The sequence below is a fragment of the Actinomadura sp. NPDC048394 genome (genome assembly GCF_040651755.1).
GTDB lineage: Bacteria > Actinomycetota > Actinomycetes > Streptosporangiales > Streptosporangiaceae > Spirillospora > Spirillospora montaniterrae.
Genome location: NZ_JBEZJL010000049.1, coordinates 1 through 55,128, shown reverse-complemented (window position 1 = coordinate 55,128; position 55,128 = coordinate 1). Strand labels below are relative to the sequence as shown.

57 protein-coding genes are annotated in these 55,128 nt (G+C 73.3%); 31 read left to right on the top strand and 26 right to left on the bottom strand.

Annotation, left to right across the window (positions count from 1 at the left end):
• Positions 1-130: 130 nt before the first annotated feature.
• Complete coding sequence (locus AB0C78_RS31615; protein ID WP_360754940.1) at positions 131-637, bottom strand: hypothetical protein; 507 nt, start codon at positions 635-637, stop codon at positions 131-133.
• A 39-nt stretch (positions 638-676) separates the two neighbouring features.
• Here AB0C78_RS31615 and AB0C78_RS31610 point away from each other — a divergent pair, with 39 nt between their 5' ends.
• Entirely contained in the window at positions 677-1,363 is a 687-nt protein-coding gene (locus tag AB0C78_RS31610) for a response regulator transcription factor (protein WP_192809148.1), read from the top strand.
• Between the two features lie 46 nt (positions 1,364-1,409).
• Positions 1,410-2,753 carry a HAMP domain-containing sensor histidine kinase gene (locus AB0C78_RS31605; protein WP_151544568.1) on the top strand — a complete coding sequence of 448 codons (1,344 nt, stop codon included), beginning with the start codon at positions 1,410-1,412 and terminating at the stop codon, positions 2,751-2,753.
• On the opposite strand, the gene AB0C78_RS31600 is transcribed toward AB0C78_RS31605, so the two are convergent.
• The 3 genes from AB0C78_RS31600 to AB0C78_RS31590 form a co-directional block, all read right to left on the bottom strand.
• Complete coding sequence (locus AB0C78_RS31600; protein ID WP_360754937.1) at positions 2,754-3,251, bottom strand: DinB family protein; 498 nt, start codon at positions 3,249-3,251, stop codon at positions 2,754-2,756.
• Positions 3,252-3,312: 61 nt separating this feature from the next.
• Positions 3,313-3,795 (bottom strand): SH3 domain-containing protein, encoded by a 483-nt coding sequence (locus AB0C78_RS31595; protein ID WP_360754935.1) that lies wholly within the window; start codon positions 3,793-3,795, stop codon positions 3,313-3,315.
• Between the two features lie 77 nt (positions 3,796-3,872).
• The gene (locus AB0C78_RS31590; RefSeq protein ID WP_360754933.1) at positions 3,873-4,466 is read right to left on the bottom strand and encodes a hypothetical protein; all 594 of its coding nucleotides are present in this window, start codon (positions 4,464-4,466) and stop codon (positions 3,873-3,875) included.
• A 321-nt stretch (positions 4,467-4,787) separates the two neighbouring features.
• Here AB0C78_RS31590 and AB0C78_RS31585 point away from each other — a divergent pair, with 321 nt between their 5' ends.
• Complete coding sequence (locus AB0C78_RS31585) at positions 4,788-5,096, top strand: hypothetical protein (protein ID WP_360754930.1); 309 nt, start codon at positions 4,788-4,790, stop codon at positions 5,094-5,096.
• Between the two features lie 600 nt (positions 5,097-5,696).
• On the opposite strand, the gene AB0C78_RS31580 is transcribed toward AB0C78_RS31585, so the two are convergent.
• Positions 5,697-6,257 carry a TetR/AcrR family transcriptional regulator gene (locus tag AB0C78_RS31580; RefSeq protein ID WP_151545360.1) on the bottom strand — a complete coding sequence of 187 codons (561 nt, stop codon included), beginning with the start codon at positions 6,255-6,257 and terminating at the stop codon, positions 5,697-5,699.
• Between the two features lie 73 nt (positions 6,258-6,330).
• Here AB0C78_RS31580 and AB0C78_RS31575 point away from each other — a divergent pair, with 73 nt between their 5' ends.
• Positions 6,331-7,707: an amidase gene (locus AB0C78_RS31575; protein WP_360754927.1), complete on the top strand. Its 1,377-nt coding sequence runs from the start codon at positions 6,331-6,333 to the stop codon at positions 7,705-7,707.
• A 57-nt stretch (positions 7,708-7,764) separates the two neighbouring features.
• Here the strand turns inward: AB0C78_RS31575 and AB0C78_RS31570 are convergent, their stop codons facing one another.
• The 3 genes from AB0C78_RS31570 to nfi form a co-directional block, all read right to left on the bottom strand.
• Complete coding sequence (locus tag AB0C78_RS31570) at positions 7,765-8,526, bottom strand: glucose 1-dehydrogenase (RefSeq protein WP_360754924.1); 762 nt, start codon at positions 8,524-8,526, stop codon at positions 7,765-7,767.
• Between the two features lie 102 nt (positions 8,527-8,628).
• Positions 8,629-9,198 carry a helix-turn-helix domain-containing protein gene (locus AB0C78_RS31565; protein ID WP_360754921.1) on the bottom strand — a complete coding sequence of 190 codons (570 nt, stop codon included), beginning with the start codon at positions 9,196-9,198 and terminating at the stop codon, positions 8,629-8,631.
• A 107-nt stretch (positions 9,199-9,305) separates the two neighbouring features.
• The gene (gene nfi / locus AB0C78_RS31560) at positions 9,306-9,992 is read right to left on the bottom strand and encodes a deoxyribonuclease V (protein WP_360754918.1); all 687 of its coding nucleotides are present in this window, start codon (positions 9,990-9,992) and stop codon (positions 9,306-9,308) included.
• A gap of 94 nt (positions 9,993-10,086) precedes the next feature.
• On the opposite strand from nfi, the gene AB0C78_RS31555 reads away from it, so the two are divergent.
• Positions 10,087-10,821: an SDR family NAD(P)-dependent oxidoreductase gene (locus AB0C78_RS31555; protein WP_360754993.1), complete on the top strand. Its 735-nt coding sequence runs from the start codon at positions 10,087-10,089 to the stop codon at positions 10,819-10,821.
• 82 nt (positions 10,822-10,903) lie between these two features.
• Here the strand turns inward: AB0C78_RS31555 and AB0C78_RS31550 are convergent, their stop codons facing one another.
• From AB0C78_RS31550 to AB0C78_RS31540, 3 genes are all read right to left on the bottom strand, one after another.
• Positions 10,904-12,073 carry a serine hydrolase domain-containing protein gene (locus AB0C78_RS31550; protein ID WP_360754917.1) on the bottom strand — a complete coding sequence of 390 codons (1,170 nt, stop codon included), beginning with the start codon at positions 12,071-12,073 and terminating at the stop codon, positions 10,904-10,906.
• An 89-nt stretch (positions 12,074-12,162) separates the two neighbouring features.
• Positions 12,163-12,678: a nitroreductase family protein gene (locus tag AB0C78_RS31545; RefSeq protein WP_360754914.1), complete on the bottom strand. Its 516-nt coding sequence runs from the start codon at positions 12,676-12,678 to the stop codon at positions 12,163-12,165.
• A gap of 95 nt (positions 12,679-12,773) precedes the next feature.
• Positions 12,774-13,616 (bottom strand): SMP-30/gluconolactonase/LRE family protein, encoded by an 843-nt coding sequence (locus AB0C78_RS31540; RefSeq protein ID WP_360754912.1) that lies wholly within the window; start codon positions 13,614-13,616, stop codon positions 12,774-12,776.
• Positions 13,617-13,785: 169 nt separating this feature from the next.
• Here AB0C78_RS31540 and AB0C78_RS31535 point away from each other — a divergent pair, with 169 nt between their 5' ends.
• Positions 13,786-14,568, top strand: coding sequence for an SAM-dependent methyltransferase (locus AB0C78_RS31535; protein WP_360754909.1), 783 nt, complete (start codon positions 13,786-13,788; stop codon positions 14,566-14,568).
• Positions 14,569-14,623: 55 nt separating this feature from the next.
• Here the strand turns inward: AB0C78_RS31535 and AB0C78_RS31530 are convergent, their stop codons facing one another.
• Complete coding sequence (locus AB0C78_RS31530) at positions 14,624-16,282, bottom strand: phosphatidylglycerol lysyltransferase domain-containing protein (protein WP_360754906.1); 1,659 nt, start codon at positions 16,280-16,282, stop codon at positions 14,624-14,626.
• Between the two features lie 195 nt (positions 16,283-16,477).
• On the opposite strand from AB0C78_RS31530, the gene AB0C78_RS31525 reads away from it, so the two are divergent.
• From AB0C78_RS31525 to AB0C78_RS31515, 3 genes are all read left to right on the top strand, one after another.
• Entirely contained in the window at positions 16,478-16,933 is a 456-nt protein-coding gene (locus tag AB0C78_RS31525; RefSeq protein ID WP_360754903.1) for an NAD(P)H-dependent oxidoreductase, read from the top strand.
• Positions 16,934-16,961: 28 nt separating this feature from the next.
• Positions 16,962-17,261, top strand: coding sequence for a Dabb family protein (locus tag AB0C78_RS31520; protein WP_360754900.1), 300 nt, complete (start codon positions 16,962-16,964; stop codon positions 17,259-17,261).
• Positions 17,262-17,539: 278 nt separating this feature from the next.
• Positions 17,540-18,214: a response regulator transcription factor gene (locus AB0C78_RS31515; protein ID WP_151545372.1), complete on the top strand. Its 675-nt coding sequence runs from the start codon at positions 17,540-17,542 to the stop codon at positions 18,212-18,214.
• Here AB0C78_RS31515 and AB0C78_RS31510 read toward each other — a convergent pair.
• Positions 18,189-18,416 (bottom strand): hypothetical protein, encoded by a 228-nt coding sequence (locus AB0C78_RS31510; protein WP_208250833.1) that lies wholly within the window; start codon positions 18,414-18,416, stop codon positions 18,189-18,191. The two genes, AB0C78_RS31515 and AB0C78_RS31510, sit on opposite strands and share 26 nt — an antisense overlap.
• Positions 18,417-18,674: 258 nt before the next feature.
• Here AB0C78_RS31510 and AB0C78_RS31505 point away from each other — a divergent pair, with 258 nt between their 5' ends.
• Positions 18,675-20,801: an MMPL family transporter gene (locus tag AB0C78_RS31505; protein ID WP_360754897.1), complete on the top strand. Its 2,127-nt coding sequence runs from the start codon at positions 18,675-18,677 to the stop codon at positions 20,799-20,801.
• Between the two features lie 14 nt (positions 20,802-20,815).
• Here the strand turns inward: AB0C78_RS31505 and AB0C78_RS31500 are convergent, their stop codons facing one another.
• Positions 20,816-21,484 carry a TetR/AcrR family transcriptional regulator gene (locus AB0C78_RS31500; protein ID WP_360754894.1) on the bottom strand — a complete coding sequence of 223 codons (669 nt, stop codon included), beginning with the start codon at positions 21,482-21,484 and terminating at the stop codon, positions 20,816-20,818.
• A 184-nt stretch (positions 21,485-21,668) separates the two neighbouring features.
• On the opposite strand from AB0C78_RS31500, the gene AB0C78_RS31495 reads away from it, so the two are divergent.
• Positions 21,669-22,259 carry an HAD family phosphatase gene (locus tag AB0C78_RS31495; protein WP_360754891.1) on the top strand — a complete coding sequence of 197 codons (591 nt, stop codon included), beginning with the start codon at positions 21,669-21,671 and terminating at the stop codon, positions 22,257-22,259.
• A gap of 30 nt (positions 22,260-22,289) precedes the next feature.
• Here AB0C78_RS31495 and AB0C78_RS31490 read toward each other — a convergent pair whose 3' ends face one another.
• Positions 22,290-23,267: a zinc-binding dehydrogenase gene (locus AB0C78_RS31490; protein ID WP_360754888.1), complete on the bottom strand. Its 978-nt coding sequence runs from the start codon at positions 23,265-23,267 to the stop codon at positions 22,290-22,292.
• 146 nt (positions 23,268-23,413) lie between these two features.
• Between AB0C78_RS31490 and AB0C78_RS31485 the strand changes: the two genes are divergently transcribed.
• Positions 23,414-24,388: a UbiA family prenyltransferase gene (locus tag AB0C78_RS31485; RefSeq protein ID WP_360754885.1), complete on the top strand. Its 975-nt coding sequence runs from the start codon at positions 23,414-23,416 to the stop codon at positions 24,386-24,388.
• Here AB0C78_RS31485 and AB0C78_RS31480 read toward each other — a convergent pair.
• Complete coding sequence (locus AB0C78_RS31480) at positions 24,381-25,451, bottom strand: hypothetical protein (RefSeq protein WP_360754882.1); 1,071 nt, start codon at positions 25,449-25,451, stop codon at positions 24,381-24,383. The genes AB0C78_RS31485 and AB0C78_RS31480 overlap by 8 nt on opposite strands.
• Positions 25,452-25,629: 178 nt before the next feature.
• Between AB0C78_RS31480 and AB0C78_RS31475 the strand changes: the two genes are divergently transcribed.
• Positions 25,630-26,301 carry a hypothetical protein gene (locus AB0C78_RS31475; protein WP_360754880.1) on the top strand — a complete coding sequence of 224 codons (672 nt, stop codon included), beginning with the start codon at positions 25,630-25,632 and terminating at the stop codon, positions 26,299-26,301.
• An 85-nt stretch (positions 26,302-26,386) separates the two neighbouring features.
• Here the strand turns inward: AB0C78_RS31475 and AB0C78_RS31470 are convergent, their stop codons facing one another.
• A complete protein-coding gene (locus AB0C78_RS31470) occupies positions 26,387-27,028 on the bottom strand; it encodes a hypothetical protein (protein ID WP_360754877.1) in 642 nt (213 codons plus the stop codon).
• A 209-nt stretch (positions 27,029-27,237) separates the two neighbouring features.
• On the opposite strand from AB0C78_RS31470, the gene AB0C78_RS31465 reads away from it, so the two are divergent.
• The 6 genes from AB0C78_RS31465 to AB0C78_RS31440 all read left to right on the top strand — a co-directional run bounded on the left by AB0C78_RS31465 (position 27,238) and on the right by AB0C78_RS31440 (position 33,756).
• Positions 27,238-27,534, top strand: a complete 297-nt coding sequence (locus AB0C78_RS31465; protein WP_151546870.1) for a hypothetical protein — start codon at positions 27,238-27,240, stop codon at positions 27,532-27,534.
• Positions 27,535-28,144: 610 nt separating this feature from the next.
• The gene (locus AB0C78_RS31460; protein WP_151545268.1) at positions 28,145-29,236 is read left to right on the top strand and encodes a substrate-binding domain-containing protein; all 1,092 of its coding nucleotides are present in this window, start codon (positions 28,145-28,147) and stop codon (positions 29,234-29,236) included.
• Positions 29,237-29,430: 194 nt separating this feature from the next.
• Positions 29,431-30,216 carry an ATP-binding cassette domain-containing protein gene (locus tag AB0C78_RS31455; protein ID WP_151545269.1) on the top strand — a complete coding sequence of 262 codons (786 nt, stop codon included), beginning with the start codon at positions 29,431-29,433 and terminating at the stop codon, positions 30,214-30,216.
• A gap of 13 nt (positions 30,217-30,229) precedes the next feature.
• The gene (locus AB0C78_RS31450; protein ID WP_360754873.1) at positions 30,230-31,513 is read left to right on the top strand and encodes an ABC transporter permease; all 1,284 of its coding nucleotides are present in this window, start codon (positions 30,230-30,232) and stop codon (positions 31,511-31,513) included.
• A gap of 243 nt (positions 31,514-31,756) precedes the next feature.
• The gene (locus AB0C78_RS31445) at positions 31,757-32,515 is read left to right on the top strand and encodes an ATP-binding cassette domain-containing protein (RefSeq protein WP_360754871.1); all 759 of its coding nucleotides are present in this window, start codon (positions 31,757-31,759) and stop codon (positions 32,513-32,515) included.
• Positions 32,515-33,756 carry an ROK family transcriptional regulator gene (locus tag AB0C78_RS31440; protein ID WP_360754990.1) on the top strand — a complete coding sequence of 414 codons (1,242 nt, stop codon included), beginning with the start codon at positions 32,515-32,517 and terminating at the stop codon, positions 33,754-33,756. Before AB0C78_RS31445 ends, AB0C78_RS31440 begins: the two co-directional genes overlap by 1 nt.
• A 51-nt stretch (positions 33,757-33,807) precedes the next feature.
• Here the strand turns inward: AB0C78_RS31440 and AB0C78_RS31435 are convergent, their stop codons facing one another.
• Both AB0C78_RS31435 and AB0C78_RS31430 read right to left on the bottom strand, forming a co-directional pair.
• Positions 33,808-34,320: a flavin reductase family protein gene (locus AB0C78_RS31435; RefSeq protein WP_360754869.1), complete on the bottom strand. Its 513-nt coding sequence runs from the start codon at positions 34,318-34,320 to the stop codon at positions 33,808-33,810.
• A 242-nt stretch (positions 34,321-34,562) separates the two neighbouring features.
• Positions 34,563-35,843, bottom strand: coding sequence for a lysylphosphatidylglycerol synthase transmembrane domain-containing protein (locus AB0C78_RS31430; RefSeq protein ID WP_360754867.1), 1,281 nt, complete (start codon positions 35,841-35,843; stop codon positions 34,563-34,565).
• Positions 35,844-36,071: 228 nt separating this feature from the next.
• Between AB0C78_RS31430 and AB0C78_RS31425 the strand changes: the two genes are divergently transcribed.
• Positions 36,072-37,472, top strand: coding sequence for a hypothetical protein (locus tag AB0C78_RS31425; protein ID WP_360754864.1), 1,401 nt, complete (start codon positions 36,072-36,074; stop codon positions 37,470-37,472).
• A gap of 24 nt (positions 37,473-37,496) precedes the next feature.
• Here AB0C78_RS31425 and AB0C78_RS31420 read toward each other — a convergent pair whose 3' ends face one another.
• Both AB0C78_RS31420 and AB0C78_RS31415 read right to left on the bottom strand, forming a co-directional pair.
• The gene (locus tag AB0C78_RS31420; protein ID WP_360754862.1) at positions 37,497-37,763 is read right to left on the bottom strand and encodes a hypothetical protein; all 267 of its coding nucleotides are present in this window, start codon (positions 37,761-37,763) and stop codon (positions 37,497-37,499) included.
• Between the two features lie 82 nt (positions 37,764-37,845).
• Complete coding sequence (locus AB0C78_RS31415; protein WP_360754860.1) at positions 37,846-39,393, bottom strand: hypothetical protein; 1,548 nt, start codon at positions 39,391-39,393, stop codon at positions 37,846-37,848.
• A gap of 109 nt (positions 39,394-39,502) precedes the next feature.
• On the opposite strand from AB0C78_RS31415, the gene AB0C78_RS31410 reads away from it, so the two are divergent.
• Positions 39,503-40,204, top strand: coding sequence for an HAD family hydrolase (locus AB0C78_RS31410; RefSeq protein ID WP_360754858.1), 702 nt, complete (start codon positions 39,503-39,505; stop codon positions 40,202-40,204).
• Between the two features lie 9 nt (positions 40,205-40,213).
• Here AB0C78_RS31410 and AB0C78_RS31405 read toward each other — a convergent pair whose 3' ends face one another.
• The 3 genes from AB0C78_RS31405 to AB0C78_RS31395 all read right to left on the bottom strand — a co-directional run bounded on the left by AB0C78_RS31405 (position 40,214) and on the right by AB0C78_RS31395 (position 43,059).
• Complete coding sequence (locus tag AB0C78_RS31405) at positions 40,214-41,272, bottom strand: SAM-dependent methyltransferase (protein ID WP_360754855.1); 1,059 nt, start codon at positions 41,270-41,272, stop codon at positions 40,214-40,216.
• A 96-nt stretch (positions 41,273-41,368) separates the two neighbouring features.
• Entirely contained in the window at positions 41,369-41,914 is a 546-nt protein-coding gene (locus tag AB0C78_RS31400; RefSeq protein WP_360754852.1) for a hypothetical protein, read from the bottom strand.
• An 86-nt stretch (positions 41,915-42,000) separates the two neighbouring features.
• Positions 42,001-43,059, bottom strand: a complete 1,059-nt coding sequence (locus AB0C78_RS31395; protein WP_360754849.1) for a ferritin-like domain-containing protein — start codon at positions 43,057-43,059, stop codon at positions 42,001-42,003.
• A 169-nt stretch (positions 43,060-43,228) separates the two neighbouring features.
• Between AB0C78_RS31395 and rimP the strand changes: the two genes are divergently transcribed.
• From rimP to truB, 8 genes are all read left to right on the top strand, one after another.
• Entirely contained in the window at positions 43,229-43,894 is a 666-nt protein-coding gene (gene rimP, locus AB0C78_RS31390) for a ribosome maturation factor RimP (RefSeq protein ID WP_360754847.1), read from the top strand.
• 25 nt (positions 43,895-43,919) lie between these two features.
• Positions 43,920-44,987, top strand: coding sequence for a transcription termination factor NusA (gene nusA / locus AB0C78_RS31385; RefSeq protein ID WP_151545284.1), 1,068 nt, complete (start codon positions 43,920-43,922; stop codon positions 44,985-44,987).
• Positions 44,953-45,294: a YlxR family protein gene (locus tag AB0C78_RS31380; RefSeq protein WP_360754845.1), complete on the top strand. Its 342-nt coding sequence runs from the start codon at positions 44,953-44,955 to the stop codon at positions 45,292-45,294. Before nusA ends, AB0C78_RS31380 begins: the two co-directional genes overlap by 35 nt.
• A 108-nt stretch (positions 45,295-45,402) precedes the next feature.
• Positions 45,403-48,381 (top strand): translation initiation factor IF-2, encoded by a 2,979-nt coding sequence (infB, locus tag AB0C78_RS31375; RefSeq protein WP_360754842.1) that lies wholly within the window; start codon positions 45,403-45,405, stop codon positions 48,379-48,381.
• A gap of 218 nt (positions 48,382-48,599) precedes the next feature.
• On the top strand, positions 48,600-48,911 hold the full coding sequence (locus tag AB0C78_RS31370; RefSeq protein WP_225992419.1) for a DUF503 domain-containing protein: 312 nt from the start codon (positions 48,600-48,602) through the stop codon (positions 48,909-48,911).
• A gap of 111 nt (positions 48,912-49,022) precedes the next feature.
• Positions 49,023-49,529: a 30S ribosome-binding factor RbfA gene (gene rbfA, locus AB0C78_RS31365; RefSeq protein WP_360754840.1), complete on the top strand. Its 507-nt coding sequence runs from the start codon at positions 49,023-49,025 to the stop codon at positions 49,527-49,529.
• Positions 49,526-50,812: a bifunctional oligoribonuclease/PAP phosphatase NrnA gene (locus AB0C78_RS31360; RefSeq protein WP_360754837.1), complete on the top strand. Its 1,287-nt coding sequence runs from the start codon at positions 49,526-49,528 to the stop codon at positions 50,810-50,812. The genes rbfA and AB0C78_RS31360 overlap by 4 nt, the downstream gene beginning before the upstream one ends.
• A gap of 11 nt (positions 50,813-50,823) precedes the next feature.
• Positions 50,824-51,696 (top strand): tRNA pseudouridine(55) synthase TruB, encoded by an 873-nt coding sequence (gene truB, locus AB0C78_RS31355; protein WP_360754835.1) that lies wholly within the window; start codon positions 50,824-50,826, stop codon positions 51,694-51,696.
• 38 nt (positions 51,697-51,734) lie between these two features.
• Here truB and AB0C78_RS31350 read toward each other — a convergent pair whose 3' ends face one another.
• Entirely contained in the window at positions 51,735-52,394 is a 660-nt protein-coding gene (locus tag AB0C78_RS31350; RefSeq protein ID WP_360754832.1) for an SCO family protein, read from the bottom strand.
• A 78-nt stretch (positions 52,395-52,472) separates the two neighbouring features.
• Positions 52,473-53,039, bottom strand: a complete 567-nt coding sequence (locus AB0C78_RS31345; RefSeq protein ID WP_360754829.1) for an MFS transporter — start codon at positions 53,037-53,039, stop codon at positions 52,473-52,475.
• A 209-nt stretch (positions 53,040-53,248) separates the two neighbouring features.
• On the opposite strand from AB0C78_RS31345, the gene AB0C78_RS31340 reads away from it, so the two are divergent.
• Together AB0C78_RS31340 and AB0C78_RS31335 are read left to right on the top strand one after the other, a co-directional pair.
• Positions 53,249-53,950 (top strand): hemolysin III family protein, encoded by a 702-nt coding sequence (locus AB0C78_RS31340; protein ID WP_360754827.1) that lies wholly within the window; start codon positions 53,249-53,251, stop codon positions 53,948-53,950.
• A gap of 110 nt (positions 53,951-54,060) precedes the next feature.
• On the top strand, positions 54,061-55,002 hold the full coding sequence (locus AB0C78_RS31335) for a bifunctional riboflavin kinase/FAD synthetase (protein WP_360754826.1): 942 nt from the start codon (positions 54,061-54,063) through the stop codon (positions 55,000-55,002).
• The last annotated feature ends 126 nt before the right edge of the window (positions 55,003-55,128 follow it).

Genomic DNA, 55,128 nt, shown 5'->3' with positions numbered 1-55,128 from the left:
GGCGGGCGGCCGGGCGCACGGGCCGCCCGCCTTTCCGCGCGCGCCCCCGCGCCTCCGCGCCGTCCCGCCGCGCGCCCCCGTGCCGTCCCGCCGTCCCGTCGCGCGCGTCCCCCGACCCGGTCGCCGCGGGTCAGTACTCGTAGACCTTGACCGACGGCGGATGCTGGTACCAGGTCGCCACGATCGACGACGTGTGCTTGTCGGTGAGGAAGTCGACGCGCAGCCAGCCGTCCGCCTCCGTCACGCGCGTCTCGTACCCCGGGTTCGGCGTCGCCGACACCAGCTTCACGCGCCCGCCGGTGAACGCCAGCGCCGCCTGCCCGCCGCGCGTCGCGAAACTGCGCACGTTCCCGGTCGGCTTCTGCTTGGACGGCTTCCCGGACGGCGACGGCGACGGCGATCTGCTGGGCGTCGGGCCCTGGTCCTCGCCCGCCGCCGGACGCGGCGCCGACGTCGGCGACCCGACGCTCGTCGGCGGCCCCGGCAGCGTGGACGGGCTGCCGTGGATGACCGGGCCCGCGATCGGCGGCGGAGCCGACCGCTCCGACACCGCGCCGCGCACGACGCCGCGCACCCCGAGCCAGGACAGTGCCACCGCCACCGCGGTCGCGACCGCCCACGGGGCAACATACGACATCGCCCGACGCATCGACACATGGTGGCATACGGTTCCGGCATGGCGAGTGTTCTGGTTGTCGAGGACGACGCGAACGTCCGTACCGCCTTGATCCGCGAACTGAGCGCGCGCTCGCACGTCGTGCGCAGCGTCGGCACCGCGATGGACGCGCTCCGCGAGGTCACCCAGTCGCCGCCGGACGTGGTCATCCTCGACCTCGGGCTGCCCGACCTCGACGGCGCCGAGGTGCTGAAGATGCTGCGCGGCGTGTCCGACGTCCCGGTCATCATCGCCACCGCACGCGACGACGAGCCTGAGATCGTCCGGCTGCTCAACGCCGGCGCCGACGACTACCTCATCAAGCCGTTCTCCGCCGAGCACCTCAGCGCCCGGCTCGCCGCGGTGCTGCGCCGCTCCGCGCGGTCCGGGCCGTCCGCCGAGATCAGCGTCGGCGGCCTGCACATCGACCTCGACCGCCGCGAGGCCCGCCTGGACGGCGCGCCGCTCGAGCTGACCCGCCGCGAGTTCGACCTGCTCGCCTACCTCGCCGCCCGGCCCGGCCGCGTCGTCGCCCGCCGCGAACTGCTCGCCGAGGTGTGGCGGCAGGCCTACGGCGACGACCAGACCATCGACGTCCACCTGTCCTGGCTGCGCCGCAAACTCGGCGAGACCGCGGCGGAACCCCGCTACCTGCACACGGTCCGGGGCGTCGGAGTCAGGCTGGCCGAGCCCGGCCCCCGCGCATGAGCCGTGACCCGGGCACGACGCCCCCGCACGAGGAACGGGCCGCGCGATGAGACGCACGCTGGTCCTGGTGTCGCTCGCGGTCACCTCGATGGTCGCGCTGGCCTTCCTCATCCCGCTCGCCCTGACCGTCCGGGAGATCGCCCGCGACCGCGCCCTGACGACCGCCGAACGGCAGGCCAGCGCGCTCGGTCCCGTGCTCGTCGTCACCGAGGACCCGGCCGCCCTCGAACGCGCCGTCGCCAGCACTCAGGCCGGCGCCGCCGGGCGCATGACCGTGCACATGCCGGACGGCACGCTCGTCCCCAAGCGCAAACCCGGCGAACCGGCGGCGCACGCCGAGCAGCTCATGGAGGCGGGCCGCCGCGGCCGCTCCTACACCGCGCGCGTCTCCGGCGGGTACGCGCTGCTGCAGCCGGTGTCGCTGGACGCCGGCCGCACCGCCGTCGTCGAGGTGTTCCTGCCCGACGGCGACCTCACCCGCGGGGTGTGGAAGGCGTGGCTGGTGATGACCGCCGTCGCCGCCGCGCTCGTCGCCGGGTCCGTCGCCGTCGCCGACCGGCTCGGCAACCGGATGATCCGCTCCACCCGCCGGCTCGCCGAGGCCGCCGCCGCGTTCGGCGACGGCGAGATGTCGGTCCGGATCGAGCCGGACGGGCCGCCGGAGCTGATCGAGGCCGGCCTGGCGTTCAACGCGATGGCCGACCACGTCGTCCAGCTGCTGTCCGCGGAACGGGAGATGGCCGCTGACCTGTCGCACCGGCTGCGCACCCCCCTCGCTGCGCTGCGCCTCAACGCCGAGGCGCTCGGGAAGGGACCCGTCCCCGACCAGACCCGCGACGCCGTCGACCGCCTCGAACGCGAGGTCGACCAGATCATCCGGACCGTCCGCCGCCCGACCGGGCGCGGCAGCTGCGACGCGTCCAAGGTGCTGCGCGACCGCGTCGGGTTCTGGTCCGTGCTCGCCGAGGACGAGGGCCGCTCCTGCGAGCTGATCGGCGCCGAGGGCCCGGCGCCGCTGCCGCTGCCCGGCACCGAGCTCGCCGCCGCCGTGGACGCGCTGCTCGGCAACGTCTTCCGGCACACCGCCGAGGGCACCGGCTTCGTCGTCACCCTCCACCAGGGGCAGGGTGTCACCGGCATCCTCGTCGCCGACGGCGGCCCCGGCATCGCCGACCCGGACGCCGCCCTCAAACGCGGCAGCAGCGGCGGCGGCTCCACCGGCCTCGGCCTCGACATCGCGCGCCGCGCCGCCGAGTCGACGGGCGGCTACCTGCGCATCCACCGCAGCGTCCTCGGCGGCGCGCAGGTGCAGATGTGGTTCCGCACCAAGTGGCTGCCCCCGGCCCGCCGCTCCCGCCGCCTCGTCCGCCGCCGCCACTCCCGCACCTGATCAGTCCCGCACGTGGTCGCCCGTCGCGCCGTCGATCAGCTCCCGGACGACGTCCATGTGCCCGGCGTGCCGCGCGGTCTCCTCGATCATGTGGATCAGCACCCAGCGCAGCGACACCGTCGGCCCGAACCACGCCGTGCCCGTCGCATCGAGGTCCAGCTCGCCGATCACCGCGTCGGCCCCGGCCCGCGCCCGCTCGTAGAACGCGACGATCCCCCCGGTGGTCTCGTCCGCCTCGACCCGCAGGTCCATCTCGGGATCGTCGTCGGCCAGCGGCAGGGGCTCGGTCTCCCGCCCGAACGTGTGGCAGAACCAGAAGTACTCCATCGCCGCCAGGTGCTTCGTCAGCCCCAGCAGGCTCGTCCCGGACGGCGTCACCCGCCGCCGCACCTGCTCGTCGTCGAGCCCCTCGAGCTTCCACGGCACCACGTCCCGGTGCCGGTCGAGGCTCGCCAGCAGGCTTTCCTTCTCATCGCCGAGGAACGGCACATCCTTCATCGCTGGACCGTACCAGCGCGGAGGCCGGCGCCCGCCCGGAGCACCGGCCCCCGCCGCCGCGTCAGTGGCAGTCGGAGTACTTGATGTACCACTTGCCGTTCCCGTCGCCGGTCTTGTAGTCGGCGATCCAGAACTTGTCCGGGAGCCGCACCCACAGGTACCCGTCCCTGCGCTGGACGGTGTCCCAGTCCGTGGTGACCTGGCTGCCGTGCTTGAGGACGCGGACGACCCGGTACCGCAGCCCGGGCCCCTCCCGCAGGTTCAGCCCGCCCGACGGCAGGACGCGGCCGTGGCACCACCGCTGCCGCAGCTCGTCCCGCACCATGAGCCGGTGCATCGCCTTCGCGGCGCCCTTGGCCCCGACCTTGATGCCGCCCGGCCCGTGCCCTTCCTCCGCGTCGCGCGGCGGCTTCGCCTGGCCGCCCTGCTGCGCCGGCCGCGGCGGCGGCTGCTCGCCGGCACCCGCGGCCCCGCCGGTACCCAGCGCCGTCCCCGCAAGCGCGACCCCGGCCAGCCCCACACCGAACTTGATCCCTACATGCATCCGTTCTCCTCCGTACGAACCGACACGCGGACGCTACTCAGAGTGACAGATGACGACCCCAAAGTGACAGCACCAGTTCAGCGCCAGGGTCCTTCCAAGGGCGGCAGGTAGGGGCGGAAGTGGTCGGCGACGATGTCGGCAACGGCCTCAGCGTCGCGCGTGCCGTCGACTTCGATGACGCGGACACCGAGGCGCCGAGCGGACCGGACGGCGTCGTCGGCCACAAGACGATCCCGCCCGAGCCGATTCCGCTGCGCCCGGTCAGGGTCGCTGACGCCGTGCCCGACGCCCGCGGTCCGGGGCAGCTCGCGCAATTGCCGTTCGCGGAACGCCTCGGTGGGCACCATGACGACCATCTGTCGAGGCGACTCGACGATCGGCGCGACCAACTCAGGCCGCAGCCCCCAGCCTTCGGCGACGATGGGACGCCCGGAAACCAGCGCGCGCAAATCGTCCAAGGCCCATTCAAAACGAACGGGAAACCCGGCGAGCGTCTCAGCAGCCATCTCCTGCGGAGTGGTGTTCACCCACGTGACATCGGGATCCGGCGCCTCGGGCGACTGTCCAAGCCTGACCCGCCGCGCGACCCGCCGATCATCGTGCCCCCGAGCATCGTGGTAGTCGTACTGATAAGCAGTCAGCCCATACCGAACGGCCAGCAACCTGGCCACAGTAGTTTTCCCAGCCCATTGCCCACCACCAACCCAAAGCACCCGCCGAAGCGTCCCAAACGGATCCCAAACCCCACCACCCTCAACCACAAATCTCCCTCCCAACGCGCCCAACGACCATCCCATCTCCGCAGACGACCGCCTGCCTCCCAAGACGGCGCCCGAATAAGCCTCGCTCACCGCAAGGCGCGAGAACGAATCCTACGGCGCCGTCCCCGGGGACGTGGTTCCGCTTTGCCGAGAGCGCAGAAAGCCCCGGGGATTCGCCGGCCCGAAGGCGTAAGGTTCAGGGGCTCTGAACGTCTCGGAAGGGAGCCCACAATGACGAACACTGTCGATAACGAGGAACTGGTCCCCCTGATCGCAGAGGCATTGCGCACTGCACCGAGGGAGCCTCTGCAGAAGGTGTACGGCCCGGGGACCGATCCTGATCTCCTCTACGAAGCAATCGATCAGGCTAGGGATACCACCGGCATCGGCACGGGGTACAAGGTGCGTTCGGATCCTGCGGACCCGGCCTCGACCTTGTTCATCGAGATCGAGTTGCAAGGTCGTATCGTGCTCTCGTTCCAAGTCCTGGGACACGGGCGGCCTAGCGTTCCGATGAAGTTCGTCCGCGCCTACGACTAGGCGAACGGTTCACCACCCGATTAGTGACGCGCCTCTGCCGTTTGGCGTGGGTTGTTGTGGTGCGAGTAAGGGGCATGGGGAGTTCGGACGAGCCAACGAGGGCGAGCGCAGCCACGCGCCAGCTTCTCTCAGAGGTCGATGGCGCAGGGGCGGCCTTGCCGGCGCCGGTGGCTATGACCTTGCGGTTCGGGCGGTGGTCTGTGTGGGGTCGGTGGGTTGTAGGGCCGTGGGTTGGGCCTCGTCCCTGTTGGGCGGGAGGGGACGGGGAGCTGGTTGTGGGAGCCAACGAGGGCGAGATCGCTCGGCTGAGGGCGACTGGGTTGGGTGGTTTGCTCGGGCTGGTTTCTCTGTTGTTGCAGGTGGGCGGCATTCGCGGGTGGGCCTGAATAAGGCTTGCTCAGCGGTTCCCTAAGTGAGGCTTAAGGGGGTTCTGGGGTGGGCGGGGGCGGCTTAGCGTTGGGCTTGTTCACATCGGAAGACGGCGGAGGTGCACAGGCGGAGAGCAGAGCGAACGTCGACTGAGGTTCCTGATTGAGACAGGTCTCTGGCCCGCACGGCCCCGTTACCCCGCTCTGGGGCCGTGCGGGCCAGAGGCCTTTTTCAGTCGCGGGGGAGGGCGCCCAGGAGGAGGAGGCGGAAGGCGTCCGCGGTGCCGGTGGCGGCGGTGTCGCCGGTGGCCAGGCGGCGGACGGCCAGGCCGTAGAGCATCGCGACGATCGCCGGGGCGTGCCGCTCCGCGTCGGGGATGCCGAGTGCGGTGAGGACGGCGGTGGCGAGCCGGTCGTAGGCCTCGACGGAGCGGGCCGACGTGTCGCGGATCGCCGGGTCGCGGGCGGCGTGCAGGTGCAGCTCGAGGTTGGCGATCTGCTCGGGGCCGTAGGCGAAGTCGACGACGGCCTTCTCCACGAGGTCGGCGGCGTCGACCGGGGCTATGCCGGATTCGCGGAGGTTCTCGGCGTAGGCGGTGATGCGGGCGATCTCGGCGTCCACGAAGGCGCGCAGCGCCTCGCGGAGCAGTTCGTCCTGGCTGGGGAAGTGGTAGGTGAGGGAGCCGAGGGAGACGCCGGCCGCGCGGGCGACGGCGCGGTTGGTGACGGCGCCGATGCCCTGCTCGCCGATCAGGCGGAGGGTGGCGTGGAGGATCTGGTCGCGGGCGCTCATTACCGCACAGTCTTCCCTAAGGCCGGCGCGGACGCTATCGTTCGTTCGAACGAACGATAACCCGGAGGTGGGCGTGGAGCTGGGTCTGGCCGGTCAGGCGGACGCGCTGCGGAAGGGCGAGGTGTCCTCCGTGGAGCTGGTGGAGGCGTCGCTGGACGCCGTCCGGCGGCAGGAGTCCCTCGGGGCGTTCCGGGTCGTGCGGGAGGCCGCGGTCGAGGAGGCGCGGGAGGCCGACAAGCGGCTGGCGGAGGGGGAGCGGCTGCCACTGCTCGGGGTGCCTGTCGCGATCAAGGACGACACGGACATCGAGGGTGAGACCACGCCGTTCGCGGTGGCCGGCGACCATCAGCCGGTGAAGCGGGACGGGGAGATCGTGCGCAAGCTGCGGGCCGCGGGCGCGATCGTCGTGGGCAAGACGACGACGTGCGAGATCGGGTTGTGGCCGTTCAGCGAGTCGCCGGAGTACGGGATCGCGCGGAACCCGTGGAACCCGGAGTACACGCCCGGCGGGTCGTCGGGCGGGTCCGCGGCGGCGGTGGCGGCGGGGATGGTCGCGGGGGCCGTGGGGTCCGACGGGGCGGGGTCGATCCGGATTCCGGCGGCGTGGACGGGATTGGTCGGCATCAAGCCGCAGCGGGGACGCGTTTCCGGTTATCCGCATACGGACCCTTTCAACGGCATCACCGTCTGGGGGCCGCTGGCGCGGAGCGTTAAGGACGCGGCGTTGATGCTGGACGTGCTTTCGGGCAGCCATCCGGAGGACGTGTACCAGGTAGGACGTCCGGTGCTGCCTTTCGTGGACGCGACGAGGCGGGAACCGGGACGGCTGCGCATCGCGGTCTCGTACCGGACGGCCTTCGGGGTGAGCGGGAAACTCGACCCGGAGATCCGGGCGGCGGTCGAGCGCCTTTCCCGGCGGCTGACCGAGCTCGGGCACAAGGTGTTCCCCGCGGACCCGGATTACGGGCTGGTGGGGCTCGGCCTGATTCCGCGCGGGACGGCCGGGGTCGCGGATTGGCTGGACGCGATGCCGAACCCGAGGCCGGAGGCTCGGACGGAGGCCGAGGCGCGGATCGGCCGGGTCCTCGGGAAGCGGCTGCTTCCGCTGGCCAAGAGAATGGACCCCTATCTGCAGAAGAAGGTCGGGCGCATCTTCCGGTTCGCCGATGTGGTGCTGACACCGACGACCGCGCAGCCGCCGTTGAAGGTCGGCGCGTTCGACGGCGCCGGATATCAGAAGACGCAGTCGGGCGTGGCGGCGGCGTGCCCTTATGCGTGGACGTGGAATGTGCTCGGTTGGCCGGGCGTGAACGTCCCGGCGGGCTTCACGAAGAGCGGCCTGCCGATCGGGGCGCAGCTTCTCGGCCATGATTCCGACGAGGCGACGCTGATCTCGCTGGCGGCCCAGCTGGAGGCCGTCGAGCGGTGGACGGAGCGCCGTCCCCGATGAGGCCCGTGCCGGGCCGCCGGTGCGGGGGTCCGATCCGTCACCGGCGGCCCGGCGCGTTCAGTAGCCGGCGCCGGTGAGCAGGCCGCCGTCGACGAGGACCTCGCTGCCGGTGCAGTACGACGAGTCGTCCGACGCCAGGTAGACGATGAGGCCGGACACCTCCTTGGTCTTGCCCATCCGGCCGAGGGGGAGCGCCTTCATGAGCGCGTCGGCGCTGTCGGCCTTGGCGGCGATGATGTCGTCCTGCATGAACAGCGGGGTGATGATGCCGCCGGGGTGGATGGAGTTGACGCGGATCCCGTACTCGCCGAGCTCGCGGGCGGCGGACTTGGTGAGGCCGCGGACGCCGAACTTGCTGGCGCTGTAGGCGGCGAGGCCGTCCGCGCCGACGAAGCCCTCGGTCGAGGAGACGTTGACGATCGAGCCGCCGCCGGCCGCGCGCATCGCGGCCGTCACCGACTTCACGCCGAGCCACTGGCCCATCAGGTTGACGTCGATGATCTGCCGGAACTCGTCGAGGGACATGTCCTCGATGGTCTTGTAGCGGATGATGCCGGCGTTGTTCACCAGGACGTTCAGCGCCCCGAAGACCGAGGTCGCGGTGCCGACGGCGTGCTCCCAGTCGTCGGGCGACGTCACGTCCATCCGGACGAACCGGACGTCGTCCCCGAGCTCGGCGGCGAGCTTGCCGCCCTCCTCCTCCAGGACGTCGCCGAACACGACCTTCGCGCCCTCGGCGACGAAGCGCTTCACATGGGCCTTGCCCATGCCGCGCGCACCACCGGTGATCAGCGCCACCTTGCCGTCAAGCTGCCCCATCAACGCTCCTCGCTCCCAGCGGCGACCGCGACCGCGGCGCCCCACCAAACTAGCGAACGCTTGGTTCGGCGAACAAGGCGGCCCCGGAGCCGGAGCGCGGGGTCAGCGGGTGCGCAGGCCGTCGAACAGCAGCGCCAGCATCCGGTCGGCGTACCCGGCGGGATCCTGGGTGCGCTCGGCCGCGACGCCGATCGCGTTGGTCAGCCGCAGCAGGTCGGCGGCGTCGGCGTCCGCCCGGATCGCGCCCGCCCGCTGCGCCCGCTCCAGCAGCCCGCCGACCGCGTCGCGGATCGCGGCGGCCGCGGTGCCGAGCCGCGTCGCCGACCACCGCGGCGACATCGCCTCGATGAGCACGGTCGACGTGCCGCGCGGCGTCATCGCGCCGTCCAGGTAGCCGCGCAGCCAGCCCGCCAGCGCCGCGCCCGGATCCGGCTCGCGCATCAGCTCGGCGGCGTGCGCGAGCAGCCCGTCGATGCGCTCCTGGAGCACCGCGTGCAGCAGGTCGTCGCGGGTGGGGAAGTGCCGGTACAGCGTCCCGGACCCGACGCCCGCGCGCCGCGCGATGTCGTCCAGGGACGCGCCCGTGCCGTGTTCCATGAAGGCCGCGCGGGCCGTGCTGATCAGTCGTTCGTAGTTGCGGCGGGCGTCGGCCCGCATCGGGCGCGGTTGCATGGGCACCGTCCAGCGGCGTGCGCGGACGGCCGGACCGGCCGCCGCGTGTTACCGAAGAGCCTGCCATCTCCCCGCGCCGACGTCGAGGAAGGCGCCGTCGCGCGCCATCAGCCTCCGAGTGCGTCGCGGGACAGCCGGTCCGCCCTGCGAGTCGTCTCCGGAAGCCGGTACTCGGGCGTCACCGCGAGGACGTCGCGGCACGCCGAGTCGAGGTCGGTGCGGTGGCCGACCGACACGAACACCGGCTTCACGCCGTCGCGGGTCCGCAGCACGCGTCCGACCTCCTCACCGCCGTCCACCAGCGGGGACGCGGCGCCGCGCTCCGGACCCGGCGCGTCATAGGTCCCGACGAACGCGGTCTTGCCCACCCCGATCGTCGGCAGGCCGGTCAGCACCCCGAGATGGCACGCCAGCCCGAACCGGCGGGGATGCGCGACCCCGAACCCGTCGCAGACGAGCAGGTCGGGCGTGGTCTCCAGGGCCCGGAGCGCGTCCAGCAGGGTGGGCAGCTCACGGAACGCGAACAGCCCCGGCACGTACGGGAACGCGGCCGTCCCGACGGCGACCGACTCCTCCACGACGTCGAGGGACGCCGCGTCCAGGACGACCACCGCGGCGGCCAGCCGGGTCGCGGTCCCGCCGCCGTCGCCCGCGTACGCGACGTCCAGGCCGGCGACCGTGCGCGGGTTCGCCGGGCCGGGGACGTCCAGTTCGAGCATCGGGCGCAGCCGGTCCTGGATCGCCTCCGCCTCCGCGGGTGTGGACGGCCACGGGTGCAGGTCGCGTACCTCCATGAACCGGCACGCTACCGCCCCTACCGGCGGCGACGCGGGCGGCGACGCGGGCGGCGACTACGGTGAGGGCACGAGCGGCCGGAGCGGAGGACCGATGGACGGCATGACCCTGGACGGACGCACCGCCGTCGTCACCGGCGGCGCGGGCGGCATCGGGCGGGCGATCTGCGCCGACCTCGCCGCGCTCGGCGCCCGCGTCGTCGTCGCGGACCTCGACCTGCCCGCCGCCGAGGGCGTCGCAGGGGAGACCGGCGGGACCGCGGCCCGCGTCGACCTCGCCGATCCGGCGTCCATCGACGCGTTCACCGCCGGCGTCGGGCCGGTGGACGTCCTCGTCCACAACGCGGGCATCAGCATCGTGGAGCCGTTCGCCGGCAGCGACCCCGCCCACTGGGACCTGATGTGGCGCGTCAACCTGCGCGCCCCGATGCAGCTCACCCGCGCCCTGCTGCCCGGGATGACCGGGCGCGGCTGGGGCCGGCTCGTGTTCGTCTCCTCCGACGGAGCCCGCGCCGGGTCCGGGGGCGAGGGCGCGTACGCGGCCACCAAGGCGGGCCTGTTCGGGCTCGCCAAGAGCCTCGCCCGCGAGGCGGCGGGCGACGGCGTCACGTCCAACGTGGTGTGCCCCGGGCCGACGGACACGCCGATGGTCCGGACTGTGTCCGAGCGGCATCCGGACCTGCTGGCGAAGCTCGCCCGGCAGATCCCGCTGCGCCGCATCGGCCGCCCGGACGACGTCTCCGGCATGGTCGCGTTCCTGTGCACCGACCGCGCCGGGTACATCACCGGGCAGACCGTGTCCGTCAGCGGCGGCATCACCATGCAGTGAGCGGCGACATCACCATGCAGTGAGGCTCGGCATCACCTTGCAGTGAGCGGCGGCATCACCATGCAGCGAGACTCGGCCGGGCTCAGCCCAGCGACGCGTACGCGGCCTCCGTCAGCCGGAACGCGCGCAGGTCGCCGGACGCCTGCTCGCCCATCCTGTTCGGCAGGTACGCCAGCGCCAGGCCGGCGTCCGGGTCGCCGAGCCCGATCGAGCCGCCCGCGCCGGTGTGGCCGAACGCCGTCTCCCGCGCCCGCTTCGGGACGAAGTACGTCTGCGACGGCCGCATGAACCCGAGCCCGAACGAGCTGTCCACGATGAGCGTGCGGTCCGGGCCGGAGACCCGGCGGCGCATCGCCTCGCGCAGCGTGTCCGGGCGCAGGATCCGGCCCGCGACCAGGTCGCGGTAGAACCCCGCGAATCCGGACGCGGTCGCGAGCATCCCGGCGGACGGCCAGCCGGCGCGCAGCACCACCGGGTTGTTGTAGCCGCCCTTGCCCGGATGCGGGTTGTTCAGTGCCCGGTTCATTGGGCTCCGCGGGTCGGTGTACGCCGCGGCGATCCGCTTCAGGACGTCGCCGGCCGGGTTCTTCGGCCCGTCGGCCGCGCCGGAGACGCGCCCCTTCGCGGTCATCTTCGCGGCGCGTTCGATCACGTCGTCGGGCGCCCCGATCCACATGTCCAGGCCGCCCGTGAACTCTTCCTTGGCGAACGCGCCGACCGTCCGGCCGGACAGCCGCCGGACGATCTCCCCGGCCAGCCAGCCGTACGTCAGGGCGTGGTAGCCGTGCGCCTCGCCCGGCGTCCACTCCGGCTTCTGCGCGGCGAGCAGGTCCGCGAGCGCCTCCGGGTCGGCCGCCTCCTCCGCCGACACGGGACGGTCGAACGCGGGGAGCCCGACCTGGTGCGACAGCAGGTGCGCCGCCGTCGCGCCGTCCTTGCCGTGCTCGCCGAACTCCGGCCACCACGCGGTGACCGGGCCGTCGACCTCGTAGGCGCCGCGCTCGGCGAGCAGCAGCGCCGCCGCGGCCGTCACCGCCTTGGTGCAGGAGAAGCCGAAGCACGGCGTGTCGGCGGCCCAGGCGCGGCCCGTCCGGTGGTCGGCGACGCCGCCCCACAGGTCCACGACCTTGCGGTCCCCGGCGTACACGGCGACGGCGGCGCCCAGTTCCCGCCCGTCGGCGAAATGCTGCTCGAACACCTCACGGACGGCGGCGAACGCCGGATCGCAGTGCCCCTGCACAGTGCTGCTCATGCCCGGTCCTCTCCACGGGGGTTTCTAGAATCATGCTCGAAGATTCCAGAAGACCGGGCATCGGCCCCCGTGTCACGCCCCCCGGACGGTCACCAGCGGTCGCGGTGCACGACGTCCTCGAACGCCCGCCGGGCCGGGTTCCGGACGGGCTTCAGCGGGCGGCCCGCCGGGTACCCGAGCCCGACCAGGTACGCGCAGAACCGGTCCTGCGGCAGGCCGAGGACGCGGCGCGCCACCGCCTGGTCCATCACCGTCGCGTGCCCGCTGCCGATGCCGAGGTCGGCCGCCGCGAGCATGATGCTCAGCATCGCCTGCCCCAGGTCGAACCGCGAGGTCTCCCGCTCGCCGGGGTCGTCGTAGTCGCGCATGACCAGCGCGATGGTCGCCGCCGAACCGGGGATGTGCGCCGCGTACATGCCCGCGTCCGCCAGCTCCGCTAGCTGGTCCCGCTTCGTGACGACGACGAAGTCCCACGGCTGCCAGTTCTTGGACGACGGCGCCCGCCGCGCCGCCTCCAGGACACGGTCGAGGTCGTCCGGCGCGATCGGCTCGTCACTGTACTCCCGGACGTTGCGCCGGGACGTGATGGCGTTCCAGGTTTCCACGCGAGTCCGCTACCCGCCGCCCGCCCCGGGAAACGGTCAGGTCACGGGCGGCGGGACCGGCGCGGCCAGGTCACGGGCGGCGGGGACCGGCGCGGTCAGGGCCATCCCGCGCCGGGCACCTCGACCTCCGCGACCAGGACCCGTCCGCTTCCCGGCCGCACCGGCTCGGGCTCGGTCATGCCCTGCCATTGCGCGGCCGTGATGAACAGCGTCGTCCCGTCGGGGCCGCCCAGCGCGCAGGCGAACGCGCCCCGGTCCACCTCGACGACGCCGAGGACCTCGCCGCCCTCGGCGACGCGCACGCACCTGTCGTGGGGCACGTCCGCGTACCAGACGGCGCCCTCGGCGTCGGTGCAGATGCCGTCCGGCGTCCCGTCGCCGAGGGCCGCCCAGACGCGCCGGTCCGACAGGCCGCCGCCGGCGCCGATCGCGAACGCCACCAGCTCGCCGCGGTAGGAGTCGGCGACGATCAGCGTCGAGCCGTCCGGGGTCACGGCCATCCCGTTGGGGAACGCGATGTCGTCGGCGACCTCCCGCACCGTCCCGTCGGGCGTCGCGAGGAACACGAATCCGGGCTTGGCCTCCTCACCGGCCATCGGCTCGAACCCGGCGCGGTTGACGTAGGCGTTGCCGCGGCCGTCCACCACGATGTCGTTCCAGCCCGTCAGGCCGAGGTCCGCATGGACGGTCAGCGACCCGTCGTCCTCGCGCCGCAGCAGCCGCCCGTTCGGCGAGTCGACGATCACCAGCCCGCCGTCCGGGAGCCACGCCGTGCACAGCGGCAGCGACTTCACCCGCGCGACGACCTCAGCGTGCCCGTCCAGGTCCGCGGCGACGACCTCGCCCGCCGACCAGTCGGAGAAGTACACGCGCCCGTCGTGCCAGCGCGGCGACTCCACCAACCCTCGCCCGTCGACCAGCGTCCGGATCTCCGTCATGCTCCCTCACCCCCAGGTTCGCGGCCGGCCCGCCGCCGGCCTCCGACCCCTATACGAAGGACCTCCGCCCGGATCGACATCGCCGCAGCGGCGATTCCGGAAACCCGGCCCCAGCGCTAACCTCGCCGGTGAGCGCGGGGAACGCCCCGCGCGAGAGACGGGGCCGACCGTGGACGAGACGCAGCGGCACGAGACGACCGTTCCGAGTGCGGCGCGGATCTATGACTATCTGCTCGGCGGCAAGGACAACTACGCCGTCGACCGGGACGCCGCCGACCGGCTCCTCGCCGTGGTGCCCGACCAGCGCATCCTGGCCCGCGCGAACCGCGCCTTCGTCATCCGCGCCATGCGAATGCTGGCGGAGCGGGGCGCCCGGCAGGTGCTCGACGTCGGGACCGGCATCCCCACGTCCCCGAGCATCCACGAGGTGTTCCACGCGGTGGACCGGTCCGCGCGGATCGTCTACGTCGACAGCGACCCGCTCGTGAAGGTGCACAACGACGCCCTGCTCGCCACGAACGACCGGGTGACCTCGATCGAGGGCGACGTCCGCCGGCCGGACGAGATCCTCGACCACGTGCGGAGCCACGGGCTGCTCGATCTGTCGGAACCGGTCGTGGTGGTCCTCGCGGCCGTCCTTCACCTCGTCCCCGACGAGCAGGACCCTGCCGGGATCGTCGGGCGGTACCGCGACGCCATGGCGCCGGGCAGCCACCTCGTGCTGTCCCAGTTCGCGGCGCACAGCGATCCCGCCGCGATGGCGCGGCTGCACGCGATCGCCGACGGGACGCCCGTGCAGACCTACTTCCGCCCACGCGACCAGATCCTGAGGTTCTTCGACGGCTTCGAGCTGCTCGCCCCCGGCTTGGTCGACGTTGAGCGGTGGCGGCCCGGCATGGACGCCCCGGCGACCCGCCTGAAGATCACCGGCGGCGTCGCCCGCAAAAGCTGAACGCCCGGATCCGCGGGATCCGGGCGTTCGGCGACGCGGGGTCAGTAGCGGCTGTTCAGTAGCGGCTGTAGTGGTGCGCGGGCTCGGTGACGGCCTCCTCGGGCGCGGCCGCCGGCTTCGTGCGGCCGAACTCCAGCGTCAGCAGCGCCGCCGCCAGCCACACGATGTCGAACCAGGACCGGAACACGATGCTGCGCGGCTTGTAGTCGGGCCGGAACTTCTTGTCGAACAGGTAGAGCGACTCGACCGCGATCAGCGGGTCCAGCAGGTGCAGGGCCTGGTAGCCGGCCTTCTCCAGCGCGCCGCGCTCCTCGGCGTCCAGCAGCTCGCGGAAGGCCGCGAAGTTCAGCGAGACGAGCGCGTGCCCCTGCTCGCCGGCGTACTCGATCATCTCGACGATCAGCCGCTCGTTGACGCCGTTCGGCCCGCCGGGGGTGCGGCGCATCGCGTCGAGGCTGATGCCCTCGCCGGCGGTCACGTACCGCTGGAACGCGATCGGCTTCTTGTCCTCGTCGTAGGCGATCGCGACGACCGCGCCGGGGTGGTAGCCGGTGAGCAGCTCGTCGAGGTTCATCGAGAAGCCGCGCTCGGCGGCGCCGCCCAGCGAGCCCGACGCCACCTCCAGCAGCTCGGCGCGCAGGCTCGCGGACAGCTCGCGCTCGGGCACGATCTCGGTGGTGACGCCCGCGTTGACGGTCCGCTTGACGGCCTGCCGGACGTTGCGCATCTGCCGGCCCGACAGCGTGAACTCCTCCGGCCGGACGACGACCTCGTCGCCGAAGCCGAACGAGCGCAGCGGCCCCCACTCGGGCAGCAGGTCGGCGCTCGCGCCGAGCACCGCGGGCCGCCAGCCGGTCGTCCGGCACAGCTCCAGGAACTCCTGGACGGCGGCGGCGTGCGACTTCGGGTCGCCGACGGGGTCGCCGCCCGCCACCGCGATGCCGAACAGCACCCGGTAGCCGATCGCGGCGCGCCCGTCCGGGCTGAACACGTACGCCTTGTCGCGGCGCAGCGCGAACGGGGCGAGGGTGTCCGAGCCGGGGTGCGCGACCAGGCCGGCGACGCGGCGCCGCTCGTCCTCGTCGCCGGGCGGGGGCGCCGGGTCCGGCGCGAGCAGCGTCATGACGAGCGCGAGCAGGCCGACCGCGCCGGCCAGGCCGAGCACGCCGGGCAGCCAGGACGCGCCGTCGATGCGCGCGCCGGTGGCGCCGAGGCCGCTCGCCACGACCCGCACGGACCGGACCGACACGCCGCCGACCAGCACCGACCCGGCGACCGCGCCGATCACGAGGATCGCGCCGGTCTTCACCGCGGTGCGGACGCGGTCGGGGTGCGGGCGGACGGGGAACCGGTCGCGCTCCAGCCAGAGCCCGACCAGGACGGCCGCGAGGAGCGGCACGCGCCACGGCGCGTCGTCGCCCGCCACGACGGCGAGCAGGCCGAGGACGACCAGCGCGACCAGCCCGTACCAGGCGGCCCGGCGGCGCAGCAGGACGCCGCGCGCGATGAGCAGGAGCACGAGGCCCAGGGACACGGCGTGGGCGGGGGCGAGCGGGGTTCCGGTCGCCACCTCCGACAGCCGGGTGAGCCAGTGCGGGGACCATGCCATGGCGGGCACGGCGATCAGGACGGCGACGAACGCGGCGACGAGCGCCAGCGGCCAGACGGGCAGTGCCTCGCCGCCGGCGCGCTCGGCCGATTTCGCTGCATGCACGAGAAGGACACCTCCGCTGAGCCCCAACCATGATCCTTTGGAACTCATTCCCCGGATCGGACGTTATCTTTGGCCGCTCATGGTCAGCGTCGTCCGGACACCTCCTATGACGTCGCGTTCGGCGTCTCCGGCGGTCGTCGTCCCCACGACGGCCGTACCCGGCCACCCGGGGGGAAACTGGTTAGTCTCGTGAGGGTGAAGAGGCTCCTGCTCGTTCATCACACGCCCTCGCCGTCCGTCCAGGCGATGTTCGAGGCGGTGCGCGCGGGGGCGCGCACGGACGAGATCGAGGGCGTGGAGGTCGTCTCCCGTCCGGCGCTGACCGCCTCGGCCGTGGACGTCCTCGAGGCGGACGGCTACCTCCTCGGCTCCCCTGTGAACCTCGGTTATCTCTCCGGGGCGCTCAAGCACTTCTTCGACCAGATTTATTACCCGTGCTTGGAGGAGACAATCCGCCGGCCGTTCGGGGCCTTCCTGCACGGCAACAACGACGCCGCCGGGGCGCTGCGCGCGCTGGAGGCGATCACCACGGGGCTGAAGTGGCGGGCCGTCCAGCCGCCCGTGGTGGTGACGGGGGAGCCGGGCAAGGCCGACCTGGAGGCGTGCTGGGAGCTCGGCGCGGTCGCCGCCGCGGAGCTCGGGACCGTTTGAGTCCGCCGCTTCTCGGTAGCGTGCCCGCATGAGCGGTTTCCGTCACGTGGTGATGTTCAGGTGGGCCGAGGGCACGACGATCGGCCAGCAGGAGGAGGTCGCGGCGAGGCTGCGCGAGCTGACCGGGGTCATCCCGGAGATCGGCGGGTACAGCGTCGGCCTCGACGCGGGCGTGAACCCGGGGTCCTACGAGTTCGTCGTGGTCGCGGATTTCGCGAGCAAGGACGACTACCTGGTGTACCGCGACCATCCGAAGCACCGGGCGGTGATCGAGGAGTTCATCACGCCGATCGTCGCGGAGAGGGCCGCCATCCAGTACGAGACCTGAGCGCGCGCGGCCCGCCCCGGGCGGGGTGATGTGCGCTGTCCCACACAACGCTTACCGAGCAAGCGCTTGTGTCCGAGCACTTTTCGGGTTAGTTTCACACAACGCCCGCCGGGAACGGATCGCGCCCCGTTCCCGGCGGACGGCCTTCGCTCGCCCTCCTCCGTCCTGCGGCGGCGCCCTCATGGGAACGGTCCGATTCCTCGCGGGGCCCGAATCGTCGTACGGTTGCGCCGTCGCATCCGGGCCGGACGGGAGCCCGGGCGGACGGGGGAGCAGGCGTGATCACAGTGCTGCTGGCCGACGACCAGTCGCTGGTGCGGGCCGGGTTTCGGATGCTGCTGTCCGGCGAGGACGGCATCGAGGTCGTGGGCGAGGCCGAGGACGGCGACGCCGCGGTGGAGCTGGCCCGCCGGCTGCGGCCCGACGTCGTCCTCATGGACCTGCGGATGCCCGGCACCGACGGCCTCGCCGCCACCCGCCGGATCGCCTCCGACCCCGCCCTCGACGAGGTGCGCGTCCTCGCCCTCACCACCTACACCGACGACGAGCACATCTACCTGGCGCTGCGCGCGGGCGCGGCCGGCTTCCTCGTCAAGGACATGGAGCCCGCCGAGCTGGTGAACGCCGTCCGGGTGGTGGCGGGCGGCGAGGCGCTGCTGGCCCCGGCCGTCACGCGGGCCGTCATCGAGGGGTTCGTCGGCGGGCGGCCCGCCCCCGCGCCCGCCGCCGTCGGCCGGCTCGAGATCCTCACCGACCGGGAGCGGGAGGTGGTGCGGCTGGTCGGGCGGGGGCTGTCCAACGCGGAGATCGCGAACGCCCTCGCGGTCAGCCCCCTCACCGCCAAGACGCACGTCAGCCGGGCCATGAGCAAGCTCGGGGTGCGCGACCGGGCCCGGCTGGTGGTGCTCGCCTACGAGTCGGGGCTGGTCACCCCCGGGTCCGCGAGTTCATGATCTCGTCGCGGAGCCGCTGCGGGGTGGGGGCCTCCAGCAGCCGCGGGCCGTCCCGCAGCGGGACCATGGCCCACCAGGACCCGGTCGCCTCGCCGAACCACACGCGCACCCCGGGGAACTGCTCTTGCAGGCCGCGCGCCGTGGCGGCGCGGATGGCCGCGGGCGTGGGCTCGTCCCGGCCGGCGCCCTGTGGAGCCGTCATGCCGCCCTCCCCCCGATGATCCCCTCAGTAACAGCGTCCCCACGGGCCAAAGCGTCACCCCTACTCGGCAAATTGTGACTAAGCACACTATGGAGGTTCGGCGGGCCCAACGGTGGGATACCGCGCCGGATGTACTCCGGCGGAAGTAGCGGACCCCGCGGAAGCCGCCGCCCGCCCGACGACGCGGGCCGGGTGCGGGAGCCACGATTTCGGGAACGACGTGTTCTCTACCCGCGGGCTCCCGCGAAGGTGGTTCCCATGAAACTGGCCAGGCTCGCCCGGGTCTGCTACCGAAGGCGCCGGCTCGTCGTCGTCGCCTGGATCGTCGGCGCCCTCGCCGTCCTCGTCCTCGGCTACGGCTTCGCCGCCAAGCCGCTCAACGACTTCACCGGAGGCTCCTCCCAGTCCGCGACCGCCAAGAAGCTGCTCGACGAGCACTTCCCCAAGCGCAGCGGCGACACGATCACGCTCGCCGTCCGCGCGGACGCCGGAGTGCGCTCGGCCGACGCCAAGGCCCGCGTCACCCGGGCGATCGACCGGCTCGCCAAGACGCCGCACGTCGCCTCCGTGACCTCGCCCTACGACGTCCCCGGCCAGATCTCCAAGGACGGCCGGACCGCGTTCGCCACCGCGAACCTCGACGTCCCCACCGACGACGTGCCGGCCTCCGACGTCACCAAGCTCATCAAGGACGTCCGCAGCGACTCCGGGCCCGTCCGGATCGAGCTCGGCGGCGCCGCGATCGACAACGCCGAGACCGCCGGCGGCGGGTCCTCGGAGGGGATCGGCGTGCTCGCCGCCGTCGTCATCCTGCTGATCGCGTTCGGGTCGGTGCTGGCGATGGGGCTGCCGATCGTGACCGCGCTGTTCGGCATCGGCTCCGGCCTCGGGCTCATCGCGCTGATCGCGCACCTGCTGCCCGCGCCGTCGTTCGGGCCGATCGTCGCCGCCCTCATCGGCATCGGCGTCGGCATCGACTACGCGCTGTTCATCGTCACCCGCTACCGGGAGGAACTGGCCGGCGGGCGGGAACCCGAGGAGGCGACCGTCACCGCCATCACCACCGCCGGGCGCGCCGTGCTGTTCGCCGGCAGCACCGTCGTGATCGCCCTCATGGGGCTGTTCGTCATGCAGCAGAAGCTGTTCGACGCGGTCGCCGTCGCCGCCGGGCTGGCCGTCCTGATGACGATGCTCGCCGCCGTCACGCTGCTGCCCGCGCTGCTCGGCTTCACCGGGCGCGCCATCGACCGGCTGCGCGTGCCGGGCCTCGGCCGGGCCCGCCGGCCGCTCGCCGAACGCTGGGCCCGGGTCGTCCAGCGGCACCCCGTCGTCACCGGGCTGTGCGCCGCCGCGCTGCTGCTCGTGCTCGCGGTGCCGGCGCTGTCGATGCGGCTCAGCCTGCCCGACTCCAGCACCCAGCCGCACGACACCAGCGGCTACGCCGCGAACCAGATCATGGCCGAGGGCTTCGGGCCCGGCACCGCCGCGCCGCTGGTCGTCGTCACCCGCGGCGGGGACCCGGCGCCGGTCGCCGCGGCCGTCGGCGCCGCGAAGGGCGTCGCCGCCGTCCAGCCGCCGCGCACCAGCCCCGACGGCGCCGTCTCGGTGATCATGGCGTTCCCGACCACCGGCGCGCAGGACGAGGCCACCCCGCGGCTCGTGCACCGGCTCCGCCACGACGTGCTGCCGCGCGTCACCGAGGGGCGGGGCGTGCGGGCCTACGTCGGCGGCCAGAACGCGGCGTCCATCGACTTCGCCGACGACGTCCAGACCCGGCTGCCGTGGCTCATCGCGGTCGTCGTCGGGCTGTCGCTGCTGCTGCTCGTCGCGCTCGTCCGCTCGCTGACCGTCGCGCTGCAGGCCGCGCTGATGAACCTGCTGTCGATCGCCGCCGCCTACGGCGTGCTGACCGCCGTCGTCCAGTGGGGCTGGGCGGGCACGGTGCTCGGCTTCCCCACCTCGATGCCGGTCACCACCTGGGTGCCGCTGATGATGTTCCCGATCCTGTTCGGGCTGTCCATGGACTACGAGGTGTTCCTCGTGTCGCGGATCCGCGAGTCGCACGAGGCGGGCGTCCCGACCCGGGAGGCCGTCGCGCGGGGCCTCACCGGCACCGCGCGCGTCATCACCGCCGCCGCGGCGATCATGGTGATGGTGTTCCTGTCGGTGCTGCTCGGCGCGAACATCGCGGTCAAGCAGATCGGCCTCGGCCTCGGCGTCGCGATCCTGATCGACGCGACCGTCGTGCGGATGGTGCTCGTCCCGGCCCTGATGGAGCTGTTCGGCGAGAAGAACTGGTGGCTGCCCGGGCCGATCGCGCGGCTGCTGCCGCGCCGCCGCCCCGAGGCCGCCGCGCGGCGCCCGGGCGTGCCGGTCCGGGGATAGCGGGCCCGCGGGCCCTAGTGGGTGTTGATCCCGTCGAACATGACCTTGATGTAGTGCTCGCCGAGGCTCTGGGAGTCGAGCCGCCCGCCGGGCTTGAACCAGCGGACGGCCACCCAGATGGTGTCGCGGATCATCCGGTAGGTCAGGTGCGGGTCGAGGTCCTCGCGGAACAGGCCCTGCTCCTGGCCCGCCGCGATGGTCTCGACCCACATCTTCTCCACCTCGTCCTCGGACTTGGTGAGGTAGGCGAAGCGGTCCATGCCCTGGAGGTAGTTCCAGTCGTTCTGCATGACCGTGATCGCGGCGCGGTGCGGCTCGAGGCTGTTGAACGCGATCCGGACGAGCCCGGCGATCGTCTCCCGCGGGTCGCGGCCCGCCTCGATCTCGGCCCGGTAGGCGGCCATGATCTCGTCGAAGAAGCCGGTCAGGATCTCGTCCACGATCGACTCCTTGGAGTCGAAGTGGTGGTAGAGGCTGCCGGACAGGATGCCGGCCTCGTCGGCGATGTTGCGGACCGTGGTGGCCTGGAAGCCCTTCTCCGCGAACAGGTCCGCGGCCAGCCTGACCAGGTGCTCGCGGCGCTCCGACGCCAGGGCCGGCGAGCCCTTGCCGCGGCGGCGCGCGCCGCCCTCGCCGGCGGCCCGGGGCCTCGCCCGCCCGGAATTCGCGCTCGTGGTCGTCACCCTCTCATTATGCCGTGTGCGCGCCCAACCGCTTGCTCAGTCGGCGCGTCAACGGCAGTTTACGGTCTGCACAAGCGCTTGTTCCATCACCCGGGGCGCCGGTCTCGCGACGCCCCGCGACGGCGCCGCCCGGCCGCCCCGCCCCGCGACGGCGGCACCGTCCCGCCCCGCATACCCTCGGACCATGCCCGATGTGATCGTCTTCGACCTGTTCGGCGTCATCGCCCGCACCCAGACCCCCGAGGCCGTGCGGGAGATCGAGGAGATCGCCGGCGTCTCCGGCGCCCCGTTCTGGGACGCGTACTGGGCGCTGCGCCCCGGCTACGACGCGGGCCAGGACAGCGCCGCGTACTGGGCGGACGTCGCCGCCGCCCTCGGCACCGAGTTCCCGGACGTGCCCGCGCTCATCGACGCCGACCTGCGCAGCTGGACGAACGTCGACGAGCGCATGGTCGCCCTCGTCCACGAGCTGGCCGACGGCGGCCGCACGCTGGGCCTGCTCTCCAACATCATCGCCGACCTCGTGCCCCGCTTCGAGGCGCGGCACGAGGGCTGGCTGTCCCGGTTCGACGCGCTCACCTACTCGTGCGCCATCGGCGTCGCCAAGCCGGACCCGCGCGCCTACCGCATCTGCGCCGAGCGCCTCGGCGTGCGGCCCGCCGACGTCCTGTTCATCGACGACACCGAGCGCAACGTCCTCGCCGCCCGCGAGACCGGCATGGCCGCCGAGGTCTTCGCCGGCCCCGACCAGGTCCGCGCCCTGCTCGCCGGCTAGACCCGCCCGCGGGCTGGACCTGCTTCCGGGCTAAAGGAGCACGACGAGCTTGCCGGTCGCCTCGTCGGCCTCCATGTACCGGTGCGCGCCGGCGATCTCGTCCAGCGCGAAGACCCGGTCGATGTTCGGCCGGAACCGGCCGCTCTCCACCCCGTCGACGAGCCGCTGCAGCGTCCCGGCGCCCGCCGCGCCCTGGAGGTCGTCGCTGTGGAACACGGTGAGGCGCGTCCCGCTGCGCATCGCCTGCATCGGCTCGAACTCGCGGAGCACCCACTCGCCGCTCAGGATGCCCGTCATGCACACCGTCCCGCCCTTGCGGACGAGCCCGAGCGAGTCGGCGAGCGTCGCCGCGCCGACGAGTTCGAGCACGTGGTCGGGGCCGTCCGGGACGATCGCCCGGACCCCGTCCGCGATGCCGCCCTCGTCGACCACGACATGGTCGGCGCCCGCCGCCTCCAGCGCCTTCACCTTCCCAGGGTTGCGCGTCGTTGCGATCGTCCGCAGGCCGAGGCCCTTGGCGAGCGACAGCGCCGCCATCCCGACCGACGACGTCCCGCCGCGCACGAGCAGCGTCCCGGTGCCGGCGCGCAGCGCGTCCAGCGACCCCTGCGCGGTCAGGTACGTCTCGGGCAGCGCGCCGAAGACCTCCCAGTCCAGCCCGGTCGTGACGGGGATCAGCAGGTCGTCCGGCAGCAGCGCGTACTCGGCGTAGCCGCCGTCGAACGCGCGCCCCATCTCGCCCATGACCGCGGCGACCCGCGTCCCCGGCGCGAGCGCGCCGCCGGCGGCGACCTCACCGACGCACTCGATCCCGAGCACCCGCGGGAACCGCACGCCGGGGGAGTGGCCCTGCCGGGTGAACATCTCCGACCGGTTCAGCCCGAACGCCCTGACCCTGACCAGCGTCCACCCGGGCCGCGGCTCCGGAACCGGCACCTCGCGCACCCGCAGCACGTCCGGCGGCCCCGGCCGCTCCGCGACCGCCGCCCGCATCATCCTCGAAGTCACGGCAGAGACAACTACCCGCCCCCCGGAGATCATCCCGGCCGGCCGGGCATGAGACGACCCATTTCGGGCACTGGTCAACGCAAAGCAAATGGACGTAGTGTCCAATAGGCGGGGGGGCGCGGGGAGGATCACCAGGGGGTGACGGGATGCGCGCTTCTCGGGCGCGGCACCACGTGCCGGTGCGGGCGGCCGTGCAGCGCTGGCGGGTGCTGCTCGACCTGTGGCTCATCGCGCGGCCGGCGATCTGGCTCGTCTCGCTCGTGCCGTTCTACGTCGGGCACCTGCTGGCGACGCGGTGGCTGATCGCCGGGCAGGACGCGTGCGTCCCGATGAGCGGCGGATGCCTGCGGGCGGTCACGCCCGTGCTGACCGGGCTGGTCGTCTGGGGGCCGCTGGTCTGGCTGGCGGTGCTCGCCATCAACGACGCCTTCGACCTCGACGGCGACCTGAAGAACCCCCGCAAGGACGACGCGCCGCTGGTCGGCGGGCGGCTGAGCGTGGGCGGCGCGCTCGCCGCCGCGCACGTCACCGCGGCGGCGGCACTGCTGGTCGCGCTGACCGTGCGTCCGGCGTTCGCGCTGGTCACCCTCGGGTTCCTGGTGCTGGGCTGGCTGTACAGCGTGCCGCCGGTCCGGTTGAAGGACCGGCCGGGGTTCGACGTCGCGACCAACGCGGTCGGCGTCGGCGGGTTCGCGCTGCTGGCCGGATGGACGGTCGTCCGGCCCATCGAGGGCTTTCCGTGGGTGATGGCCGTCGAGGGCGTCCTGGTCGCGACCGCGCTGTACGTTCCGACGACCGTCACCGACTACAAGGCCGACCTCGCCAGCGGGTACCGGACCATCGCCGTACGGCTCGGCCCGCGCGGCGCGTACCGGATCGGCCTCGCCGCGTGGACGGCGTCGTGCGCGATCGCGGTGACGCTCGCCGCGACCGGGCACGTGTTCCCGCACCGGACGCTGTGGACGCAGGCCGTGTCCGCGCCGGTGCTGGTCTGGGTGTACCACCGCTACCTCGGCCGGGCGCGCGAACCGGGCGAGGTGCTGCACGGCATCATCGTCGCGAGCTGGGTGTTCCTCGTCCCGTACCTGCTGTTCGCGCTGATGTACGCGCGGGTCATTTAGGGGGCGGGAGCTCGCCGCCCGCTTCGGCGGCCTTCGCGAGCCGCTCGCGCAGCGTCCGGACGAGCGCGTCGCCCTGCTCGGTGAGCCGCTCGATCGCGGGCAGCGCCAGGTCGTCGCGGACGGTGTCGGCGAGCAGCTCGTCGTACTCGTGCGCCTTCGCCGCCAGGGACTCCAGGTGGCGGTGCGCGGCGAGGGCCTCGTCGGCGGCGCGGGCGCGCTCGGCGTACCGTTCGAGGGCCTCGATCCGGCGCGTCACCGCCTCGACGGAGATGTCGAGCTTCTCGCGGAGCGGCCGCAGCGCCGCCTCCACCTCGGGCAGCGGCGCCGCCTCCGTCATCTCCTCCTGCTCCCGGCGCAGCTTCGACTGCCGCGCCAGGACCTGCGCTATCTCCCACTCCTGCCGGGGCAGCGTGACCGCGTTGTCGACGGCGTCGAGCAGCCCCTCCCGGTTCACCTGCGAGTCGCGGACGGCGTCGACCGCGGCCTGCACGCGGGCCAGCAGCGCGCGGCCCGGCTCGTCGAAGTCCTCGGGGGTGAGGTAGCGGTGCCGGCGGCGCTCCAGCTCGCGCGCGCGCCGCAGGTCCAGCGAGACCGACGGGGTGCCGAGCGCGACCAGCACCGCGAGCATGCCGAGCCCGATCAGCCACAGCGAGCCGAGCAGCGGCGAGCCGAGCAGGCCGAGGCCGAGGACGGTCAGCGGCGCCAGCCACAGCAGCGGACGGCGGCGCGCGACGAGCGTGTCGAGCTCGGCGCGCAGCGCGGGATCGGCGACCGGGCGCGGCTCGGCGGCCGGGCCGTCCCCGGCGCGGCGCGGCGGCGCGATCCGCCGCCAGTACGCGCCGACATGGGTCTCGAACGCGAAGTCGGACGGCTCGATCTCGACCTCGGTGGCACCGGCCGGCAGCGGCCACATGCCGACCGGGTCGCCGCCGCCGGGACCGGTGAAGCGGACCCACCAGCCGCCGCCCGCGTCGTCGCACCGGTACCGCCCCGGGGCGACGTCGATGCCGACGAAGAACGTACCGACTCCGGGGATGGACTCGTTCCACGCGCCACTGGTCACCGGCGACCTCCGACCCGACCTCTCGCCGTGCCCCTCGCCCCCCTCCGGCGAGGGCCGTCCCACCGTGCTGCGCCCGCATCAGGACTGACGTCCGGGAGACGGCAACAGTTGCATTACCCACATCGTCCGCGGGAAAGCCGCGTCATGGACATCGGAACCGGTTTGGAATACTCCATGCGTGCGACCCGATCACGACCCTCTTGACGACCCGCCCTGGGCGATGCAACTGGTGGTACGCGCGGAGAAGGCCGATCCGCCCACCCACGGCGCGGTCTGCGAGGCCGCGGCGACCGCCGTCGTCCGGCTGCTCACCGACCCGCGCGCCACCGAACCCGATGGGGAGTGGCGGGAGGCGGTGCACGAGTGGGAGTCGCGGCGGATCCGGAAGGTGACGCGGCGCGCGCGCGGCGTCCGCTGGCCGGAGGCACAGGCGCTGCCGGGCGTGACGGTCGAGCACGCGGGCGCGCAGGTGCGGGCGTTCCCGCCGGGCCCGGTCGCCGACGTCCCGCCGCAGCTGGCGAAACTCCAGGTCGCCGGGCTCGACCTCGCCGACGCTGAGGAACCGGCGCCGCCGCCCGCGCCGCCCTACGCCGCGCTCGCCCTGAACCCGGACGTGACGATGACGACCGGCAAGGCGGCGGCGCAGAGCGGGCACGCCGCGCAGCTGCTGCTGCGGCAGGGGCGGCGCAAGGACGTCGCGGCGTGGGTCGAGGCGGGCGCGCCCGTTCACCTCGTCCGGGACGTGGCGTGGTCGCGGTGCGTCAAGGAGGCGGCCGTCGCGGTCCGGGACGGCGGCTTCACCGAGGTGCCGCCGGGGACCATGACGGCCATCGCCTGGATCGTTCGCTGACGCCCTGACGCGCCCGTGTCGTCCGGGCGCTCCCGTATCGTCCGGGCGCGCCGGTCGTGTCCGGGCGCGCCGGGGCGCGCGCGGTTCAGCGGTGCGGCAGCCGGTTGAGCGCGGCGAGCGCGAACTCCTGCGTCCGGGTGAGCCGCCGAGGCTCGCCGTCCGCGCCGGGCTCGCCGCCGCCGCTGCCCTCGCCGCCCGGCCCGGACGCGGCGGACGCGCGGACCGCCGCACCGCTGCCGACCTGCGCCTTCGCGCCGAGCCCGTACGAGACGAACAGCAGCACCACGAAGCCCGCGAGGTAGAGCAGGTGCTCCAGGAGCCCGCCCCACCGGCCGTCGAACACGTCCAGGACGGCGAACACAGCGAACCCCGCCATCCAGCCGGCCAGCGCCGGGACGAACCACACGTCGCGTCGCCGGACGATCCCCGCGGCCGCGACCGCGAGGAGGACGGCCTCGGCCGCCTTCACCGCCACCAGCAGCGTGCCGGCGTTCCCCGAGCCGAAGTAGTCGGCGAGCTCCTTGCGCCGGTCGTCCCACAGCAGCGCCGCGCCGACCAGGCTCGTCACCCCGTACGCCAGGAGGAACACGCCGACCGCGTTGTGCATCCGGTGCCAGGTGCTCGCCGCCGGCGGGGGCGGCGTGGCGCCCTCCGCCGGGCGCCGCTCGGGCAGCCGCTGGTCGGGCCGGGTCCACTCCGGATTCGCGCCCGCGCTCGCCATCGCCATACGCCCCAACTTCCCCCTTCGAGTGCTATGCGCAAGATATCCCGGATGCCGTCCGCGGCCCCGGGGCGCCGCGCCCTTTGCGACGCTCGCGGCGCCGCCGGAGTTCGCGGCGCACCGCCACCGACCGGCCCGAAGTGCTTGCACCCGGGCCGGGGAAGGGGAAGGGTGAGACCTCGTCGGGCCGCGCGGAGTCCATGGGGAAGACAAGGATGACGCCTGACGATACGGGAACCGCCGCGCCCGCTCGGACGCGGATCGAATATCTGGAAGAGCTGGGCGACGAGCTGGTCCAGCGCGGGCTGCGGGTGCGCCTCACGCTGCCCCGCGGCCAGTCGCCCAGCCTGCACGTGATGAATCCGGACGCCTCCGCCCTGACGGAGAACATCCTCGCGGAGCGGGGCGCCGACGGATGGTGGTACTGGTGGTCGTGGGCGGAGCGCATCGCTCCCGCCGACGACGTCGCCGCCGCGGCCGACCGGGTCGCGCTGGTCCTTGCGGTCCACTGACCCGCCCGCCGGGCGGGTCCATCGCAGCACGACGGCACCGTGATCATGCGGCGGTGCTCCCGGCGCGCCGGGGCCGCGACCGCGTGATCACGGCCTTCGCCGCGCCCGCCCGGCCCATGCCCGCGCGCCGCTCGCCGTGCCCGCCCGGTCCATGCTCGCCCGCCGCTCGCCGTGCCCGCCCGGTCCATGCTCGCCCGCCGCTCGCCGTGCCCGCCCGGTCCATGCCCGCGCGCTGCGCTCGCCGCGCCGTCCTCTCGCCTGCCCGCACCGTTGCCGGGACGGCTCCCGGCAGCGCCGCGCCGCGGGTTGACCGCGGGTCGGGGTGAATGTTGACGCGCCGAACATATGCGCCGCCGGGCCCCGGACGGCCCTGACCTCCGCGTCCGCCGCCCTGATCGCCGCCGCCCCCCGTTTCCCCCGTGTTGATCTCGCGTTACGGGATTGTTACTGCCCACAACAAATTAGCCGGGTCGCAGGACTGGCGTACCGGACGAGCCGGACATAAGTTGCGGGACACAACATTCACGCCGGTGGATGTGCGACCAAAGCTCACCGGCGCTGCGAACCCCCGGCCGCGCCATGCGGCCACCCCCAAGAAAGGACCCGGGCAATGCGCAAGGGGATCCTCAGCTTCATGGCCCTCTCGGCGGCCGCGGCGCTCACCCTGTCCGCGTGCGGGGACGACAACGGCGGCGGCGACAAGGGCTCAGGCTCCGGCTCCGGCGCGGTGAAGGGCAAGGTCGGCGTGATCCTGCCCGACACCACCTCGTCCGTGCGATACGAGAGCTTCGACCGGCCCTACCTCGAGCAGGCCTTCAAGACCGCCGGCGTCCAGTACGACATCCAGAACGCCGAAGGCTCGACCCAGCGGTTCCAGACGATCGCCGACCAGATGATCACCAGCGGCGTCACCGTGCTGATCGTCGACGGCATCGACTCCAACTCCGCCGGCGCCGTCCAGCGCAAGGCGCAGTCCCAGGGCGTCAAGACGATCGACTACGACCGGCTCACCCTCGGCGGCGTCTCCGACTACTACGTCTCCTTCGACAACGTGAAGGTCGGCGAGGAGCTCGGCAAGGGCCTGCAGAAGTGCCTCGGTGACAAGGCGTCCAACATCGCCTACCTGAACGGCTCGCCGACCGACAACAACGCGACGCTGTTCGCCAAGGGCGCGCACAACATCCTCGACCAGGTGTCGAACTACAAGAAGGTCGCCGAGCAGGCCGTCCCGGACTGGAAGCCGGACAAGGCCGCGACGATCTTCGAGCAGATGTACACCGAGCAGCACGGCAAGATCGACGGCGTGCTGGCCGCCAACGACGGCCTCGGCAACGCCGCGATCTCCATCCTGAAGAAGAACCAGCAGGCCGGCAAGGTCGCGGTCACCGGCCAGGACGCCACCCTCCAGGGGCTGCAGAACATCCTGGACGGCACCCAGTGCATGACCGTGTACAAGCCCGTCAAGCAGGAGGCCGACGCGGTCGCCAAGCTCGCCGTCGCCCTCATCAAGGGCCAGAAGGGCGAGACGAACGGCACCACGAACGACCCGCAGGGCAAGCGCGACGTCCCCTCGGTGCTGCTGAACCCGATCGGCATCTTCAAGGACAACGTCAAGCAGGTCACCGACGACCAGTTCGTCAAGGCCGCCGACCTCTGCAAGGGCGCGTACGCGGCCAAGTGCAAGACCGCCGGCATCCAGTGACCTCACGCTGATCCCGACGAAACCGCCCGGGGGAGCGGGGGGTCGCACCCCCGGGCGGCCCTGACCCTCGTGGCGGGCCCCACCCGCTGAGGACGCCCCGGGAGCCCGGAACCCCGGGTCGTCCAGGGGCCCGCCACGGGCCCGCGCCAACCCCCGGAAGCACACGGGCCCGCGCTACCCCTGGAAGGAATCACGTGGCAGAAAACGGAGACCCCGTCCTCCGCCTGACCGGGCTCAACAAGAGCTTCGGCGCCGTCCATGTGCTGCACGACGTGGACTTCGCCGTGCGGCTGGGCGAGGTGATGGCACTCGTCGGCGACAACGGCGCGGGCAAGTCCACGCTCATCAAGTGCATCGCCGGGATCTACCCGATCGACTCGGGGACGATCGAGTTCGACGGCCGCGAGGTGACCGTCGACGGGCCGCGCGCTGCGGCCGACCTCGGCATCGAGGTCGTCTACCAGGACCTCGCCCTCGCCGACAACCTCGACATCGTGCAGAACATGTTCCTCGGCCGCGAGCGCCGCCGGGGCATCGTGCTGGACGAGGCGTCCATGGAGGAGGCGGCCCGGCAGACCCTCGCCCGGCTGTCGGTCCGCACCGTCAAGTCGGTGCGCCAGCAGGTCGCGAGCCTGTCCGGCGGGCAGCGGCAGACCGTCGCGATCGCCAAGGCCGCGCTCTGGGAGTCCAAGGTCGTCATCCTGGACGAGCCGACCGCCGCGCTCGGCGTCGCGCAGACCCGGCAGGTGCTCGACCTCGTCCGGCGGCTCGCCGACACCGGGCACGCCGTCGTGCTCATCTCGCACAACATGAACGACGTGTTCGAGGTGGCCGACCGCATCACCGCGCTCTACCTTGGCCGGGTCGCCGCGGACGTGGCCCGCTCCGAGGTCACCCACGGCCAGGTCGTGGAGCTCATCACCGCCGGCCGTTCCGGTGATCTCGGCCTCGCGCCGCAGACCGCCGCCGAGAGCATCTGAAAGGGGGACCGAGGTGTCCACCGAACTCCCCGAGGGCAAGGAGGCCGCCGTGAAGCTGGCGGACTCGGACTTCGCCGCCGACCGGCGCGAGCACGACGTGCGCTCGGCGCTGCTGGACTACTGGGGCCGCATCCGGGCCGGTGAGCTGGGCGCGCTGCCCGCCATCCTCGGCCTGGCCGGGCTCATCCTGCTGTTCTTCGCGCTGCGGCCCAACACCTTCCTCAGCAACCAGAACATCGCGAACCTGTTCACCCAGGCGCTGCCCATCGTGATCCTCGCGATGGGCCTGGTCTTCGTCCTGCTGCTGGGCGAGATCGACCTGTCCGCCGGTGTGGCGAGCGGCGTCTGCGCCGCCGTGATGGCCAAGCTGATCGCCGACAGCGGCCAGCCCTGGTACGTCGCGGTGATCTCCGCGCTGGCGGTCGGCGTCGTCATCGGCACCGCGATCGGCTGGCTGGTCGCGGTCATCCGCATCCCGTCGTTCGTCGTGTCGCTGGCGTTCTTCCTCGGCATCCAGGGCATCACGCTGAAGCTGATCGGCGACGGCGGCACGGTGCCCGTCCGCGACGACTTCATCGTGGCGCTCGCCAACAAGAACATGCCGGTCTGGCTCGGCTGGACGCTCGCCGCGGTCTGCGCGGCCGGCTACGCGGCGACGCAGCTGCTGCGCTGGCGCCGCCAGCAGGCCCGCAACCTGCACTCCCGTCCCGTCGAGCTGGTGATCGCCCAGTCGGTCGTGGTCGCCGCGGCGCTGCTGCTCGGCACCTACCTGCTCAGCCAGGACCGCGCCGCCAGCCCGCTGATCTTCCTCGGCGGCGTGCCGTGGGGCGTCCCGCTGGTCGGCGTGCTGCTCATCGTCTGCACGTTCGTGCTCGCCCGCACCCCGTACGGCCGGCACATCTACGCGGTCGGCGGCAACGCCGAGGCGGCCCGCCGCGCCGGCATCAACGTCACCCGGATCCGGATCTCGGTGTTCATCATCGCGTCCGGGTTCGCGGCGGTCAGCGGCATCGTCGCCGCGTCCCGGCTGAACTCGGTCACCCCCGACGCCGGCGGCGGCAACACCCTGCTGTACGCGGTCGGCGCCGCGGTCATCGGCGGGACGAGCCTGTTCGGCGGGCGCGGCAAGGCCCGCGACGCGGTGCTCGGCGGCCTGGTCATCGCCATCATCGACAACGGTCTCGGGCTGCTCGGCACCAAGGCGTACCTGAGCTTCCTGATCACCGGCATCGTGCTGCTGTTCGCGGCGAGCATCGACGCCCTGGCGCGGCGCCGCCGCTCCAACACCGGCCGGTGACCCCGTGCCGGCCCAGCCCCTGAAGGCCGGGACCCCGTGAACGCGGGAGACGCCTGGGAGCCGGCGGCGCGCGCCTCCGGCCCCCAGGCCCTGCCGTACGGGCCCGCGGCGCCGTCCGGCCCGGCCGACCCGCCGTTCCCGGGCGGCGCCGCGCGCGTTTCCCGGCCCGCGAACGCGGCTGATACGCTCACTGCCCACGACCGATCGGCGCGCGGCGACGCGGCACGGTGGGAGCCCCTCGGCATGGCAGTGACGCCCGTCCTCGACCTGCGCGGCATCGACAAGAGCTTCGGCTCCGTCAAGGTCCTGCACGACATCGCCTTCTCGGCGTACCCGGGCGAGGTCACCGCCCTCGTCGGCGACAACGGCGCCGGCAAGACCACGCTGGTCAAGTGCATCGGCGGCATCCACCCCCCGGACGCGGGCGAGTACCGCTTCGAGGGCCGCGCGGTGCGGCTCGGCAGCCCGCGCGACGCCGCCGCCCTCGGCATCGAGGTCGTCCACCAGGACCTCGCCCTCTGCGAGAACCTCGACATCGTCCAGAACCTGTTCCTCGGCCGCGAGCGGCGGCGCGGCATCGCGCTCGACGAGTCCGGGATGGAGGAGCTGGCCCGCCGGACGCTGTCCGGCCTGTCCGTCCGGACCATGGGCTCGGTGCGGCAGAAGATCTCCACGCTGTCGGGCGGGCAGCGGCAGACCGTCGCGATCGCCCGCGCCGTGCTGTGGGACAGCAAGCTCGTCGTGCTGGACGAGCCCGCCGCGGCGCTCGGCGTCGCGCAGACCCAGCAGGTGCTGGAGATCGTCCGGCGGCTCGCCGACAAGGGCCTCGCCGTCGTGCTCATCTCGCACAACATGAACGACGTGTTCGCGGTCTCCGACCGGATCGCCGCGCTGTACCTCGGCCGGATGGTGGCGCAGGTGCGCACCGCCGACGTCACCCACCGGCAGGTCGTCGAGCTGATCACCTCCGGCGTCAGCGGCGACCTGGGGCTGCGGCGATGATGAAGGCGGGCCCGTCACAGGAGGACATCCGGCGGCACAACCTCGGGACGCTGCTGCGCTTCGTGCACCTGCGCGGCCCCGCGTCCCGCGCGACGCTCGCCGAGTCCCTCGGGCTGAACCGCAGCACCATCATGGCGCTGACCTCCGACCTCACCGCCGCGGGCCTCGTCCGCGAGGAGCTGCCGCGCGGGCCGGGGCGGCGCGCCGGGCGCCCGTCCCTCGTCGTGCGGCCGGAGTCGACCCGGGTGTACGTGCTGGCGTTCGAGGTCGGCGTCGACCGGCTCGTCGTCGCCCGCGTCGGCCTCGGCGGCGTCATCCTGGACCGCCGCGAGGGCACCCGCGCCCGCGACTCCGACCCGTCCGACCTGCTCGGCATGCTCGTCGCCGGGGCCCGCTCGCTGGTCCGCAAGGCCGAGCGCGACGCGGTCTGCGTCGGCGCCGCCCTCGGCTTCCCCGGCACCGTCCGCCGCTCCGACGACATGATCATGTTCGGGCCCAACCTCGACGTCGGCGACCTGCGGCTCGGCGACGCGCTGTCGCGCCGGCTCGGCCTCGGCATCCCGGTGTCGGTGTGCAACGACGCCAACCTCGGCGCGCTCGCCGAGCACGAGCGCGGCGCCGGGGTGAACTGCGACAACCTCATCTACCTGCACGGCGACGTCGGCGTCGGCGGCGGCATCATCGCGCACGGCCGGCTGCTCGGCGGCGACGAGGGCTTCGGCGGCGAGATCGGCCACATGATCGTCAACCCGGGCGGGCGGCAGTGCGCCTGCGGCTCGAAGGGCTGCCTGGAGGCGGAGGTGGGGGAGCGGACGCTGCTCGCCCACGCCGGACGCGAGGAGCCGTCGGACAAGGCGGGCCGCGACGCGGTCCGCGACGTGGTGGACGCCGCCGACCGCGGCGACATCGTCGCCCGCGAGGCGCTGCACCGCGTCGGCACCTGGCTCGGCCTCGGCGTCGCCAACCTCGTCAACGTGTTCAACCCCGGCCTGGTCATCTTCGGCGGGACGCTGCGCGACATCTACCTCGGCGCCGCCGCGCAGATCCGCAGCGTCCTCGCGACCGGCGCGCTGGACGCGTCCCGCGAGAAGGTCCGGCTGCGCACCGCCGCGCTCGGCGACGACACCACCCTGGTCGGCGCCGCCGAGTTCGCCTTCGCCGAGGTGCTGTCCGACCCGCTCCAGGTCCTCGCCCGGCTCCGGAGCGTCGACGTGGCGTCGCCCTCGGCGTCGGGCCGCTAGCGCGGTTCGCTGCCCCAGGGCCCCTGCCCCCGGGCCGCTACCCCCGGGCCTTTAGCGCCGGGCGATGCCGCCGTAGGCGCCCCTGTAGAACACGAGGGGGCGGCCATCGTGGTTCTCGTCCAGGGCGTGGACGCGGGCGACGACGATGTCGTGGTCGCCGGCGGTGTGCTCCTGCTCGACGGAGCATTCGATCCAGGCGAGGGCGCCGTCGATGGCGGGCGCGCCGCTCGGGCTCTCCGTCCAGCCGATGCCGTCGAACTTGTCGCCGCCCTTCAGCGCGAGCCGCTCGCAGATCTCGAGCTGGCGCTCGCCGAGGATGTTGACGCAGAGCCGGTCCGCGCCGCGCAGCCGGGGCCAGGTGGTGCTGGTGTGGGCGACGCAGAACGCGACGAGCGGCGGGTCGAGGGAGACGGAGGTGAAGGAGTTGGCGGCGAGCCCGGTGGGCCGCGCCGTGCCGGGCTCGACGGCCGTGATGGCGACCACGCCGGTCGCGAACCGGCCCATCACCTGCCGGAACCGCGCGCCGTCGATCTCCGCCGCCGGCGTGATGGCTCCGTGCGCCATGGGGGCTCGATCCCTTCTGTCGACCAACTGCTTGCTCAGGCATCGGGCCCCGCCGGAACCGGGGCGGGTGGGCGTGTCGCCGGGGGTGGGGGGCGCGGCCTTCATGACCACTAAAGCCGCTCGCGGGGGATGATGATTCCCAAAGGGGACGATCTCCGTCAAAGGTCCCGGTGGTGGCTCGGTCCCAGGACGGAGCCCCGGCCCGTCGCCCGGACCGGGGCTCGGCGGATCGGCCGGCGCGGCTATGGGCGGCGCGCCTCGGCCGGGATGACCAGCGGCACCGCGCTGTACGGGCTGAGCGTCGCGGTCGAGGTCAGGCCGTCCAGGACGAGCCGTCCCGCGCCGGCGAGCCGGGCCCTCGCCTTCGCCGGCAGCCGCGGCCCCTCGTGCAGGCCGAGCCAGGCGATCCAGCCGGCCGCGACGACCGCCCAGTACGAGACGAGCCGGTACAGGCCGACCGCCGCGGCGGCCGGGGACAGCGCCGCGCCGAACGCGACCAGCGAGGCGGCCATGCTGCCCTCCACCGCGCCGAGGCCGCCCGGCAGCAGCGGCAGCACGCTGCCCGCGGCCTGGGCCGCGAAGTAGGCGAGCGCGGCGGCGTGCGGGTCGACGTCGATGCCGACGGCGTGCGCCGCGGCCAGCAGCGCCAGGATGTCCAGCACCCAGTTCAGCGTGGCGAGCGTGATCAGCGCGGCCCAGTCGCGCCGGTTCGGGCGCAGGACGTCGCGGATGCCGGCGAGCCGTTCGGCCCACGGGCCGAGCTTCGGATGCGCCAGCGCGGCGCGGTACGCGCGGCGCGGCGGCGCCGTCAGCACCGCGCGCGGGCGCGGCCAGCGCAGCAGCGGCACCAGCAGTACCAGCAGGGCGGCCGGGACGGCGAGGCCGGCCAGCGCCGGGCCCCGCGTGTCGGCGTCGACGAGCAGCGCGAGCAGGCCGATCACCGTGTAGGTCGTCGTGGTGATGACGCCGCCGGCCAGGATCACGGCCGTGGCGAGCTTCGCCGACGCCCCGCCGCGGCGGAACTGCCGGAACGTGTAGACGACGCTCACCGCGGGCCCGGCGGGCAGGGTGGTGGACAGCGCGTTGCCCGCGTAGGTGATCGCGAACGCGCGGCGCAGCGGCATCCGCAGCCCGCCGACCCGCAGCAGCCGCCGCTGGAGCCGGGCGAACGCGCCCATGGAGCCCGCGACGGCGAGCACCACCATCGTCATCCAGCCGGGATCGGCGTGCCGGATCGAGTGCCACATGGCGCCGAGGTCGGGAAGCGAGTCGCGGTAGAGCGGCAGCGCCCCGATGGCGAGGAGGAGCACTCCCCACTGCAGGAGAAGGCCCGCCTTGCGGCGCCACCAGGGGCGCTGCGGTGCGCCGTCGGCGGCGTGCGCGCCGGCGGGCCGGTCGAGGAACAGTTCGGCGGTGGACGGTTCGTCGGCGTCCGGTCCGTCCCGTCGTGGGCCGTCCGGAAGCGGACGGGGTGAGGCGACGTCGGCCGGGGGGTGTGCCGGTGCCGCGACTGTCTCGTGCATGTCCCGGTCACCTCGCAAGCTCGCCCGCCTAGCGCAACCTACGGCTCCGGTATGACATTCCCCGCGAGCGGGTCACGGAACCACAAAGTGATCTTTGCCACGGGGACCGTGCCGGGCGCGCCCGGCGGGCTCGTCAGCAACCTCTCGCGTTGCTCTGACAGCTGATCGCCTTCCTGTCTAGGATCTCCGATCTGTCTTGTTTGTTCCCGCCCTGCCGGAAAGGACTCCATGCCCGCCCCCCGAAGGACGGTCCTCCTCGGCGCCGCGGCCGGCGCGGCCGCGCTCGCCGTGGCCGGCGCCGTCGCCCTGCCGTCCGCTCCCGCCGCGCACGTCACCGTCTCCCCGGCCGCCGCGTCCACCGGCGCGGGCGACACCGCGCCGCTCTCCGGCGTCGCGTTCACTTTGAAGTCCACCCCCGTCTCCGCCGCCGCGCTCAAGCAGCTCGACGACCTGGCGGCGAACCCGGCTCGCGGCATGAAGCGGCAGGCGAACCTCGTCGCCGCGGCGAGCGGCGCCAGGAACGGGATGACCTGGAAGACCGGTTGCGGCTCCAACGACGCCGTCAAGGCCGTCGACGCCAAGGTCACACTCGGTGCCTGGTGCTTCGACAACGGCGACAAGAGCAGCAACTACTGGATCCCGCAGGGCGTCGCGAGCAGCCGCAGCGCCCAGCTCGACGGGTTCGTGCTCAGCTGGTACCACCGCCACGCCTCCGGCTCCGACTGGGTGACCGACGGGTCGCGCATCACCGTCGGCAAGCGCCCCCTTGTCGAGAAGAAGGGCGCGTACCAGCCCGTCACCCTCGCCATCCCGACCACCACCTCCGCCGGGAAGCTCGCGGTCAAGGACGTCCGGCCCGCCGCGCCCGCGTCCGGCACCGTCGCCGCCAAGGGCGTCGCGGAGGCCACGCAGCACCAGGGCGGCGTCGCCCTCGCCGGCGACTACCTCTACACCGCCGACACCTCGGGGCTCCGCGTCTACGACGTCCGCCGCACCTACCAGGTCGCCACGGGCAAGAACGAACTCGGCGTGGACGCCACGGACGGCAAGTTCTACGCGCACAACGAGAAGTACGTGCTGTTCCAGACCGGCATGTACCGGCCCGTCAACGCGGGCTCGTGCCCCGCCTGGGACAAGGCGCCGTCCGCCAAGAACAAGGACCTGTGCTTCAGCACGGTCACCTACGACCCGACCACGTCCCCCAAGAGCCTGCTCACCGCCGAGTACAAGACGGCGGGAGGGGTGACGTCGGCGAAGCCGATGCGCGTCGTCCGGTGGCCGCTCAACGCCGACGGCTCCCTCAAGGCGGACGCCTCCGGCCAGGTGAAGTCCACGGTCGTCTACGGGACGAACCTGACGAACGTCCAGGGCGTCGCCGGCTACCACGGAGGCGGCGGCGACACGATCTACTACAGCCAGTCCAACGGCGCCTCTCCCGGCGCGATCTACAGCGACCGGGACGGGGACGGCAAGGCGCCCTTCAAGGTCGTCGGGCCGATCGGCGGGGAGTCCCTCGCCTTCGACCCCTACTCGGGCGGCGACCGGGTCTACGGCATCACGGAGCGCCCCAACCAGCGGATGTTCTACTGGATCTACCGCAAGCAGCTCCAGCGGTCCGGCATGCCCTAGCCGGCGCGTCCGCGGGCGGCGGGGCTAGGGGCGGCGGGTGGGGTTCACGGCGTCGGACTCGGCGGCGGTGTCGGGCCCCGGCGGGTCGTCGTCGTCCCGCTCCGCCTCCCGCTCGTACTCGGCGATGCTCAGCCCGTCCGGGTTCGGCTGGGGGTCCTCGATCCTCAGGTCCTCGGGCGGGTCGGTCACGTACTCCTCGGTCAGGCCGATCTCGATGTCCTGATCGTTGTCGCCCATGTCGTCGACGTCCTCGCGGAAGTCGCGGCTCTCCCCGGGCTTGCGCGCCCTCATGGCTCCTCCACGGTCCGGTCGGGTTCGTCCGATCAGACCTGTATCCCCGCTGGCGCCGCGCCTACTCACGGGCGCGGCGCGGCTAGCCGCGGTCGCGGACGGCCACCAGCCCGCCGATCACCCCGACGTACGCGGTGCCGTTCGGGCCGACGGTGACGGGCGCCCAGTTGTTGTCGAACCACTTGCCCGTGCCGGTCAGCACCTTGTAGACGGTCTTGCCCGTGTGGACGTCCACCGCCGTGAAGTACCAGGCGTCGATCAGGTCCTTGCGCGGGTCCTTGGTGTACAGGTACAGCAGCCCGGCCGGGACGGAGACCTTCGCCACGGTGGACGGTGACCGCTCCGCGCTCGTCCAGACGGTGCGGCAGCCGTCCCCGCCGGCGTTCACGTCCACCCGGCTCACCCCGCCCGTGGACGACCCGCCGGGCGGCAGCTCGAAGAAGTTCTTGTACCCGTAGTTGTTCTCGACGAACAGGCTGCTCCCGTAGCCGATCAGGGAGTTGTCGGTCGCGCTCGCGCCGCTGCCGAAGACGGGCACCTGGCAGACGAGCCCGCCGTCGTCGCGGCGCCGCACGATCACGTGCATCCGGTCGTCGGCGTTGTCGGTGATCGCCACGTACCGGTCGCCGAGGAACGTCGGGGTCGTCCCGGACCCCTGGTCGATCTGCCCCGGCTTGCGTCCCGTGCCGCGGTCGTAGGTCTCGCGCCACAGCACCTCCGGCGTGCCGTCCGGGCCCGCCTTCATCTGGTAGAGCGCGTGGTCCGACACGATCGAGACGCCGTCGGGCGCCGCGGCGAACGAGTTCTGGATCTGCTCGCCCGGCAGCCGCGTCATCTTCACCGCGCCCGACTCCGGGTTCACGGTGCCGATGCGCCCGGCCCGCGTGATCCACCAGATCAGGCCCGTCCAGTCGGGGCCGACCGCGGTGATCGGGTCGCACTCGCCCTTCGGCCAGGGGTTCGTCCAGGTGGCGCAGTCGTGCGGGAGGTAGCGGGACAGGTCCCAGTCGTCGGTCACCGTGAACCGCCACGTGCTGTCCGGCCCCTTCTCGTGGGCGAAGCGGCGCAGGTGGAACTGCGAGTCGGCGAGCACCGCCCGGTCCTGCGGGTCCAGGTAGTAGTACGCGCCGCCGGACGTGTCGGTGAAGATCTTGTCGAGGCTGCCGGAGAACACCGCCTGGACCGTCGACGGCCTGGGCGGCAGCTGGTAGGTGGCGAGGTCCTTCAGCGTCACGGGGTCGATCAGCCGCAGCATGAAGTTCTGCCCCTGCGTGCACTGCGCGACGATCAGGCCCGTCCGCTTCGCGAACGTGACCGTCGAGCACAGGCCCGGCAGCCCGCCGCCCTTGGCGTCGTTGAGCACCTCCGGGTTACGGCCGAGCGGCCCCATGAACGGGTACGTGTCGGACGCGTAGCTGTCGGCGTGCATCGACGAGGTGCCGACCGGACCCTGGTACGGGTTGGCGGGCACGGGCTTCCCGGCCAGCGGCCTCGGCGTCGCCGGACCGCCGAGGTACTGCGGGACCAGCCCCTTCCCGGGACCGTCCGGGATGGCGCCGGCGGCCGCGGGGACGGCGGCGGCGCCGAGCAGGGCGGCCGAGAGGGCGGAGGCGGCGAGCGTTCTGCGCATGGGGGCTCCTATGCCGGGAGGAGGGCGGGTCCCGGCGCGCCTTCCGGGACTCACTCAACTGCGTTAATGGATCATCGCACGGAGCGCCCGGATGGTTACCATTCCCGGCATGGCCCTACAAGCAGTGATCTTCGACTGGGGCGGCACGCTGACCCCCTGGCACGACGTCGAGCTCCCCGACATGTGGCGCGCGATCTGCTCCCCGCACCTGCCGGCCGACAGCGTCGAGACCGTCGCCGCCGCCCTCTGCGAGGCGGAGCTCGAGCTGTGGCGGCGCGGCGCCGAGGAGCACCGCAGCGCCACCCTCGCCGAACTGTTCGCGCTCGCCGGCGTCGAACCGACCGAGGCCATGCTCGACACCCACTACGAGACCTGGACCCCGCACACCTGGACCGACCCGGCCGTCCCCGGCCTGCTCCGCGCGCTGCGCGAGCGCGGCATCAAGGTCGGCGTGCTGTCCAACACCATGTGGAGCCGCGAGCTGCACGAGCGGATCTTCGCCCGCGACGCCGTCCTCGACCTGCTCGACGGCGCCGTCTACTCCAGCGAGATCCCGTGGACCAAGCCGCACGCCGAGGCGTTCCGCGCCGCCATGGACGCCGTCGGCGCCACCGACCCCGCCGCCTGCGTCTTCGTCGGCGACCGCCCCTACGACGACATCCACGGCGCCAAGGCCGCAGGGCTGCGCGCCGTCCAGATCTGGCACCAGACCACGCACGCCTTCACCCGCCCCGGCCTGACGCCCCCGGACGCGCTGATCCACGGCATCGGCGAGCTGCTCCCGCACGTGGAGACCTGGCACGCCCCCTAAGCGCGCGGGTCAGGACTTGCGGGCGACGATCAGGTCGCGGGAGATCGCCTGGTCGACGCGGTGCCGGAAGCCCAGATAGGCCCCGGAGTCCTGCACCTCCAGCCCGCTGGAGGTCAGGATCTCCGCCAGCTCCTCGCGGCGCCCGACGAACGTGTTCCACGAGATTCCGATCGCGCCGCCGCGGCGCAGCAGCCGCGCCCACTCCGGCACCGCCGCGTCCAGCAGCTCCACCGGGCTGCGCGACAGCCGCGGCCCGGCCTTCTGGCCCGGCCGCGCGCCCTTCGCGCGGCTGCCGTGCTGCACCCCGTACGGCGCGTCCGTCACGATCAGGTCGAACGACCCGGGCCGGAAGAACTTCCCGGCCCCGAGCGCGTCGGCGTTCACGACGGTGATCTCCATCGTCTCGCCGCTCTTGTACCGCTCCTTGGACGCCCCCAGGGTGACGTGCAGCCGCCGCCCCAGCACCGCCTTCTCCCGCCGGACGGGCGCGATCTCGGCCTGGTGCTTCACCCGGTTGTTCTTCAGCCACGTCTTGATGAACGCCGCGTAGGCGTCGAAGTCCTTGCCGTCGACGTCCATACCGGCCGCGTCCAGCCCGTACATCATCGCCTGGTTCAGCGTCGTGCCCCGCCCGCACATCGGGTCGAACAGCCGGGGCCTGCCGGTCACCAGGTCCATGGGGGAGTCGGTCGCCATCGCGGTGACGTTCAGCAGCAGCTTGGTGAAGTACTCGTTGGTCTTCCCCGAGTACTTCTGGATCGTCAGCAGATCACTGCCGAACAGGTCCAGCGGCTTCAGCTCGACCGGCCTGAGCAGCTCGCCCTCGATCTCGAACAGCGCGTACAGCGACGACAGGTTCGACAGGAGCCGGATGTCGGTGCCGTCCAGGCCGTCCGCCGAGAACGTCACGTACGGGACGCCGCCGATGGACGTCTCCTCGATGTCGCGGACGCGGCCGCCGAGCGCCTGCTCGCCGAACACCGCCAGCTCGGCCTTCACCAGGCCCGCGGCGGCCTGCGCGTAGACCCGGTTGTGCGAGGGGGAGACGAGGAGGCCGTACGAGGTCACCGCAGGACATTAGCAGCTCGGAAGGAGAGGAGAGGCCGCCGGGAAAGCGTCCCCGGCGGCCTCTCCACGGCCCATGTGCGGGCCGTTCCTCCCCGGTCAACCCGTCCGGACGCTCCTGCGTCTGGCCTTCCGGGACTTGCGCCTGTTCTGGTACCGGACCGTCTCGCCGCCGGTCCGCTCGGCCGGGCGCGCATCGGGAAGGACCGCTTCCACTTCCACGCGGAGGCCGGCGTTCGCGGAATCCGCGGCGGCCTCGGGCCCGGGCTCCGCGCGCCGGGTCTCGGCGGACGCGGGCTCGGCGGACGCCGGGGCCGGAAGCGCGCGAGACGCGGCGGGTGCAGCGGACGCGGCCGGTGCGGCCTCGATCTCGGCCGGACGGTCCGCCGCCTCGACGGCCGGGAGGTCCGGCAGGTGCCGCGCGGCGGCGGCCAGCAGCTCCTGGACGCGGCTCTTCAGGCTCGCCAGATCGGCGCGCGCGACGTCGGCCTGAGCCTTGGCCCGGCGGGCCTGGCGGCGGGCCTCGTCGCGCTCGGCGGCGAGCTGGTTCAGCTGCTCCCGGTAGGCGGCGCGCAGCTCGTCCAGCGCACTGGGCGCGCGGGTACCGGGCCCGTCGGTCTCGTACCGGTGCGGGGTGCTGGTCATGGCAGGTCTGGGCTCCTCCCCCGAGTAGGCCAGTGCAAAATCGACAACGCGTACATGGAGCGCATTCGTTCCCGGCGTGCTGAAGATCACTCGCCCGGTTCGGGACGGGGTGACAGGTCCGCCGACGGCAGGCCCGGGAACGCCTCGGACGGGGCTCCCACGCCCGCGCTCGACCGCCATTTCGCCGACCGCGCCATCGACCGCTCGGCGCTGTCGGCGGCGAAGACCCGCAGGTCGGGCGCGGAGGCCCCGGCGAGGCCCACGTAGGCGGGAACGAGGTCGTCCTCCAGCGCCGCGGCGAGCCGGGCGGCGCTGCGGGCGTTGGTGACCTTGACCGGCAGCCGGTACCCGGCCGCCGCCGCGACCGGCTGCACCGACAGGATCGACACCAGCTTGTCGCGCTGCGCGCGATGCGCGTCCCAGTACGTCTTCGCGACCTCCTGCAGCGTCCCCCTCAGCCGGGCGCCGAGGACCCCGTAGCCGTACACGGCGGCGTGCTCGGCGGCGAGGGCCGTCTGGATCGCCTGGGCCGGCGACTTGGCCGGGTCGGCGGGCGGATGCGCGCGCACCGTCTCGGCGTGGCCCGCCTCGCACGCGCCGATGCTCGCCAGCAGCTGCGCCAGCCCGGGCGGGGCCTTCGCGGCGTCGGCCCGGCGGGCGGCGGCGGCGCGGTCCTCCGCGAGGCGCAGCGCCGTGAGGATCTCGGTGGGCCCCTCGGGCAGCTGGGCCGCGTGCGGCGGCGGGATCGCCCCGCCCTCATGGGCACGCCTTCCCGAGCCGGGCACGTAATGCCGCTTCAGCACGGCCAGATGCCGCCGGTGGTGTTCCAGGACGGGATCGAGGCGGCCGGCCAGCGACCCGGCCGCGGCCTTCGCCGCCTCGTAGGTGGCGATGAGGTCCTGCTCGGAGGTGATCGCGCCGACCAGCGTCGACACGTCCGGCCGGGGCCCCGCCGCCTCCGCCGCGCAGCCCGCCAGCCAGGGCGCCGCCAGCACGGCACCGCCGCCCAGCAGCAGCCCCCGGCGCGACACGGTTCCCGGCAGGCGCGGCACGGCCTCTGGCAAGGGAGTCTCCTCACCCGGTGGTGTGGTGGTGGCGGCCCGCGCCGCGCCGCCGGCTCCGTCCCGGTCGCCGGACGCGTCCATCAGGCCAGCTCAAGCATTCCATATCCGGCGCGCCGGTGAGCTGTTCGAAAGGCCGCTGAGGTGTCCGGCTCTCGATAGTCTTGAGGAGTCAGCGGACAAGCGGTGACTTCAGCGACAGGTCCCGCCGCCCTCACCGGCGGGCGGGAAGGCACAACAGGAGGAGGGTCCCATGAGCGTCGAGTCCCGCGGTGGCCGCGCTCAGGGGGGCCGCGCCAGGAGCGGGCGCGGCGACGCGCCGGCCCGGCCGGCCCGCGACGCCGCCATCGCGGACCTGACCGCGCTGCTCGCCCCCGCGGTCGCCGCGGCCGGGTTCGACCTGGAGGAGGTCGACGTGCGCCCCGCCGGGCGCCGCCGGCTCGTGAAGATCGTCGTGGACGGCGACGGCGGCGTGGGCCTGGACGACATCGCGCGGCTGAGCGAGAAGGCCTCCGGGCTGCTGGACGAGTCCGACGTGATGGGCACCTCGCCGTACGTGCTGGAGGTGACCTCGCCCGGCGTCGACCGTCCCCTCACCGAGCCGCGGCACTGGCGCCGCGCCGTCGGCAGGCTGGTCGTCGTCCCGCTGGCCGAGGGCGGCCAGGTCGAGGGCCGCGTGGTGGCGGCCGACGACGAGGCCGTCGAGATCGACGTCGCCACGGGCCGGGCCAAGGGGTCCGGCAAGGGCGGCGGCAAGTCCGCCGGACCGAGGAACACCGGGACGCGGCGCCGCCGGTTCGGCCTCGGCGAGCTGGGGCGCGGCCGCGTCCAGGTGGAGTTCAAGCCCCTCGACGGGGGTGGCTCGCCCGTTCCACCCGGCGAGGCCGAGGAAACGCGTTCTCCGGCTGAGCCGGACTAGAGGGGGGAACCTCGTGGACATCGACATGACCGCCCTGCGGGGCCTGGAGAGCGAGAAGGACATCTCGCTCGACGTGGCCGTCAAGGCCATCGAAGACGCCCTGCTGATCGCCTACCACCGGACCGAGGGCGCGGCGCCGCGCGCGCGCGTCGAGCTGGACCGGCAGAGCGGGCACGTGACCGTGTGGGCGACGGAGACCGACGAGGAGGGCAACGCCCTCCGCGAGTACGACGACACCCCGACCGGTTTCGGCCGGATCGCGGCGACCACCGCCAAGCAGGTCATCCTGCAGCGGCTGCGCGACGCCGAGGACGAGCTGACCTTCGGCGAGTACGCCGGCCGCGAGGGCGACATCGTCAGCGGCATCATCCAGCAGGGCAAGGACCCGCGGAACGTGCTGGTCGACCTCGGCCGGCTCGAGGCGGTGCTCCCGCCGCAGGAGCAGGTGCCCGGCGAGCGCTACGACCACGGCGAGCGGCTGCGCGCCTACGTCGTGCAGGTCCGCAAGGGCCACCGCGGCCCGTCGGTGCAGCTGTCGCGCACGCACCCGAACCTCGTCCGCAAGCTGTTCGCGCTGGAGGTCCCGGAGATCGCCGACGGCACCGTGGAGATCGCCGCGATCGCCCGCGAGGCCGGCCACCGCACCAAGATCGCGGTGCGGTCGCGCAAGCCCGGCGTGAACGCCAAGGGCGCCTGCATCGGCCCGCTCGGCAGCCGGGTCCGCAACGTGATGGCCGAGCTGCACGGCGAGAAGATCGACATCGTGGACTGGTCGGACGACCCCGCCGAGTTCGTCGGGAATGCGCTGTCCCCGGCCCGCGTTTCAGCGGTCGAGGTGGTCGACCTCGACGGCCGCGTGGCACGGGTGATCGTCCCCGACTACCAGCTCTCGCTGGCGATCGGCAAGGAAGGGCAGAACGCCCGGCTCGCGGCGCGGCTCACCGGCTGGCGGATCGACATCCGGTCCGACACCGAGCCGGCGGGCGGCGGGCCGTCCGGGCGGACCCCCTCGAAGGCCCCCGAGGCCGGCGAATCCGGATCTTCCGAATCAGGAGAGCATGCGACAGGTCCCGCCGACGCCTCGGCGCGGTAGACTCATGGAACGTGGCCGGGCGGTTCCACAACGCACGTGTGTGGGCTGCCGGGTCCGCACGGCCAAGTCCGACCTGTTGCGCCTGGTGGTGGTCGAGGGCGAGATCGTCCCCGATCCCCGCGGGCGGCTCCCGGGCCGGGGCGCGCATCTGCACCCCGATCCGCGGTGCCTCGAACTCGCAGAGCGACGTCGGGCGTTCCCGCGGGCTTTCCGCCTGCAGGGCCCGCTCGACGGCAGCGCGCTGCGGGAGCGGCTTGCGGGGAACGCCGCGCAGCAGCAGGATGGCCGAATGGTAAGCGACGTCTAGTCGGAAGCAGGTCGAGATTGCTATGAGCGCTCGATGAGCACGCCGCGATGAGTACGGCAGGTTAACGACGGTCCGGTGGCCGCACCCCCGGACCGAGTAGGGAGTGCAGTGGCCAAGGTCCGGGTTTACGAACTCGCCAAGGAGTTCGGTGTCGAGAGCAAGGTCGTCATGGCCAAGCTCCAGGAAATGGGCGAGTTCGTACGGTCGGCGTCCTCCACGATCGAGGCGCCGGTCGTTCGCAGGCTTACCGAAGCCTTTTCAAACGGTTCGTCCTCCAAGCAGGGCGACAGGCGCGTAGGCGGCCAGAAGCGGCCCCAGGGGCCCCGCCCGTCCGCGCCGCGTCCCGGTCCGCCCAACGGCGGTCCGGAATCCCAGGGTGCCCGCCCGCAGGCGCCGCGGCCCGCCGCGCCGCGCCCGGCCGGGCCGCGCCCCGGCCCCGGCGGTGCCGCCGGCGGCCCGAAGCCGGGTCCGCGTCCGCCGGTCCCGCCCGCGCCGAGCCAGCCCGCTCCGGGCCAGCCGGCGCCGCAGGTCCCGCAGGCTCCGGCCGCCAAGGCCCCGAGCGCCCCGCCGTCCGGCGGTCCCGGCGCTCCGGCCGGCCCGCGTCCGGGTCCGCGCGCGCCCAAGCCGGGCCCGCGTCCCGGCCCCCGGCAGGGCGGCCAGGGCGGCGGCGGTGGCCGTCCGCGTCCGGGCAACAACCCGTTCAGCTCGACCAACACCGGCATGGGCCAGGCGCCCAAGCCGGGTCCGCGTCCCGGCCCGCGGCCGGGCGGCGACCGTCCCGAGCGCGACGAGCGCCCGCGCGGCGGCGACCGTCCCGGCGGTCCGCGTCCGGGCGGTCCGCGTCCCGGCGCCCCGGGCGCCGGCGGCCCGCGGCCGAGTCCCGGCAGCATGCCGCCCCGTCCGGGCGGCCCGCGGCCGAGCCCGATGAACATGCCGTCCTCGCGGCCCGCGGGCGCCCCCGGGCGCGGCGGTCCCGGCGGCGGCGGCCGCGGTCCCGGCGGCGGTGGCCGTCCGGGCGGCGGTGGTCGCGGTCCCGGTGGCGGCGGCCGTCCCGGTGGTGGCGGCGGCGGCTTCGGCGCGCCCCGCGCCGGCGGCGGCGGTCGTCCGGGTGGCGGCTTCGGCCCCCGTCCGGGTGGCGGCGGCCGCGGTCGCGGCGGCACGCAGGGCGCGTTCGGACGTCCCGGCGGGCGTCCCGCGCGCGGTCGCAAGTCGAAGCGGGCGCGCCGTCAAGAGTTCGAGAACATGCAGGCGCCCGCCGTCGGCGGCGTCTCGGCCCCGCGCGGCAACGGCAAGACCATCCGGCTGCCGCAGGGCGCGTCGCTGACCGACTTCGCCGAGAAGATCGGCGCCAACCCGGCGTCGCTCGTCGCGATCATGATGCACCTCGGCAAGATGGTCACCGCGACGCAGTCCGTCGACCCCGACGACCTGCAGGCCCTCGGGCTCGAGCTGGACTTCGACGTCCAGGTCGTCAGCCCCGAGGACGAGGACCGCGAGCTGCTCGAGTCGTTCGACATCGAGTACGGCGAGGACGAGGGCGGCGAGGAGAACCTCGTGTCCCGCCCGCCGGTGGTCACCGTCATGGGCCACGTCGACCACGGTAAGACCAAGCTGCTGGACGCCATCCGGCACGCCAACGTGCAGGCGGGCGAGGCCGGCGGCATCACCCAGCACATCGGCGCCTACCAGGTCGAGACCGAGGTCGACGGCGAGGAGCGCAAGATCACCTTCATCGACACCCCGGGTCACGAGGCGTTCACCGCCATGCGTGCCCGCGGTGCCGACACCACCGACCTGGTGGTGCTGGTGGTCGCGGCGGACGACGGCGTGAAGCCGCAGACCACCGAGGCGATCGACCACGCCACGGCGGCCGGGGTGCCGATCGTCGTCGCGGTCAACAAGATCGACGTCGAGGGCGCCGACCCGAACCGGGTGCGGGCGCAGCTCACCGAGTACGGCCTGGTCGCCGAGGAGTTCGGCGGTCAGACCCAGTTCGTCGACGTGTCCGCCAAGCAGGGCACCAACATCGACGGGCTGCTCGAGGCGATCATCCTGACCGCCGACGCCGAGCTGGAGCTGCAGGCCAACCCCGACATGCCCGCCCAGGGCTCGGCCATCGAGGCCCACCTGGACAAGGGCCGGGGCGCCGTGGCGACCGTGCTGGTGCAGCGCGGCACGCTGCGGGTCGGCGACTCGATCGTCTGCGGCGTGGCCAGCGGCCGCGTCCGGGCGATGCTCGACGAGAACGGCAACAACGTCGAGGAGGCGGGCCCGTCCCGTCCGGTGATGGTGCTCGGCCTCGCGGCCGTGCCCGGCGCCGGGGACAACTTCCTGGTCGTCGACGACGACCGGGTGGCCCGGCAGATCGCCGACAAGCGGGTGGCGCGCAAGCGCAACGCCGAACTGCTCAAGTCCCGCAAGAGCAGCTCCCTCGAGGAACTGTTCAAGGACTTCCAGGAGGGCAAGCGGCAGGAACTGCTGCTCATCCTCAAGGGCGACGTCTCCGGTTCCGTCGAGGCGCTGGAGGACTCGCTGCTCAAGATCGACGTGGGCGACGAGGTCAGCCTGCGGATCATCCGCCGCGGTGTCGGCGCGATCACGCAGGACGACGTCAACCTGTCGCTGGCGTCCGAGGAGGGCGCGGTCATCATCGGCTTCAACGTCCGGCCGGAGCGCAACGCGCAGGAACTGGCCGACCGCGAGGGCGTCGACATCCGCTACTACTCGGTCATCTACCAGGCGATCGACGAGATCGAGGCCGCCCTCAAGGGCATGCTGAAGCCGGAGTTCGAGGAGGCCCAGCTGGGCACCGCCGAGGTCCGGGAGATCTTCAAGGTGCCGCGGATCGGCAACGTCGCCGGTTCGATGGTCACCTCGGGGATCATCCAGCGCAACGCCAAGGCGCGCCTCGTCCGCGACGGCGTCGTGGTCGCCGACAACCTCACGGTGTCGTCGCTGCGCCGCTTCAAGGACGACGCGACCGAGGTCCGCGAGGGCTTCGAGTGCGGCATCGGGGTCGGCTACAACGACATCAAGCTCGGCGATGTCATCGAGTGCTTCGAGATGCGGGAGAAGCCTCGCGACTGAGGCCCGCGCTCGCGGCACCCGATCGTCCGCGGTACGGACCGTCCGCGCGGACCAGGCCTCCGGGCCCGGTCCGCGCGGGCGGCCGTCCGGGACGGACCGGTGAGAAAATGTGACACGACGCCAGGCGATTCTTCTAGCCTGGCGTCTGTCGTTCCCGGGCGCCGGGCGGCCCGGGAACACGGCGGCCGACCGCCGTCGTTCCTACTGTGGATCCCGAGGTGATCGACCAGGTGTACGTGGGTGCGCTGACGCTCGACCTGCTGCTGGGGGACGTGCGGTCGCTGAAGCAGAAGCGGTCGGTGGTCCGGCCCATCATCGCGGAGGTGCGCAAGCACTTCCCGGGGGTGGCCGTGGCCGAGACCGGTGACAACGACCTGCACCGCAGGGCGGAGATCGGGATCGCCGTGGTCTCGGGCACCGCGGCCAACTGCACCCAGGTGCTCGACCAGTGCGAGCGCCTGGTGTTCGGGCGGCCGGAGATCGAGCTGCTGTCCGCGCGGCAGCGGCTGTTCAACGACGACGAGGACTGACCGGCCGTGCCCCGCCCCGCCCCGGCGGAGCGGAGGGCGGCCGGCACACCGGGGCCCGCGGGGGCCGGTCTCCCGCGGGACCCCGCGACCATAGAGAAAGGGAGTGCGATCATGGTGGACGCAGCTCGGGCGCGCAAGCTCGCCGACCGCATCCAGCAGATCGTGGCCGAGATGCTGGAGAGGCGGATCAAGGATCCGCGGCTCGGCTTCGTGACCGTGACGGACACCCGCATCACCAACGACCTGCGCGACGCGACCGTGTACTACACGGTGTACGGGTCGGACGGCGAGCGCGCCGAGACGGCGGCGGCCCTGGAGAGCGCCAAGGGCGTCATCCGGTCGGAGGTGGGCAGGAAGACCGGGGTGCGGCACACGCCCAGCATCACGTTCGTCATGGACTCCCTGATGGAGAACGCGGCGCACATCGACGACCTGCTCGCCAAGGCCCGCGCGAAGGACGCCGAGGTGGCGAGGGCGGCGCAGGGGGCGTCGCCAGCGGGGGAGGCCAACCCGTACCGCGAGCCCGCCTCCGAGGAGGACCTCGACGACGAGGATCTGGACGACCTGGGCGCGGCGGAGGACGGTGAGGACGGCCGGTCCGGACGCCCGTCGTCGTGAACGGGCCGGAATGGCGGGCGGAGGGATCGGGAGCCGCCCGGGCCGAGGAGTGCGCGCTGCACGGGATGGGCGGGCATCCGGCGAGCGGCCACGACGTCGTGCCGCGAGGCGCCGGCGTCCGCGGTGGTTCCGCGGTGCAGCAAGTACCGGCCCTGAACGGTGCCGTCCCCAACGGAGCCGCGAGCGGTGCCGGCCCCAACGGAGCCGCGAACGGTGCCGCTCCGAACGGCGCCGGCGCGGGCGGCGCTGAGGTGAACGACTCCGAGGCGCGGGCGGCCGTGCCGCCGTCCGCGCGCATGGACTGGGACCGGGCCGTCGAGCTGATCGAGGCGGCCGACGAGGTGTGCCTCGCCTGCCACATCGCCCCGGACGGCGACGCGCTCGGCTCGATGCTGGCGCTCGCGCAGGCGCTGCACGCCATGGGCAAGCGGTGCCTGGCCTCGTTCGGCGAGCCGTTCGCGGTGCCGGCGATCCTGCGGTTCCTGCCCGGCCAGGAGTTCCTGGTCGAGCCCGCGCTGATGCCGGCCGCGCCGGCGCTGATGATCTCCCTGGACGCGGCGGGGCAGTCGCGGCTCGGGTCGCTCGCGGGCGCGGCGGGCCGGGCCGGGAACCTGATCGTCGTCGACCACCACGCGTCCAACGTCGGGTTCGGCGGCGTGCGGCTGGTCGATCCGGACGCGGCCGCGACGGCGGTACTGGTCGAGGAGCTGATCCGGCGGCTCGGCGTGCCGCTCGACGGCGACATCGCGCAGGGCCTGTACGCGGGCCTCGCCAGCGACACCGGCTCGTTCAAGTACCCGTGCACGACCCCGGAGGTGCACGACCTGGCGGGACGGCTGCTGACGGCGGGCGTCCGGCCGGAGGCGGTCAGCCGGGAGCTGTGGGACCGGGCGCCGTTCGGCTACCTGCAGGTGCTGGCCGGGGCGCTGTCGCGGGCCCGGCTGGAGCGGGACGCGGCGGGCGGCCGCGGCCTGGTCTGGACGACGATCGCCCGCTCCGACCGGGAGGCCCGCGACGTCCCCTACGACCAGCTGGAAGGCGTCATCGACCAGCTGAGGCGCACCGACGAGGCCGAGGTCGCGGTCGTGCTGAAGGAGAACGACCGGGGCGAGTGGTACGTGTCGACGCGCGCGAAGGGCGCGGTGGACGTCGGCCGCGCCTGCGTGGAGCTGGGCGGGGGCGGGCACCGCACCGCCGCCGCGTTCACCATGGGCGGGGAGCCCGCCTGGATCATCGACCGGCTGCGCGCCGCGCTGCGCGAGCCGGGCCCCGACGGAGAGTAGAGAGCGCGCGCGTGGAGAACTCGGGACTTGTCATCGTGGACAAGCCGGCGGACTGGACCTCGCACGACGTGGTCGGGAAGATGCGGCGGCTGGCGAAGACCCGCCGCGTCGGGCACGCGGGGACGCTGGACCCGATGGCGACGGGCGTGCTCGTCCTCGGCGTCGGGAAGGCGACCCGGCTGCTCGGCCATCTCGCGCTGACCGAGAAGGGGTACGACGCGACGATCCGGCTGGGCGAATCGACGAACACCGACGACGCCGAGGGCGAGATCACCGCGACGGTGTCCGCCGCGTCCGTGGCCGACGAGGCGCTGCACGCGGGGATCGCGGCGCTGACCGGGCCGATCGAGCAGGTGCCGCCGCAGGTCAGCGCGATCAAGGTGAACGGGCAGCGGGCGTACAAGATGGCCCGCAAGGGCGAGGAGGTCGAGCTCGCGGCCCGTCCGGTGACGGTGCACGAGTTCCGGGTGCTGGACGTGCGGCGGCACGGCGAGGTGATCGACGTGGACGCGTCGGTGGCGTGCTCGTCCGGCACGTACATCCGGGCGCTGGCCCGCGACCTCGGCGCGGCGCTCGGCTGCGGCGGGCATCTGACGGCGCTGCGCCGCACCCGCGTCGGCCCGTACGACCTGGCGATGGCGCGCACGCTCGACCAGTTGGGCGAGAAGCTGGAGATCCTGCCGATGGCGGAGGCGGTCGCGGCGGTGTTCCCGCGCCGCGACGTGTCGGAGGACGACGCCCGCAAGGTCGCGCACGGCGGACGTCTCGCGGCGGCCGGCCTGGGCCCGGGCCCCGTCGGCGTGTTCGCGCCGGACGGGACCCTTCTGGCCCTGGTCGAGGAGCAGGGCAAGCTCGCCAAGCCCCTCGCCGTCTTCGTCGGCTAGCCCGGCCGCCCGGCCCGGGTCAGGCGGCCCGGCCCGCGTCAGGTGGCCAGGTTCTCCTTGGCGAGCAGCGTCTTGAGGTCGTTGGCCATGTCGGCGCTGCCGAACTTGTACGGGAACAGCAGGCGCCCGTGCCCGTCCGGCCCGTAGGTCATGACGTTGCTGCCGTGCTGGACCATGTAGTTCCCCTTGGCGTGCTTCGGCGGCGGGCTGACCGGCGCCTTCGCGATCCCGGCGGCCTTCTCGACGGTCTTCCAGGGGCCGGTGAGGCCCATGAACGACCTGTCGAAGTGGCCGAGGAAGGTCTTGAGCGCCTTCGGGGTGTCCCGGGCCGGGTCGGCGGTGATGAAGACGACCTGGATCTTCGCGCGCTGGGCCGGGCTGAGCAGCGACATGGCTCCGGCGGCGTCCGCCATTGTCGTCGGGCAGATGTCGGGGCAGTTGGTGTAGCCGAAGAACAGCATCGTGACCTTGCCCTTGGTCCTCTTCGGCAGGTCGTAGGGGCGGCCGTTCATGTCGGTCATCGTGACGTCGGGGACGGTGTACGAGGCGGGCAGCACGGTGGCCTTGTACGGGGACCGGGGCGCGCTGTCGCTGGTCTTGGCTCCGGCGGACTCGCCGCCGCAGGCGGCGGCCCCCAGCAGGCCGGCGAGCCCGGCGCCCGCCGCGATCGTGCGGAACCGATGTGCGTTGTCGTGCATGGGAACTCTCTTCGTGAGGAAACGTCGGGAATGACGGATCGCCCCGTCAGCGGCGGCTGCGGGGGATGCGGTGCTTCCTCAGGCGGGAGGGCCTCGGCGGACGAGCGCGTGCCGCAGCGGTGCGACGGCCGCCGGGCGGACCGGCCCGGCGGCGGGCATGACCGGGGCGGCCGGGGGCGCGGCGGGGGAGAGGGCGGCGGCCAGGAGCAGCCGCCAGGGACCGGCCGCCGCCGCCGAGACCTTCCGGGCGAGCGACCACATCGCGGCCTCGCCTCGCCGCAGCCAGACGGCCGCGACCAGGGCGGTCGCGAGGTGCACGGCCGTCATGGCCCAGCCGCCGTGCCCGTGCGCGGCAGGGACCGGAGCGCCGCCGTGGTGGTGGACGGACGTCCCGGCCGACGCCCGGGCGAACAGCGCGTGCAGCCCGAACTCGGCGCCGAGCAGGCCGCCGAGGATCGTCCAGAAGGAGCGTTCGGTGCCGGTCAGGAGCAGCGAGAAGCCGGTGACCAGCAGGAACCCGAGTCCGACCGCGGACGGCGGGACCGCCGCGTGCGCCGCGTACGCGTGACCGGCGGTGGTCAGGGCCAGGCAGACCGTGGCGAAGACGACCGCGCGGGCGAGGCGGAGGCGGGGCTGGTGCGGCATGGGCGCGCCCATCGTCCCATGGGGGTTGAGATAGGGCGCCGCGGCATCGGATCATGCGTGTCGGCGAGCGCCCGCGCCCGGCGGGAGGCGAGCGCCCGCGCCCGGCGTCCGGCGGGCGCCGTGGCGAGCGTCACCCGGGGCGCCGGTGCGGACGAACCTACGGTCGCGTAACCTACGTAACCGTAGGTTAGTTGCAGAGGAGGCTGCCCATGAACACGGTGACCGATCCCGTGACCGACCCCGCCGGCGAGCCGGGACCGGACGCCGCCGCGTCCCCCACCAAACCGCGGATGCGCGGCTGGCTGCACCTCGGCGCGTTCCCCGCCGTCATGGTCGCCGGGCTCGTCCTCGTCGCGCTCGGCCCCACCCCGCTCGCCCGGCTCTCGTCCGCCGTCTACGTCGCCACGTCCGGGCTGCTGTTCGGGATCTCGGGAACGTACCACCGCCAGGCCAGCTCGCACCGGCTGATCGAGGTGCTGCGCCGCTTCGACCACGCCAACATCTACCTGATCATCGCCGGGACCTACACGCCGTTCGCCGTGCTGGCCCTCGACGGCGGCGTCCGCATCGCCGTCCTGATCACCGTGTGGACGGGAGCCATCGCCGGCGTGGTCTTCCGCACCACCTGGATCGGCGCCCCGCGCGCGCTCTACGTGACCCTCTACATCGTGCTCGGATGGGTCGCCGTGTTCTTCCTGCCACAGTTCCTGGACGGCGCGGGCCTCGTCGCCTGCCTCATGGTCGCGCTCGGAGGCGTCTGCTACAGCGTCGGCGGGATCGTCTACGGGCTGCGCCGCCCCAACCCGTCCCCGCGCTGGTTCGGCTTCCACGAGGTCTTCCACGCCTGCACCCTCGCCGCGTACGTCCTGCAGTACATCGCCGTCTCGTTCGTCGTCTACCAGGCGGGGTGATCGCCCGGCCGGGCCGAAGCGCGCCCCCTCGGTAACGGCACCGGACGGCGCATGGCACCCTTATGTCGACAGACAGAACCCGCAGGGACGTCCTACGCAGGGAGAGCATGGTGCGGCGCTGGCATGGCCTCGACGAGGTTCCCGCCGACTGGGGCCGTTCGGTGGTCACCATCGGGGTGTTCGACGGGGTGCACCTCGGTCATCAGCGGATCGTCGGCGCCGCCGCCGAGGAGGCGCGCCGCCGCGGCCTGCGCTCGGTCACGATCACCTTCGACCCGCATCCCGACGAGGTCGTCCGGCCCGGCACCCACCCGCCGCTGCTCGCCACCACCCAGCGCCGCATCGAGCTGCTGGAGGGCCTCGGCACCGACGCGGTCGTGGTCGTCCCGTTCACGCTGGACCTGTCGAAGACGCCGCCGGACGAGTTCGTCCAGCAGGTCCTGGTCGACCGGCTGCACGCGGCCCACGTCATCGTCGGCGAGGACTTCCGGTTCGGGCACAAGGCCAAGGGCGACGTCGCGCTGCTGAAGGAGCTCGGCGCCAAGTACGACTTCACCGCCGAGGGCATGCCGCTCGTCGCCAACGGCGACACGATCTCCTCCACCTACATCCGGGAGCGGCTGGAGGCCGGCGACGTCGAGGGCGCCGCGGCCTCGCTCGGCCGCCCGCACCGCGTCGAGGGCGTGGTCGTCCGCGGCCACCAGCGGGGCCGGGCGCTCGGCTTCCCCACCGCGAACCTGGAGACGCTGCCGCACACCGCGATCCCCGCGGACGGCGTGTACGGCGGCTGGCTGGTCGCCGACACCGACCGCTACCCCGGCTTCCGCTGGCCCGCCGCGATCTCCATCGGCACCAACCCGACGTTCGAGGGCGCGGGGGAGCGGACCGTCGAGGCCTACGCCCTCGACCGCGACGACCTCGACCTGTACGGCGAGCACATGGGCGTCGACTTCACCGCCCGCATCCGGGACACGCTGAAGTTCGACTCGATCGACGCCCTCATCGAGGAGATGCACCGCGACGTCGACCGAGCCCGCGAGATCACCGCGTAGCCCCGCCGGGCCGCACCATCTCCACGACCTCAGCCGTCACGCGAGCGCGCTATCTGACCGGTGGGGCGAAGCCGAAGGCGAGCCCCACCGGGAAGCTCGCGAAGCGAGTTCGCGCTCGCCCAATCA

Coding starts and splice junctions, on each gene's coding strand:
- AB0C78_RS31340 (WP_360754827.1), top strand. CDS start 53,249: ATGAACACGGTGACCGATCCCGTGACCGACCCCGCCGGCGAGCCGGGA.
- nusA (WP_151545284.1), top strand. CDS start 43,920: ATGACCGCCCTGCGGGGCCTGGAGAGCGAGAAGGACATCTCGCTCGAC.
- AB0C78_RS31605 (WP_151544568.1), top strand. CDS start 1,410: ATGAGACGCACGCTGGTCCTGGTGTCGCTCGCGGTCACCTCGATGGTC.
- AB0C78_RS31555 (WP_360754993.1), top strand. CDS start 10,087: ATGGACGGCATGACCCTGGACGGACGCACCGCCGTCGTCACCGGCGGC.
- AB0C78_RS31465 (WP_151546870.1), top strand. CDS start 27,238: ATGACGCCTGACGATACGGGAACCGCCGCGCCCGCTCGGACGCGGATC.
- AB0C78_RS31510 (WP_208250833.1), bottom strand. CDS start 18,416: ATGACGGCTCCACAGGGCGCCGGCCGGGACGAGCCCACGCCCGCGGCC.
- AB0C78_RS31585 (WP_360754930.1), top strand. CDS start 4,788: ATGACGAACACTGTCGATAACGAGGAACTGGTCCCCCTGATCGCAGAG.
- AB0C78_RS31570 (WP_360754924.1), bottom strand. CDS start 8,526: ATGGGGCAGCTTGACGGCAAGGTGGCGCTGATCACCGGTGGTGCGCGC.
- AB0C78_RS31460 (WP_151545268.1), top strand. CDS start 28,145: ATGCGCAAGGGGATCCTCAGCTTCATGGCCCTCTCGGCGGCCGCGGCG.
- AB0C78_RS31420 (WP_360754862.1), bottom strand. CDS start 37,763: ATGAGGGCGCGCAAGCCCGGGGAGAGCCGCGACTTCCGCGAGGACGTC.
- rimP (WP_360754847.1), top strand. CDS start 43,229: ATGAGCGTCGAGTCCCGCGGTGGCCGCGCTCAGGGGGGCCGCGCCAGG.
- rbfA (WP_360754840.1), top strand. CDS start 49,023: ATGGTGGACGCAGCTCGGGCGCGCAAGCTCGCCGACCGCATCCAGCAG.
- AB0C78_RS31410 (WP_360754858.1), top strand. CDS start 39,503: ATGGCCCTACAAGCAGTGATCTTCGACTGGGGCGGCACGCTGACCCCC.
- AB0C78_RS31610 (WP_192809148.1), top strand. CDS start 677: ATGGCGAGTGTTCTGGTTGTCGAGGACGACGCGAACGTCCGTACCGCC.
- AB0C78_RS31445 (WP_360754871.1), top strand. CDS start 31,757: ATGGCAGTGACGCCCGTCCTCGACCTGCGCGGCATCGACAAGAGCTTC.
- AB0C78_RS31550 (WP_360754917.1), bottom strand. CDS start 12,073: ATGAGCAGCACTGTGCAGGGGCACTGCGATCCGGCGTTCGCCGCCGTC.
- AB0C78_RS31505 (WP_360754897.1), top strand. CDS start 18,675: ATGAAACTGGCCAGGCTCGCCCGGGTCTGCTACCGAAGGCGCCGGCTC.
- AB0C78_RS31395 (WP_360754849.1), bottom strand. CDS start 43,059: ATGGACGCGTCCGGCGACCGGGACGGAGCCGGCGGCGCGGCGCGGGCC.
- AB0C78_RS31400 (WP_360754852.1), bottom strand. CDS start 41,914: ATGACCAGCACCCCGCACCGGTACGAGACCGACGGGCCCGGTACCCGC.
- AB0C78_RS31415 (WP_360754860.1), bottom strand. CDS start 39,393: ATGCGCAGAACGCTCGCCGCCTCCGCCCTCTCGGCCGCCCTGCTCGGC.
- AB0C78_RS31470 (WP_360754877.1), bottom strand. CDS start 27,028: ATGGCGATGGCGAGCGCGGGCGCGAATCCGGAGTGGACCCGGCCCGAC.
- AB0C78_RS31615 (WP_360754940.1), bottom strand. CDS start 637: ATGTCGTATGTTGCCCCGTGGGCGGTCGCGACCGCGGTGGCGGTGGCA.
- AB0C78_RS31540 (WP_360754912.1), bottom strand. CDS start 13,616: ATGACGGAGATCCGGACGCTGGTCGACGGGCGAGGGTTGGTGGAGTCG.
- AB0C78_RS31350 (WP_360754832.1), bottom strand. CDS start 52,394: ATGCACGACAACGCACATCGGTTCCGCACGATCGCGGCGGGCGCCGGG.
- AB0C78_RS31430 (WP_360754867.1), bottom strand. CDS start 35,843: ATGCACGAGACAGTCGCGGCACCGGCACACCCCCCGGCCGACGTCGCC.
- AB0C78_RS31595 (WP_360754935.1), bottom strand. CDS start 3,795: ATGCATGTAGGGATCAAGTTCGGTGTGGGGCTGGCCGGGGTCGCGCTT.
- AB0C78_RS31600 (WP_360754937.1), bottom strand. CDS start 3,251: ATGAAGGATGTGCCGTTCCTCGGCGATGAGAAGGAAAGCCTGCTGGCG.
- AB0C78_RS31425 (WP_360754864.1), top strand. CDS start 36,072: ATGCCCGCCCCCCGAAGGACGGTCCTCCTCGGCGCCGCGGCCGGCGCG.
- AB0C78_RS31495 (WP_360754891.1), top strand. CDS start 21,669: ATGCCCGATGTGATCGTCTTCGACCTGTTCGGCGTCATCGCCCGCACC.
- AB0C78_RS31485 (WP_360754885.1), top strand. CDS start 23,414: ATGCGCGCTTCTCGGGCGCGGCACCACGTGCCGGTGCGGGCGGCCGTG.
- AB0C78_RS31520 (WP_360754900.1), top strand. CDS start 16,962: ATGAGCGGTTTCCGTCACGTGGTGATGTTCAGGTGGGCCGAGGGCACG.
- AB0C78_RS31380 (WP_360754845.1), top strand. CDS start 44,953: ATGCGACAGGTCCCGCCGACGCCTCGGCGCGGTAGACTCATGGAACGT.
- nfi (WP_360754918.1), bottom strand. CDS start 9,992: ATGGAGGTACGCGACCTGCACCCGTGGCCGTCCACACCCGCGGAGGCG.
- AB0C78_RS31345 (WP_360754829.1), bottom strand. CDS start 53,039: ATGCCGCACCAGCCCCGCCTCCGCCTCGCCCGCGCGGTCGTCTTCGCC.
- AB0C78_RS31435 (WP_360754869.1), bottom strand. CDS start 34,320: ATGGCGCACGGAGCCATCACGCCGGCGGCGGAGATCGACGGCGCGCGG.
- AB0C78_RS31580 (WP_151545360.1), bottom strand. CDS start 6,257: ATGAGCGCCCGCGACCAGATCCTCCACGCCACCCTCCGCCTGATCGGC.
- AB0C78_RS31565 (WP_360754921.1), bottom strand. CDS start 9,198: ATGCAACCGCGCCCGATGCGGGCCGACGCCCGCCGCAACTACGAACGA.
- AB0C78_RS31440 (WP_360754990.1), top strand. CDS start 32,515: ATGAAGGCGGGCCCGTCACAGGAGGACATCCGGCGGCACAACCTCGGG.